General features: G+C 68.3%; 49 protein-coding genes, 2 tRNA genes, 1 other RNA gene and 1 pseudogene (2 of these 53 running past the window's edge). 24 read left to right on the top strand and 29 right to left on the bottom strand.

What is annotated here, in order from left to right:
- A protein-coding gene (gene dnaX / locus ACMGEZ_RS12255; RefSeq protein WP_436822529.1) for a DNA polymerase III subunit gamma/tau crosses the window boundary here: on the bottom strand, nucleotides 1–1,312 show its 5' portion. It extends 518 nt beyond the left edge of the window; the window shows 1,312 of its 1,830 coding nt (coding positions 1–1,312); it begins with the start codon at nucleotides 1,310–1,312; its stop codon lies beyond the left edge, outside the window.
- A gap of 124 nt (nucleotides 1,313–1,436) precedes the next feature.
- Here dnaX and ACMGEZ_RS12250 point away from each other — a divergent pair, with 124 nt between their 5' ends.
- A complete protein-coding gene (locus ACMGEZ_RS12250; protein WP_436822528.1) occupies nucleotides 1,437–2,555 on the top strand; it encodes a M12 family metallopeptidase in 1,119 nt (372 codons plus the stop codon).
- Between the two features lie 37 nt (nucleotides 2,556–2,592).
- Nucleotides 2,593–2,689: signal recognition particle sRNA small type (ffs, locus tag ACMGEZ_RS12245), an RNA gene on the top strand.
- Nucleotides 2,690–2,754: 65 nt separating this feature from the next.
- On the opposite strand, the gene ACMGEZ_RS12240 is transcribed toward ffs, so the two are convergent.
- From ACMGEZ_RS12240 to ACMGEZ_RS12225, 4 genes and pseudogenes are all read right to left on the bottom strand, one after another.
- Nucleotides 2,755–3,036 (bottom strand): hypothetical protein, encoded by a 282-nt coding sequence (locus tag ACMGEZ_RS12240; RefSeq protein WP_436822527.1) that lies wholly within the window; start codon nucleotides 3,034–3,036, stop codon nucleotides 2,755–2,757.
- Between the two features lie 79 nt (nucleotides 3,037–3,115).
- Nucleotides 3,116–4,375: a TIGR03862 family flavoprotein gene (locus tag ACMGEZ_RS12235; protein ID WP_436822526.1), complete on the bottom strand. Its 1,260-nt coding sequence runs from the start codon at nucleotides 4,373–4,375 to the stop codon at nucleotides 3,116–3,118.
- A complete protein-coding gene (locus ACMGEZ_RS12230) occupies nucleotides 4,372–7,680 on the bottom strand; it encodes a UvrD-helicase domain-containing protein (protein ID WP_436822580.1) in 3,309 nt (1,102 codons plus the stop codon). The genes ACMGEZ_RS12235 and ACMGEZ_RS12230 overlap by 4 nt, the downstream gene beginning before the upstream one ends.
- 57 nt (nucleotides 7,681–7,737) lie before the next feature.
- Nucleotides 7,738–8,535 (bottom strand): annotated as a pseudogene (locus ACMGEZ_RS12225) (RecB family exonuclease); the annotation flags it as partial.
- 1,837 nt (nucleotides 8,536–10,372) lie between these two features.
- On the opposite strand from ACMGEZ_RS12225, the gene trxA reads away from it, so the two are divergent.
- Nucleotides 10,373–10,705, top strand: coding sequence for a thioredoxin TrxA (gene trxA, locus ACMGEZ_RS12220; RefSeq protein ID WP_068686060.1), 333 nt, complete (start codon nucleotides 10,373–10,375; stop codon nucleotides 10,703–10,705).
- Between the two features lie 189 nt (nucleotides 10,706–10,894).
- The gene (gene rho, locus ACMGEZ_RS12215) at nucleotides 10,895–12,160 is read left to right on the top strand and encodes a transcription termination factor Rho (RefSeq protein ID WP_068686058.1); all 1,266 of its coding nucleotides are present in this window, start codon (nucleotides 10,895–10,897) and stop codon (nucleotides 12,158–12,160) included.
- A gap of 15 nt (nucleotides 12,161–12,175) precedes the next feature.
- On the opposite strand, the gene ACMGEZ_RS12210 is transcribed toward rho, so the two are convergent.
- Nucleotides 12,176–13,237, bottom strand: a complete 1,062-nt coding sequence (locus ACMGEZ_RS12210) for an oxidoreductase (RefSeq protein WP_436822525.1) — start codon at nucleotides 13,235–13,237, stop codon at nucleotides 12,176–12,178.
- Nucleotides 13,238–13,392: 155 nt separating this feature from the next.
- Here ACMGEZ_RS12210 and ACMGEZ_RS12205 point away from each other — a divergent pair, with 155 nt between their 5' ends.
- From ACMGEZ_RS12205 to ACMGEZ_RS12195, 3 genes are all read left to right on the top strand, one after another.
- The gene (locus ACMGEZ_RS12205; RefSeq protein ID WP_436822524.1) at nucleotides 13,393–13,662 is read left to right on the top strand and encodes a type B 50S ribosomal protein L31; all 270 of its coding nucleotides are present in this window, start codon (nucleotides 13,393–13,395) and stop codon (nucleotides 13,660–13,662) included.
- A gap of 85 nt (nucleotides 13,663–13,747) precedes the next feature.
- Nucleotides 13,748–15,478: a hypothetical protein gene (locus tag ACMGEZ_RS12200; protein ID WP_436822523.1), complete on the top strand. Its 1,731-nt coding sequence runs from the start codon at nucleotides 13,748–13,750 to the stop codon at nucleotides 15,476–15,478.
- Entirely contained in the window at nucleotides 15,475–16,815 is a 1,341-nt protein-coding gene (locus tag ACMGEZ_RS12195; RefSeq protein ID WP_436822522.1) for an MATE family efflux transporter, read from the top strand. Before ACMGEZ_RS12200 ends, ACMGEZ_RS12195 begins: the two co-directional genes overlap by 4 nt.
- Here ACMGEZ_RS12195 and phoR read toward each other — a convergent pair.
- From phoR to pstS, 7 genes are read right to left on the bottom strand one after another with little or no spacing between them, the layout of a single operon-like run.
- Nucleotides 16,799–18,139, bottom strand: a complete 1,341-nt coding sequence (phoR, locus tag ACMGEZ_RS12190) for a phosphate regulon sensor histidine kinase PhoR (protein ID WP_436822521.1) — start codon at nucleotides 18,137–18,139, stop codon at nucleotides 16,799–16,801. The genes ACMGEZ_RS12195 and phoR overlap by 17 nt on opposite strands.
- A gap of 40 nt (nucleotides 18,140–18,179) precedes the next feature.
- Entirely contained in the window at nucleotides 18,180–18,872 is a 693-nt protein-coding gene (gene phoB / locus ACMGEZ_RS12185; protein ID WP_436822520.1) for a phosphate regulon transcriptional regulator PhoB, read from the bottom strand.
- A 16-nt stretch (nucleotides 18,873–18,888) separates the two neighbouring features.
- The gene (phoU, locus tag ACMGEZ_RS12180; RefSeq protein WP_436822519.1) at nucleotides 18,889–19,590 is read right to left on the bottom strand and encodes a phosphate signaling complex protein PhoU; all 702 of its coding nucleotides are present in this window, start codon (nucleotides 19,588–19,590) and stop codon (nucleotides 18,889–18,891) included.
- Nucleotides 19,591–19,600: 10 nt separating this feature from the next.
- Nucleotides 19,601–20,383: a phosphate ABC transporter ATP-binding protein PstB gene (gene pstB, locus ACMGEZ_RS12175; protein ID WP_436822518.1), complete on the bottom strand. Its 783-nt coding sequence runs from the start codon at nucleotides 20,381–20,383 to the stop codon at nucleotides 19,601–19,603.
- A 5-nt stretch (nucleotides 20,384–20,388) separates the two neighbouring features.
- Complete coding sequence (gene pstA, locus ACMGEZ_RS12170) at nucleotides 20,389–21,273, bottom strand: phosphate ABC transporter permease PstA (RefSeq protein ID WP_436822517.1); 885 nt, start codon at nucleotides 21,271–21,273, stop codon at nucleotides 20,389–20,391.
- A 55-nt stretch (nucleotides 21,274–21,328) separates the two neighbouring features.
- Nucleotides 21,329–22,399, bottom strand: a complete 1,071-nt coding sequence (gene pstC, locus ACMGEZ_RS12165; protein ID WP_436822516.1) for a phosphate ABC transporter permease subunit PstC — start codon at nucleotides 22,397–22,399, stop codon at nucleotides 21,329–21,331.
- 15 nt (nucleotides 22,400–22,414) lie between these two features.
- Nucleotides 22,415–23,458, bottom strand: coding sequence for a phosphate ABC transporter substrate-binding protein PstS (gene pstS, locus ACMGEZ_RS12160; RefSeq protein ID WP_436822515.1), 1,044 nt, complete (start codon nucleotides 23,456–23,458; stop codon nucleotides 22,415–22,417).
- Between the two features lie 251 nt (nucleotides 23,459–23,709).
- Between pstS and ACMGEZ_RS12155 the strand changes: the two genes are divergently transcribed.
- A complete protein-coding gene (locus tag ACMGEZ_RS12155) occupies nucleotides 23,710–25,227 on the top strand; it encodes a Ppx/GppA phosphatase family protein (RefSeq protein WP_436822514.1) in 1,518 nt (505 codons plus the stop codon).
- Nucleotides 25,228–25,259: 32 nt separating this feature from the next.
- On the opposite strand, the gene ACMGEZ_RS12150 is transcribed toward ACMGEZ_RS12155, so the two are convergent.
- Genes ACMGEZ_RS12150 through ACMGEZ_RS12140 form a run of 3 tightly spaced genes read right to left on the bottom strand, consistent with a single transcriptional unit; the run spans nucleotide 25,260 to nucleotide 28,853 of the window.
- Nucleotides 25,260–25,721 carry a SixA phosphatase family protein gene (locus tag ACMGEZ_RS12150; RefSeq protein ID WP_436822513.1) on the bottom strand — a complete coding sequence of 154 codons (462 nt, stop codon included), beginning with the start codon at nucleotides 25,719–25,721 and terminating at the stop codon, nucleotides 25,260–25,262.
- A gap of 8 nt (nucleotides 25,722–25,729) precedes the next feature.
- Nucleotides 25,730–27,925 carry a polyphosphate kinase 1 gene (gene ppk1, locus ACMGEZ_RS12145; protein WP_436822512.1) on the bottom strand — a complete coding sequence of 732 codons (2,196 nt, stop codon included), beginning with the start codon at nucleotides 27,923–27,925 and terminating at the stop codon, nucleotides 25,730–25,732.
- A gap of 58 nt (nucleotides 27,926–27,983) precedes the next feature.
- Complete coding sequence (locus tag ACMGEZ_RS12140) at nucleotides 27,984–28,853, bottom strand: GNAT family N-acetyltransferase (protein ID WP_436822511.1); 870 nt, start codon at nucleotides 28,851–28,853, stop codon at nucleotides 27,984–27,986.
- Nucleotides 28,854–28,995: 142 nt separating this feature from the next.
- On the opposite strand from ACMGEZ_RS12140, the gene ACMGEZ_RS12135 reads away from it, so the two are divergent.
- From ACMGEZ_RS12135 to ACMGEZ_RS12125, 3 genes are all read left to right on the top strand, one after another.
- On the top strand, nucleotides 28,996–30,678 hold the full coding sequence (locus ACMGEZ_RS12135) for an FAD-dependent oxidoreductase (RefSeq protein WP_436822510.1): 1,683 nt from the start codon (nucleotides 28,996–28,998) through the stop codon (nucleotides 30,676–30,678).
- A 98-nt stretch (nucleotides 30,679–30,776) separates the two neighbouring features.
- Entirely contained in the window at nucleotides 30,777–31,481 is a 705-nt protein-coding gene (locus tag ACMGEZ_RS12130) for a glutathione binding-like protein (RefSeq protein ID WP_436822509.1), read from the top strand.
- A 42-nt stretch (nucleotides 31,482–31,523) separates the two neighbouring features.
- A tRNA-Pro gene (locus ACMGEZ_RS12125) sits at nucleotides 31,524–31,600 on the top strand.
- A gap of 76 nt (nucleotides 31,601–31,676) precedes the next feature.
- Here ACMGEZ_RS12125 and ACMGEZ_RS12120 read toward each other — a convergent pair.
- On the bottom strand, nucleotides 31,677–31,874 hold the full coding sequence (locus ACMGEZ_RS12120) for a hypothetical protein (RefSeq protein WP_436822508.1): 198 nt from the start codon (nucleotides 31,872–31,874) through the stop codon (nucleotides 31,677–31,679).
- 54 nt (nucleotides 31,875–31,928) lie between these two features.
- Nucleotides 31,929–32,120: a hypothetical protein gene (locus ACMGEZ_RS12115; protein WP_436822507.1), complete on the bottom strand. Its 192-nt coding sequence runs from the start codon at nucleotides 32,118–32,120 to the stop codon at nucleotides 31,929–31,931.
- A gap of 128 nt (nucleotides 32,121–32,248) precedes the next feature.
- On the opposite strand from ACMGEZ_RS12115, the gene ACMGEZ_RS12110 reads away from it, so the two are divergent.
- The 5 genes from ACMGEZ_RS12110 to ACMGEZ_RS12090 all read left to right on the top strand — a co-directional run bounded on the left by ACMGEZ_RS12110 (nucleotide 32,249) and on the right by ACMGEZ_RS12090 (nucleotide 35,760).
- Nucleotides 32,249–32,325, top strand: a tRNA-Arg gene (locus ACMGEZ_RS12110).
- Nucleotides 32,326–32,354: 29 nt separating this feature from the next.
- A complete protein-coding gene (locus ACMGEZ_RS12105) occupies nucleotides 32,355–32,987 on the top strand; it encodes a 2-keto-4-pentenoate hydratase (protein ID WP_436822506.1) in 633 nt (210 codons plus the stop codon).
- Nucleotides 32,974–33,651: a hypothetical protein gene (locus tag ACMGEZ_RS12100; RefSeq protein ID WP_436822505.1), complete on the top strand. Its 678-nt coding sequence runs from the start codon at nucleotides 32,974–32,976 to the stop codon at nucleotides 33,649–33,651. Before ACMGEZ_RS12105 ends, ACMGEZ_RS12100 begins: the two co-directional genes overlap by 14 nt.
- A gap of 133 nt (nucleotides 33,652–33,784) precedes the next feature.
- A complete protein-coding gene (locus tag ACMGEZ_RS12095; RefSeq protein WP_436822504.1) occupies nucleotides 33,785–34,846 on the top strand; it encodes an ABC transporter ATP-binding protein in 1,062 nt (353 codons plus the stop codon).
- Nucleotides 34,847–34,866: 20 nt separating this feature from the next.
- The gene (locus ACMGEZ_RS12090) at nucleotides 34,867–35,760 is read left to right on the top strand and encodes a fumarylacetoacetate hydrolase family protein (protein ID WP_436822503.1); all 894 of its coding nucleotides are present in this window, start codon (nucleotides 34,867–34,869) and stop codon (nucleotides 35,758–35,760) included.
- On the opposite strand, the gene xth is transcribed toward ACMGEZ_RS12090, so the two are convergent.
- The gene (gene xth, locus ACMGEZ_RS12085; RefSeq protein WP_436822502.1) at nucleotides 35,703–36,644 is read right to left on the bottom strand and encodes an exodeoxyribonuclease III; all 942 of its coding nucleotides are present in this window, start codon (nucleotides 36,642–36,644) and stop codon (nucleotides 35,703–35,705) included. The genes ACMGEZ_RS12090 and xth overlap by 58 nt on opposite strands.
- On the opposite strand from xth, the gene ACMGEZ_RS12080 reads away from it, so the two are divergent.
- On the top strand, nucleotides 36,559–37,170 hold the full coding sequence (locus ACMGEZ_RS12080) for a DUF3761 domain-containing protein (protein WP_436822501.1): 612 nt from the start codon (nucleotides 36,559–36,561) through the stop codon (nucleotides 37,168–37,170). The genes xth and ACMGEZ_RS12080 overlap by 86 nt on opposite strands.
- A 72-nt stretch (nucleotides 37,171–37,242) precedes the next feature.
- On the opposite strand, the gene ACMGEZ_RS12075 is transcribed toward ACMGEZ_RS12080, so the two are convergent.
- The 3 genes from ACMGEZ_RS12075 to ACMGEZ_RS12065 form a co-directional block, all read right to left on the bottom strand.
- On the bottom strand, nucleotides 37,243–39,219 hold the full coding sequence (locus ACMGEZ_RS12075) for an AsmA family protein (RefSeq protein WP_436822500.1): 1,977 nt from the start codon (nucleotides 39,217–39,219) through the stop codon (nucleotides 37,243–37,245).
- Between the two features lie 91 nt (nucleotides 39,220–39,310).
- Complete coding sequence (locus tag ACMGEZ_RS12070) at nucleotides 39,311–39,544, bottom strand: hypothetical protein (RefSeq protein WP_436822499.1); 234 nt, start codon at nucleotides 39,542–39,544, stop codon at nucleotides 39,311–39,313.
- Nucleotides 39,544–39,939 carry a cupin domain-containing protein gene (locus ACMGEZ_RS12065; RefSeq protein WP_436822498.1) on the bottom strand — a complete coding sequence of 132 codons (396 nt, stop codon included), beginning with the start codon at nucleotides 39,937–39,939 and terminating at the stop codon, nucleotides 39,544–39,546. The genes ACMGEZ_RS12070 and ACMGEZ_RS12065 overlap by 1 nt, the downstream gene beginning before the upstream one ends.
- Nucleotides 39,940–40,167: 228 nt before the next feature.
- On the opposite strand from ACMGEZ_RS12065, the gene glgX reads away from it, so the two are divergent.
- Both glgX and ACMGEZ_RS12055 read left to right on the top strand, forming a co-directional pair.
- A complete protein-coding gene (gene glgX / locus ACMGEZ_RS12060) occupies nucleotides 40,168–42,315 on the top strand; it encodes a glycogen debranching protein GlgX (RefSeq protein WP_436822497.1) in 2,148 nt (715 codons plus the stop codon).
- 52 nt (nucleotides 42,316–42,367) lie between these two features.
- Nucleotides 42,368–42,913 (top strand): DUF421 domain-containing protein, encoded by a 546-nt coding sequence (locus ACMGEZ_RS12055; RefSeq protein ID WP_436822496.1) that lies wholly within the window; start codon nucleotides 42,368–42,370, stop codon nucleotides 42,911–42,913.
- 20 nt (nucleotides 42,914–42,933) lie between these two features.
- On the opposite strand, the gene ACMGEZ_RS12050 is transcribed toward ACMGEZ_RS12055, so the two are convergent.
- Entirely contained in the window at nucleotides 42,934–43,143 is a 210-nt protein-coding gene (locus ACMGEZ_RS12050; RefSeq protein ID WP_436822495.1) for a hypothetical protein, read from the bottom strand.
- A gap of 171 nt (nucleotides 43,144–43,314) precedes the next feature.
- The gene (locus ACMGEZ_RS12045; protein ID WP_436822494.1) at nucleotides 43,315–44,139 is read right to left on the bottom strand and encodes a crotonase/enoyl-CoA hydratase family protein; all 825 of its coding nucleotides are present in this window, start codon (nucleotides 44,137–44,139) and stop codon (nucleotides 43,315–43,317) included.
- Nucleotides 44,140–44,237: 98 nt separating this feature from the next.
- On the opposite strand from ACMGEZ_RS12045, the gene ACMGEZ_RS12040 reads away from it, so the two are divergent.
- The gene (locus ACMGEZ_RS12040) at nucleotides 44,238–44,627 is read left to right on the top strand and encodes a DUF488 domain-containing protein (protein WP_436822493.1); all 390 of its coding nucleotides are present in this window, start codon (nucleotides 44,238–44,240) and stop codon (nucleotides 44,625–44,627) included.
- Between the two features lie 24 nt (nucleotides 44,628–44,651).
- Here the strand turns inward: ACMGEZ_RS12040 and ACMGEZ_RS12035 are convergent, their stop codons facing one another.
- A complete protein-coding gene (locus ACMGEZ_RS12035; protein ID WP_436822492.1) occupies nucleotides 44,652–45,554 on the bottom strand; it encodes an SDR family oxidoreductase in 903 nt (300 codons plus the stop codon).
- A 98-nt stretch (nucleotides 45,555–45,652) separates the two neighbouring features.
- On the opposite strand from ACMGEZ_RS12035, the gene ACMGEZ_RS12030 reads away from it, so the two are divergent.
- Entirely contained in the window at nucleotides 45,653–46,528 is an 876-nt protein-coding gene (locus ACMGEZ_RS12030) for a CoA transferase (protein ID WP_436822491.1), read from the top strand.
- Between the two features lie 103 nt (nucleotides 46,529–46,631).
- On the opposite strand, the gene ACMGEZ_RS12025 is transcribed toward ACMGEZ_RS12030, so the two are convergent.
- Entirely contained in the window at nucleotides 46,632–47,609 is a 978-nt protein-coding gene (locus ACMGEZ_RS12025) for a Bug family tripartite tricarboxylate transporter substrate binding protein (RefSeq protein WP_436822490.1), read from the bottom strand.
- Nucleotides 47,610–47,722: 113 nt separating this feature from the next.
- The gene (locus tag ACMGEZ_RS12020; RefSeq protein ID WP_436822489.1) at nucleotides 47,723–49,828 is read right to left on the bottom strand and encodes an esterase-like activity of phytase family protein; all 2,106 of its coding nucleotides are present in this window, start codon (nucleotides 49,826–49,828) and stop codon (nucleotides 47,723–47,725) included.
- A 239-nt stretch (nucleotides 49,829–50,067) separates the two neighbouring features.
- On the opposite strand from ACMGEZ_RS12020, the gene ACMGEZ_RS12015 reads away from it, so the two are divergent.
- Nucleotides 50,068–50,514: a universal stress protein gene (locus ACMGEZ_RS12015; protein ID WP_436822488.1), complete on the top strand. Its 447-nt coding sequence runs from the start codon at nucleotides 50,068–50,070 to the stop codon at nucleotides 50,512–50,514.
- On the opposite strand, the gene ACMGEZ_RS12010 is transcribed toward ACMGEZ_RS12015, so the two are convergent.
- Entirely contained in the window at nucleotides 50,511–51,491 is a 981-nt protein-coding gene (locus ACMGEZ_RS12010) for a hypothetical protein (RefSeq protein ID WP_436822487.1), read from the bottom strand. The genes ACMGEZ_RS12015 and ACMGEZ_RS12010 overlap by 4 nt on opposite strands.
- A 57-nt stretch (nucleotides 51,492–51,548) precedes the next feature.
- The gene (locus tag ACMGEZ_RS12005; protein WP_436822486.1) at nucleotides 51,549–53,912 is read right to left on the bottom strand and encodes a YgiQ family radical SAM protein; all 2,364 of its coding nucleotides are present in this window, start codon (nucleotides 53,910–53,912) and stop codon (nucleotides 51,549–51,551) included.
- Between the two features lie 151 nt (nucleotides 53,913–54,063).
- Here ACMGEZ_RS12005 and ACMGEZ_RS12000 point away from each other — a divergent pair, with 151 nt between their 5' ends.
- Together ACMGEZ_RS12000 and ACMGEZ_RS11995 are read left to right on the top strand one after the other, a co-directional pair.
- Nucleotides 54,064–55,032: a bifunctional helix-turn-helix transcriptional regulator/GNAT family N-acetyltransferase gene (locus ACMGEZ_RS12000; RefSeq protein ID WP_436822485.1), complete on the top strand. Its 969-nt coding sequence runs from the start codon at nucleotides 54,064–54,066 to the stop codon at nucleotides 55,030–55,032.
- 77 nt (nucleotides 55,033–55,109) lie between these two features.
- Nucleotides 55,110–55,205 carry the start of a DUF6159 family protein gene (locus tag ACMGEZ_RS11995; RefSeq protein WP_436822484.1) on the top strand. It continues 741 nt past the right edge of the window, so 96 of the gene's 837 nt are visible here — the first part of the coding sequence; the start codon lies at nucleotides 55,110–55,112; its stop codon lies beyond the right edge, outside the window.

Genomic DNA, 55,205 nt, shown 5'->3' with positions numbered 1-55,205 from the left:
GGCCCTCCTCTCGCACCGGCAGGCGGTGGCCGGGCGGCGCCGCACGCGTTGTGCCGGATTCGGCAGCGGCGGCAGATTCGGCAGGCGTCGGCTGAGCGGCCGCGATTGGCTGAGGGGCTACGACTGCGGGCCGAGGCGCCTGAGCGCGCTCCGGCACGGCCGTGGGGGCTTCATTCAGAGTTTTTTTTTCCGCGCCGGCAGCAGCCGAAGGCTTGAAGGCCAGCAGGCGCAGAAGCACCATGGTGAGTGCTGCGTACTCGTCGGGCGCCAGGCCCAGTTCGCCGCGGCCGTGGAGGCACAGGCTGTAGAGGAGCTGCGTCTCGTCGGCGGGCATCGCGGCCGCGAGGCGCGCGGTCTCGGCTGCATCGGGGTCGCTCGCATCGCCAGCTTCGGCGCGCGATGGCACGGCCTGCAGCACCGCCATGGCCTGGAGCACGGCCGTCATTTCCTCGAGCGTGGAGGCGGCCGACAGGCCGTCGCGCCGCAGCCCCTCGGCGGTCTCGACCACCGTCTTGCCGTCGCCCTGGGCCAGCGCCTCGATCAGGCGGAACACGTGCCCGCGGTCGACGCTGCCAAGCATCCGGCGCACGCCGCCTTCCGTCAGCTCGCCATTGCCGAAGGCGATGGCCTGGTCGGTCAGCGACAGTGCATCGCGCATCGAGCCCCGGGCCGCGCGCGCGATCAGCCGCAGCGCGAGCGGCTCGGCCGGCACGGTCTCGGTCTGCAGCACACGGGTGAGATGCTCGAGCACCGTCTCGGGCGCCATCGGCCGCAGGTTGAACTGCAGGCAGCGCGACAGCACCGTGACGGGCACCTTCTGCGGATCGGTGGTGGCCAGCACGAACTTGAGGTATTCCGGCGGCTCCTCCAGCGTCTTCAGCATCGCGTTGAAGGCATGGCCGGTGAGCATGTGCACCTCGTCGATCATGAAGACCTTGAAGCGCCCCTGCACCGGCTTGTAGACCGCCTGCTCCAGCAGGGCCTGGACCTCGTCCACGCCGCGGTTCGAGGCCGCGTCCAGCTCCGTGTAGTCGACGAAGCGGCCCGAATCGATGTCCTTGCAGGCCTGGCAGACGCCGCAGGGCGCGGCGGTGATGCCGCCCTGCCCATCGGGCCCCTGGCAGTTGAGCGACTTGGCCAGGATGCGAGAAACGGTGGTCTTGCCGACGCCCCGCGTGCCGGTGAAGAGATAGGCATGGTGCAGCCGCTGGGACGTGAGCGCGTTCTCGAGCGCCTGCACCACATGCTCCTGGCCCACCATCTCGCTGAAGGTCCTGGGGCGGTGTTTGCGAGCGAGCACGAGATAAGCCATCGGCGCATTTTAGGTGGTCACCCAGGACGCCCCTCCGGTGTCCTCCGACGAGCCATAGGCCTTTTTACTTATAGATTTTCACCATTTCCCTCCTAGCATGGCATGGCGTTCCGAGGAGATCGACATGCCCACTGCGCACCCCCGAACCGCGCGGCCGTCCTCGGCCGGCAAAGCCAAGGCCCAGTCGGCCGGCGCGCGTCTCTATTGCATGCAGCCTGTGCAGGCGCCGCGGCAATTCGACAACAGCGTCTCCGCGGGCCGCGCCGCCGCCATCCTGGCCGGAAGCAAGAAGTGGGTGAACGGCACGCAGCTGAACTACTACTGCTACAAGCGCGGCGACGGCGTGCCGGCTGCCTGGCAGGGCAACAACGCGGACACGGCGGTGGTCGAGGAGGCCTTCGAGACCTGGGCCAAGCTGGGCATCGGCATCGGCTTCCGCCGCGTCGAGGCACCCGAGGACGCGATCGTTCGCATCGGCTTCGATCCGCAGGACGGCTCCTGGTCCTACGTCGGCCGCGACGTGCTCACCGTGCGCGACCCGCTGCAGCGGACGATGAATTTCGGTTGGCCGCTCAACAACGACTACGGCCGCGACACCGCGCTTCACGAGATCGGCCACACGCTGGGCCTCCAGCACGAGCACCAGAACCCCCACGCCGGCATCACCTGGAACCGGCAGGCGGTGATCGACTATTTCTCGGGTCCGCCCAACCATTGGCAGGAGTCGCAGATCGAGTGGAACATCCTGCGCAAGATCCCGCCCGCGGAGGTCAAGGGCACGACCTGGGACCCGGACTCGGTGATGCACTACCAATTCGAGGCCGGGCTCATCGACGCGCCCGCGCAGTACCGGGAAGGGCTGGTGCCCAAGGGCGGGCTCTCCTACGCCGACAAGGCCTGGGTGGTGGAGTCCTACCCCGGCGTGCGGGCGCCGGCGCTCGGCTCGCTCAAGGTCGGGCTGTCGCAGCTGCTCAAGATCAAGGCCGGAGAGACCCGCAATTTCGAGTTCGTGCCGCCGCGCACGCGGACCTACAGCATCGGTACTTTCGGCACCTCGGACACGGTGCTGGTGCTGTTCGAGGTCACGCCCGCAGGCAACGTGCAGATCGCGGGCAGCGACGACAGCGGCAGCGACCTCAACGCCCGGGTGAGCATGCGCCTGCAGAAGGGCCGCCATTACCTGGTCGGCATCCGCCTCTACTTCGCCGACGCGGCCCTCGAGACCTCGCTGATGGCCTGGTGAGGCGGAGGGCCTCGGGCCGTCGCCTACAATCGCGGCTGACGGGCCTCCCCGCATGGTGAAGTGGCCAACCGGGTCAGGTGGGGAACCAAGCAGCCCTAACTGCGTAGTCAGTGCCGGGGGTAAGGCTCGTCAACCTCACATCAGCAAAAAGCCGCGTCCTCCTCGAACGCGGCTTTTTGCTGTCTGGCATGCAAGTGCTTCAGGTCGCAGCTTCGGAACGCTCCAGCTTGGCCAGCAGCGTGTGCGCCAGCGCGATCGTCTTGTGCTCCATGTTGGCGACGTGATAGCAGCCGAGCGCGCGCCCCTCGTAGCTGATGGCCGCCACCGGGAAGTGGTGGCCGAGCGCGGTCGCGGCGTCGTGCAGGCATTCCGCGATCGACCGCAGGCCCTGGCGCACGTAACGCTCGTCGGCGTTGCCGGTGCTCACGCTGTAGTTGAAATACCTGTCCCGGATCTTCTTGATGTCGACGTGCGGATGCATAGATGTTGGGCCCCTCAGGGCAGCCCGCGATTGTGTGCGTCCTTGCAAACAAATGCACTTCAGCCAGAAGTATGCAATTTCATGATTCGGGATGACCGCGACCCAGTCGCCGCAGAACGCCCTGCGCGGCGACCACGCCGCTGGCCATGGAGGCGGTCAGCAGATAGCCGCCGGTAGGCGCCTCCCAGTCGAGCATCTCGCCGGCGCAGAACAGGCCGGGCATCGCCGTGCTCATCAGATGGGCGTCGAGCGCCTCGAAGCGCACGCCGCCGGCGCTGCTGATGGCCTCGTCGATCGGCCGCGGCGCGACCAGCCGCAGCGGCAGCGCCTTGATGGTCTGGGCCAGTTTCTCGGGCTCATGCACCTCGTCGCGCGTGAGCACCTCGTGCAGCACCGCGGCCTTGATGCCGTCGAGGCCGAGGCGGCTCTTCAGGTGACTGCCCACCGAGCGCGCCCCGCGAGGATGCAGCACGGCAGCGCGCACCTGCTCGGCGCTGCGGTCGGGCAGCAGGTCGAGCAAGAGCGTGGCGCTGCCCTTCGCGGCGATCTCGTCGCGCAGCAGCGAGGACGCCGCATAGACCAGGCTGCCTTCGATGCCGGTCGCGGTCGCGACGAACTCGCCCTTGCGCACGAAGCGGCGTTCCCGGAAATCGGTGAAGGAGATCGCCACCGACTTGAAGGGCATGCCGGCGAAGCGCTCGGCGAAGAACGGCGTCCAGCCGATGTCGAAGCCGCAGTTGGCCGGCGCCAGGGGCGCCACCTCCACGCCGCGCGCGGCCAGCCAGGGCGCCCAGGCGCCGTCGGAGCCCAGCCGCGACCAGCTGGCGCCGCCCAGCGCCAGCACGGTGGCCTCGGGCCTCAGCGCCAGCTCGCCGGCCGGCGTGGCGAAGCGCAGCGCATCCGTCGCTGCGCCCGCATCGGACCAGCCGAGCCAGCGATGGCGCATATGAAAACTCACGCCGCGTTCGCGCAGCCGATGCATCCAGGCGCGCAACAGCGGTGCCGCCTTCATGTCGGCGGGAAACACGCGGCCCGAGCTGCCGACGAAAGTCTGGATCCCGAGGCCGTGGACCCATTCGCGCAGCGCGTCGGGCCCGAAGGCTTGCAGTAGCGGCTCGATCTGCGATCGGCGGTCTCCGAATCGGCCGGCAAAGCGCTCGAGGGGCTCGGAATGCGTGAGGTTCAGGCCGCCGCGGCCCGCCAGCAGGAACTTGCGGCCCACCGAAGGCATGGCGTCGTAGACATGCACGGCCACGGCCTGCGCGCTCAGCACCTCGGCCGCCATCAGGCCGGCGGGGCCGCCGCCGACGACGGCGATCTTCACCTCATCGCCGCTCATTCGACCTCCACCAGTTCGCCCTGCCCCGTGAGGAAGGCCGCGCGCACCGTCTCGCCGGGGCTGGCCTCCTGCACGGCTTCGCGGTAGCGCCGCATCTGCGCGATCAGCGCCGCATCGTGCTCCGGACGTGCGGCCGACTTGTAGTCGAGCACCCACCAGACGCCGCTCGCGCGATGCCGTACCAGGCGGTCGATGCGCAGCACCTCTCCGCCGTGCACCAGCGTGACTTCATTGCCATGCCAGGCCAGCGCTTCGGCATCCCAGGCCCAGGCGCCCGCGCCTTCTCGGATGCGCTGCGCCATTGCGGCAGCGATCCCGGCCGTGGCGGGGTCCAGCCCGAACTCGCGGCCGGCGGCGTGCACATGGGCCGATGAGTGGGGCATGCCGGGCTGCGCCCATTCGAGCAGGCGGTGCATCGCCTGGCCGAGGGCCGAGGCGCGCGAGTCGGCGCTCCTCGGCGTGACGCGTGCCACCGTGCGCGCAAGGTCCGGCGGCACAGGCAGTTGAAGCATGCCGAAGACTTCGGGTGCCGACGATGCGCCGGCATTCGGCGAACCGGCGGGGGTCAACGCCGTGTCGATGGGCTCGCAGCGCGCTTCCAGGCGCGCCCACCAGCTGCGGCCGTCCGGCCGCGCCGCGGGCACCGCCGACAGCACCAGCTCGCCGCGAGCGCGTGTGATCGCGACGTAAAGCCCATTGATTTCCTCGCGATGCCGCGCGGCCTGCTCCTCGGCCAGGTCGCCGGTGGTGCAGGCGGGCGGGTTCTTCTCGCTGGCCACGAACACGAAGCGCTCGGGGGCTGCGGCCTGGCCCGGCCACTTGACGAGCACGCCCATCGTCTGTGTGCGCTGCTCGGAGGCATCGGTGTCCAGCATCAGCACCAGGTCGGCCTCCAGGCCCTTGGCGCCGTGCACGGTCAGCAACTGCACGGCATCGGCCGCAGCAACCGAGGGCGCGCGGACGCCGCCGCGGCGCAGCGCGCGCACGAAGGCGTAGGGCGTGGCGAAGCGCGCCCCGTCGAGCTCGAGCGAAGCCGCCATCAGTCCGCGCAGATTGCCGAGCACGCCGGCCCGCAGCGCCGCGGGCGCGGCGGCAGCGAAGCGGCCGAGCACGTCGGCATCGTGATAGATCTCGCTCAGCGCATCGTGCGGCGGCCATTGGGCCAGCCAACGCTGCCACTGGCGCAGCCGCGGCCCGATGCCCGCGAGCGGCGGTGGCAGGTCCGGTGCCTGCAGCAGCTCGAACCAGCTCGCGCCGTGCTCGCGCTTGCGCAGCGCCAGGCGCACCAGGGCATCGTCGTCGAGCCCGAAGAGCGGGGAGCGCAGCGCGCGCGCCAGCGAGAGGTCGTGGTCCGGCGAGACCAGCGCATCGAGCAGGGCCACGATGTCCTGCACCTCGGGCGCGTCGTGCAGCTCGTTCTTCTCGGGCTGCTGGACCGCGATGTGCAGCTTGCGCAGCTCATCCTGCAGCACGGTCAGCCGGCTGCGGCGGCGCGCCAGCACCATGATCCGGGCGGGCGCGAGGCCCTCGGCGATGCGCCCGGCGATCCAGCGCGCGGCCTGCTCGCATTCCTTCTGCAGCAGCTTTTCCTCGGGCAGCACGCGCGGCGTGACGAGGCTGTCGCGCCACAGCAGCATGCCGTCGTCGTCCGTCGCGCGGCCCTGTTCCTTCGGCGCGATCGCGTCGCGCGGGATCGGCGGCAGCTTGCGCACCCGGCCCGCCGCGCGCGATTCGGTGGTGTGGTCCCGGAATCCGCTGAACTCGCCGGCGCGCTGCGCATCGCCCATGGCGGCATTGACCAGGCCCACCACCGCCTGCGCGTTGCGATGCGTGTGGTCGCAGTTGAGCAGATCGCCGTCGAGGCCTTCCTTGACGAATTGCTTGGCCGCGATGAACACCTGCGGCTCGGCGCGCCTGAAGCGGTAGATGCTCTGCTTCGGATCGCCCACGATGAACACGCCCGGGCGCCGCCCGCCGGCACCCGCATAGCTGCCCAGCCAGCCGTGCAGCGCCTGCCATTGCAGCGGATTGGTGTCCTGGAACTCGTCGATGAGCAGATGCCGCACGCGCGCATCGAGCCGCTCCTGCACCCAGCCCCACAGCTCCGAATTGCCCAGCAGGAGGTGCGCAGCCTGCTCGACGTCGTTCATGTCGACCCAGCCGTGCGCCGCCTTGACCTGGGCGAAGCAACGGATCAACAGGCGGGTCAGCCGCGCCATGCGCTGCTGGTAGAGCCAGGCGGCATGCTGGGCCTGCGCCTCGCAGTACTGCTGCACGTAGTGCTGCGCGGCACGCACATCCTCCACGCCGGCGAGCTTGTCGCTGAACTTGCGCGGCTCGCCCTTCTGCGTGAGCAGCGCATCGAGCACGCCGGCGACGCGCCCTTTGGCTACCGCATGCTCCAGCTTCACGCCCTTCTGCGAGAAGGTCGGCGCGCTCGCCCCGCCCAGGGTGCGCGCAGCGGCGAGCAAGGCGGAGCGCGACGCGGGGTCGTGCAGCAATCGGTCTTCAGGCGACTCGGCACCCGCGAAGGCTGGGTAGAGCTCGCCCATGGGGACCACGGCATCCTCCACGGTGCCGTGGGCATCGGCGAGCACGAACTCGACGCGCCGCGTCAGCGCCTCGTCGAGCGCCTTGGCCGTCTGCGATCGGCCGTAGTCCGCGACGAGCGCGCGGTAGTCGGCGGCGGCCTCGGGATCATCGGCCACGGCCGCGAAGAAGGGGCGCCAGACACGCGCGCGCGCCTCGGCGTCATCCTCGAGCAACTGGTAGTTGGCCGGCAGGCCGAGGCGCTCGAGCACCGCCACGGGCGCGCTACGCAGCAAGCCGGCGAACCAGGCGTGGAAGGTGCGGAACTGGACCGGCCGGCCGCCCGCGAGCAGCTCGCGGTAGAGGCCCTGCAGCCGCGGCGCACGGGCCTCGGCGGATGCGCGGTCCATGCCGCGCATCACGAGCTCGGGCACCAGTTCCTCCGCAGGCTGCGCCGCGAAGGCCTCGAGCCATTGGTCGAGCCGCTCACGCATCTCGCCGGCGGCCTTCTTGGTGAAGGTGATCGCGAGAATCTCGTGCGGCGCGCAGGCGCCCTCGCCTTCTTCCAGCAGGGCACGCAGGATGCGGGAGACCAGCATCCAGGTCTTGCCCGCGCCCGCGCAGGCCTCCACCGCGACCGAGCGGCGCGGGTCGCAGGCGATGGCGTAGAAGCGCTCGCGCTCGACGGCGCGGCCGTTGTGTTCGTAGGCCGCGGCTTTCGGCGCCGCTGGTGGCGCGACCGGAGCCGGCGCCTGGGCGGGCGGCGCAGCGGGCATCACGGCTGCAGCGGCCAGCGACGGCTCGTCGCTCCAGAAGTCCTTGCGGCACAGCCCGCGTGCGCCGCAATGCTCACACACCTGCCCTTCCCCCAGCGCAGGCAGCGCCGCGCCGCGCCCGATGCGCGCGAGATCGTCCATCACGCCGCCCACCAGGGCATCGCGAGCGGCGATCACATCGGTCTGCTCGACGGTGCGCGTGCCGGAAGCCTTCTCGCCGACGTTGACGTAGGCCGCGCGCAAGCCGTCGTCGGGGAAGAGCGCAGCGTAGAAGGCCAGTTGGGTGTCCTCCGTCGGGTCCTTGACGCGATCGCGGGTCTTGTCGACGGACTCGGTCTTGTAGTCGATCACGAAGGCGCGGCCGTCGCCGGTGGCATCGACGCGGTCCAGCCTGCCGACCAGCTTCACGCTGCCCAGCGACAGCTCCTTCCACGGCTCCGACTCGACGAAGACGGCGCCTTCGTCATGCTCGTGCACGGCGAGCCAGGCGAGATAGCCGTCGCGCACCGCGGGCCAGGCCGCTGCGAAAGGCAGGAACTCGGCCTGCGAGAGGCCGAACTCGCGCGTGGCCTCCTGCTCGGCTGCCGCCATCAGGGCGAGCCGCGCATCGAGGTCCGCATCGGGCGTCTGCTTCAGCGCCTCATGGAAATGGCCCAGCACTGCGTGCAGCCAATTGCCGAAATCACGCTTGTCGACCTCGGCGTCGAGCTCGTCGCTGCTGCGCAGGCCCAGCTGGCGCATTGCGAAGAAGCGATAGGGGCAGCGGCGCAGGTCCTCGTAGGCAGTGGAGGACAGTGTCGCGGGCAGCAGCGCGTCACCGTGGGGCTGCGGCCGCGGCGTGGGCTGCGCGGCCATCTGCAGCGCGATGCGCGGCTCCGCAGCCGCAGCTGCGGCGTGCTCCAGCTGCAGCATCTGCAGCAAGGCGCTGGGGCGCACGGGCTCGCCGCTGGCATCGAAGCCGCGCCACAGCAGATCGCACCGTGGCGCACGCAGGGCTATGCCCCAGGCGGCGCGCTGGGCCGCCTCGATCGCCTCGCGCGCAGGCAACGCGAGGGCGAGGCGCTGCGCCGGCGTCCAGTCGCCGGGAGGCTCTGGCGATGCGGGCAGGCGCTGGTCGTCGCAGCCCGGCAGCACGACGGCACCGAAGGCGCGGCCCAGCATCTGGTGCAGCGGCAGCACCACGACCCGCGGGTGTTCCTCGTCGGCTGGCAGTCGCACGCTCGCGGCCTCGAGCACGTCGCGCACCCAGGCGCTGAACTCCACGAGCGTGCAGCGGGTGCCGCGGATCTCGCCGTCGGCGTCGAGGTAGAGCGCGGCGATCAGCTCGGCGCCGACCACGTCCTCGCGCAGCAAGGGCCACTGGCCACCGGCTTCGAGCAGCGCACGCGTGGCCTCGAGCCACTCGCTCAAGGGCCTGGCGCGGGCCAGGGTCATGCGCAGCGCCTCGATCTCGTTGGTGAAGGCCAGCAGGTCCTGATCGCGCGGGTGCTCGCTGGACGCAACGAAGGAACACCAGCCGCGCCAGTCGCGCATGCCGCGCTCGCGCAGGCGCGCCTCCAGCGCGCGGATGGCGCGGGCATCGAGGGCCGCGGCGCTCTTGAGCCAGTCCAGCACCTGGTCGCTCGAGGCATCGTGGGCGCAGGCGCGCAAGGCGCTCATCACCGTGGCGGCGGCGCGCGTCGTGGAAAGCTTCCAGCCGGTCTCGTCCTGCGGCTGCACGCCGTGGGCGATCAGCTGGGCGCTGATGCGACGCGTCAGGGCGCGGTCGGTGGCCACCAGCGCCACGGGCACGCGACCTTCAGAAAGATGGCGCAGCACGCAGGCAGCGGCGCGCTGGGCCTCGTCCTCGGGGTCCTCGCAGGGGTGCAGGTCCGCGATGCAGGCCGGCGCGGACAGTGTCGCCAGCGGCAGGCGCAGCGCGCGCTCGCCGAACAGAGCCGCGAGCTTGTTGACCAGCGGATCGCTTTGCAGGCCTTCGAGCACGATGATCTGGTCGACCCGGGCCAGCACGCCATCTGCCAGCAGCACGTCGGTCGCATAGCCGGAACTGGCGGCCCACGCCAGCGCGATGCCGTTGAGTGCGCTCTCGGTGTCGAACCACTCCGAGCCGCGGCCTGCCGTCAGGGCCTCGCGCACACGTTGTGCCCAGCCGGCGCGAGCGTCGGGAAGCTCGGCCGCGGCGAGCGGTGCGAGCTGCAAGGCGATTTCAACCAGGCGGCCCGCCAGCGCGTTGCGCGCGGCACCGAAGCCGGCGCGGGCGAGCAGCGACTGCGCCGTGAGCAGGTCACGCGCCATGTCGAAGGCGATGTCGTCGCCACCCGGCACGAAGCCGCCCACGCTGCGCGCCCAGTTGCGCGTGGTCTCGAAGCGCGGCGCGAAGCCCGGGGCGCTGCAGGCGGCCCACATCGCGCGCGCCACCTGCATCAGCTGCGCGTAAGGCACGAGCACAACGGTGCGCGCGGGGTGCACTCCGCGCTCGGCCAGCAGGCGCGATATGCGGGCGACCAGGCCCTCGGCCGGGTCGCACCAAAGAGCATGCGCGGGGTGGCGCTCGGAAGGGTTCATCGGGGGTTCTTGTAGGGCTTTGGCTATCGCGGCCATAGCATGCGCGCCGACCACGGCATCACTTGGTTTCTGTCACAATGGCCCGCACTTTAGCTGCACCATCATCCAGCCCAGAAGGACCCATCCCATGGCCAGCGAACTCATCAAACACATCTCCGATTCCTCTTTCGAGGCTGACGTTCTCAAGTCCGGCAAGCCTGTGCTCGTGGACTACTGGGCCGAATGGTGCGGTCCCTGCAAGATGATCGCCCCCATCCTGGACGAAGTCTCCAGCACCTACGAAGGCAAGCTGCAGGTCGCCAAGATGAATGTCGACGAGAACCGCGACATCCCTGCCAAGTTCGGCATTCGCGGCATCCCGACGCTGATGCTGTTCAAGGACGGCCAACTGGCAGCGACCAAGGTCGGCGCGATGAGCAAAGCCCAGCTCACCGCCTTCATTGATCAGCAACTCGCCTGAGTGTTCCCCCGGGGCTGCCGCGCGCAAGGCGCTGGCAGCCCTTGTCGTTTTTCCTGTCATAATCTTCGCAGTTCACCGGCCCTTCTTTCTGGCAGCCGGTTCGAGTTCCCCGGTTTGTGAGGCCTCCTCGCCTCTCCTCAAACCTCCCCCCTGGTTCTTTCCGACAGTTTCCCCGTAAGGGGTCGTTCCATGCACTTAAACGAACTCAAGGCACTCCACGTGTCTGAAGTCTTCAAGCAGGCTGAAGCCCTGGAGATCGAGAACACCGGCCGCATGCGCAAGCAGGAGCTGATGTTCGCGATCATCAAGAAGCGGGCAAAGGCAGGCGAGCAGGTCTTCGCCGATGGCGTGCTCGAGATCCTGCCGGACGGCTTCGGCTTCCTGCGCAGCCCGGACACCAGCTTCACCGCCAGCACCGACGACATCTACATCAGCCCCAGCCAGGTGCGGCGCTTCAACCTTCACACCGGCGACCTGATCGAGGGCGAGGTGCGCATTCCCAAGGACGGCGAGCGCTACTTTGCGCTGACCAAGCTGGACAAGGTCAACGGCGGCGCGCCCGAGGCGAACAAGCACAAGGTGATGTTCGAGAACCTCACGCCGTTGTTCCCCAAGGAGCTGATGCGCCTGGAGCGCGACAACTTCAAGGGCGAGGAAAACATCACCGGCCGCATCATCGACATCATCGCGCCCATCGGCAAAGGCCAGCGCGCACTGCTGGTGGCGCCGCCAAAGAGCGGCAAGACGGTGATGATGCAGCACATGGCGCACGCGATCAGCGCCAACTATCCCGAGGTCCACATGATGGTGCTGCTCGTCGACGAGCGGCCCGAAGAAGTGACCGAGATGCAGCGCACGGTGAAGGGCGAGGTCATCGCCTCGACCTTCGACGAGCCTGCAGCACGCCACGTGCACGTGGCCGAAATGGTGATCGAGCGCGCCAAGCGCCTGGTCGAGCTCAAGAAGGACGTCGTGATCCTGCTGGATTCGATCACCCGCCTGGCCCGCGCCTACAACAACGTCGTGCCCTCCTCGGGCAAGGTGCTGACCGGCGGCGTCGACTCCAACGCGCTGCAGCGCCCCAAGCGCTTTCTCGGCGCGGCGCGCAACGTGGAGGAAGGCGGCTCGCTGACCATCATCGGCACCGCGCTGATCGACACCGGCAGCCGGATGGACGAAGTGATCTTCGAGGAGTTCAAGGGCACCGGCAACTCCGAGATCCACCTGGACCGCCGCCTCTACGAGAAGCGCGTGTTCCCCTCGATCCAGCTCAATCGCAGCGGCACCCGCCGCGAGGAATTGCTGCTGCCGCCCGAGATCCTGCAGAAGACCCGCATCCTGCGCCAGCTCATGTACAACATGGACGAGATCGAGGCGATGGAGCTCATGCTGAAGAACATGAGGGCCACCAAGACCAATGTCGAGTTCTTCGACATGATGCGCAGAGGCGGGTAAGGCTCGCCCGAAAGATCAGCGCGTCGGCAGGGCGCGACCTTCGGCGCCGCTCTGGCGGCCGAGGTCCAGGAGCGCCATGAGTTCGACGGCCTGCTCCGGCGTCACGGGGTTCTCGCCCTTGCCGAGGATCGCATCCCGCACCGCAGCGTAGTAGGCCACGTAGTTGCCGGCCAAGGTCGGTACGTTCCTCCGCTGGGCTTGGCCGTCCTCGGACGGCAAGGTCAGCTCGCCATCCAGGTTGTCGGCGCCCCACCCTTCCCGGCCGGGCTTTCCACCGGCACGCAGCGCGTCCTCCTGCGGATCGACTCCGCGCTTGACGTAGCTGCCGCGCGTGCCATGCACGACGTAGCGCGCAGCGGCATGAGCCGCCAGCGTGGTCGCGTGCAACACCACGCGCAGCGGGGCATGCGTGCCGCTTTCGTAGCGCAGCACGGCGTGAAAGTAGTCCTCGACGAGCGCCCCGTCACGCAGGCAGGCGGTGTCGAGCTGCAGCGTGTCGGGCCGCCCGAAGAGCTGCACGGTCTGGTCGAGCAGATGCGAGCCCAGGTCCACCCAAAGGCCGGCGCCCGGCACCGGCTGCTCGCGCCAGCGCTCGCGCACCTGGGGACGGAAGCGGTCGAAGTGCGATTCGAAATAGACGGGCCTGCCAAGTTCGCCGCCGGCGAGCAGCGCCTTCAGCGTCAGGAAGTCCGAATCGAAGCGGCGGTTCTGGTAGACCGACAACAGCCGGCCCTGCCGCTGCGCAAGTGCCGCAAGTTCCCGCGCCTGGGCTGCATCGAGGGTGAAAGGCTTGTCGACCACCACATGCTTGCCTGCGACCAGCGCGGCCTTGGCTACGGGATGGTGCTGCGCATTGGGCGTCGCCACCACGACCAGGTCGATGTCGGAACGCCCCAGCAGCGCCGCCGCGTCGGGCACCACGTCGACATCGGGCCATTCCTCATGGACCTTGTGCGGCCGCGAACTGGCCACTGCCGCCAGCTGAAGCCCAGGCACGGCCGAGAGCACGGGCGCATGGAAAGTCTGGCCGGCGAAACCGAAGCCGACCAGGCCGGCGCGCAAGGGGCTTGAACTCATGGCGGGAAATGGGGCTGGCGCCCAAAAGGACCAGTATGCGATAATCGTGGGCTCCGCGAAAAGTGCAGCCCGGCGCCGTGCCGGAGGAACGCATCCCCCGAAGTCTCCAGAGGCGTTCGAACTTGTGGCTCTCGCATCGACCAAAGGAAAAAATCATGGCTAAAGAAGGCATTCATCCGAACTACCGCGAGGTCCTGTTCGTCGACCTGTCGAACGGCTTCAAGTTCGTCACCCGTTCCTGCGTGAACACCAAGGAAATGGGCAAAACCGACGACGGCCGCGAGCTGCCCCTCTTCAAGCTCGACACCTCGAGCGAGTCGCACCCCTTCTACACCGGCACCCAGAAGTCGGTGGACAACATGGGCGGTCGTGTCGAGAAGTTCCGCAACCGTTTCGGCAAGACCGGCGCTCCTGCCTCCAAGTAAGGCAGGCGCTTCCGAGTCAAGGGCAGCCCGGTTTACCGCGCTGCCCTTTTTCTTTTAGTCCACTTCCACCCAGACGCCCTTTCCGTTGAACCACCCGACGCCAGCGATCGTTGCCCAGAGCGCCGTGCGCCGGCTGCCGCGCATCGCCCTCATCCTGCTGTGCGCGGCCTACCTGATGCCCGGCCTGGTCGGGCGCGGACCCTGGAAGAGCGCGGACATCGTCTCCTTCGGCTACATGGCCGAGTTGGCGCGCAGCACCGAAGGCCTGGCCCGCTGGCTCGATCCCATGCTGCTGGGCCTCAGGCCCGAGACGCCGGCGTTGATCCCCTACTGGATCGGCGCCTGGGCAATCAAGATCGCGCCTGTCTGGGTGCGCCCCGACCTCGCGGTCCGCATCGCTTTCGCGCTGCTGCTCTGGGGCACCTTCATGGCCACCTGGTACGCGGTGTACTACCTCGCGCGCACCACGCAGGCACAGCCGGTCGCCTTCGCCTTCGGCGGCGAGGCGCGTCCCACCGACTACGCCCGCGCCATCGCCGATGGCGCGCTGCTGGCGCTGATCGCCTGCCTGGGCCTTGCCCAACTGGGGCATGAGACCACCCCGGCGCTGGCCCAGCTCTTCTTCACCTCGCAGCTGTTCTACGGCGTGGTGGCCCTTCCCTACCGCCGCGTCGGTCCGATCGTTGCCCTGGTGGTCGGCGCGGCCGGCATGACGCTGAGCGGGGGCCCGACGGTCGGGCTGGCGCTGGGCATCGGCTGCGTGACCTTCCTTGTCCTGGACCGCCGGCGCGGCGCCAGCGAGCAGACACCCGACGACGAGCCCACCTATTCCGCGGGCGCCATCGGCACGATCTTCGGCGCAACGCTGCTGGCCGGGCTGCTGGCTGCCTGGCTCGGCCTGCTGCAGTGGAAGATCGAGCTGCCCGGCAGCCAGCCCGGCACTCGCGTCTGGAGCGAGGTACGCAGCCAGGCCAAGCTGCTGCTGTGGTTCACCTGGCCAGCCTGGCCGCTCGCGCTGTGGACCCTCTGGCGCTGGCGCCGGCAATTGACGGCGCGCCACGTCGCGCTGCCGCTGTGGTTCGCCCTCGTGCCGCTGGCCGCCACCTGGACCACCAATTTTTCCGAGCGCTCGCTGCTGCTCGCCCTTCCGGCCTTCGCGACCCTGGCAGCCTTCGCCTTGCCGACCTTCAGGCGCAGCGTCGCCGCGCTGATCGACTGGTTCACGTTGCTCTTCTTCAGTGTCTGGGCCATCGTCTTCTGGGTGATCTGGGTCGCGATGCAGACCGGCTTCCCGGCCAAGACGGCTGCCAATGTGGCGAAGCTGGCGCCCGGCTTCGTCCCGCACTTCTCCGCCACCGCATTCGTGTTCGCCATCGCTGCCACGCTCGCCTGGGCCTGGCTGGTGCGCTGGCGCACCGGCCGGCACCGCGCGGCGCTGTGGAAGACGCTGGTGCTGCCGGCCGGCGGCGCGGCCCTGTGCTGGATGCTGGTGATGACACTGTGGCTGCCGGTGCTGGACTACGCGCGCAGCTACGCACCGCAGGTGCGCGCCATTACCGAGCGGGTCGGCCAGCCGAGCTGCATGTCCGAGCTGGCGCTGGGCCGGGCCCATATCGCGGCCCTGCGGCACCACGGGCAGATCAACCTGCAGCCGCTGCTGGGCGGCCCGAGTTGCCCCTGGCTGGTCGTGAGCCCGGAAGCGATCGGGCGCCTGCATACGCTGGTCAACCTCGAGAGCTGGCGGCTCATCGGTACTCTGCGCCGGCCCACCAGTCCCAGCGACGACCTGCTGCTCTATCAAAGAACCGGGCCTTGAGCAGCGAACGGCGAGTCATCGCGCGCCATGCTGCGACGGTTCTGGCCGGCCAGTTGGCCGTGATGGCCTTCGGCGTGACCGACACCATCGTGGCTGGCCGCTATGCCGAAGGCGCGCTGGCGGCGCTGTCGGTCGGCTCGGCCATCTTCGTCAGCGTCTACGTGTCGCTCCTGGGGGTGCTGCAGGCGCTGCTGCCGGTCTGGGCCGAACTGCACGGCGCGCAGCGCACGGCGGAAGTCGGCCGCTCCGTGCGCCAGTCGCTCTACCTGTGCGCCTTCGCGATCGCCCTGGGCATGGCGATCCTGTTCTTCCCCGCACCGCTGCTGCGCTGGGCCGAGGTGCCGCAGGCCATGCGCGCCGACGTGGAAGCCTATCTGCAGGTCCTGGCTTTCGCGCTGGCGCCGGCGCTGCTGTTTCGCGTGTTCAGCACGCTCAACCAGAGCCTCGGCCAGCCGCAACTCGTGACCTGGCTGCAGCTGGCCTCGCTGGCGCCGAAGCTGGCCCTGTCGATCTGGTTCACCTTCGGCGGCGCCGGCGTCCCGGCCCTGGGTCTGGTGGGCTGCGGCTGGGCCACGCTGGCGGTCAACTGGGCGATGCTCGCCTGCGCGGCATGGCTGCTGCGCAGCCGGCCGGTCTACCGCGACTACCGCATCTGGCGTCGCATCGAGCCGCCGGATTGGCGCCGGCTCGGCCAGTTCGCTCGGCTCGGCATCCCGGCCGGCCTCGCCGTGCTGGTGGAGGTCACCTCCTTCACGCTGATGGCGCTGTTCATTGCCCGCCTGGGCACCGCCGCCTCGGCCGCCCACCAGATCGCATCGAACCTCACGGCCGTCGCGTACATGGTGCCGCTGTCGATCGCCATCGCCACCAGTGCGCGCGTGAGCTTCTGGCTCGGCGCGGGCGATGAAGCACTGGCGCGGCGCGCCTGTGTCCGCGGCTTCCAGCTGGCCCTTCTGGGCGCCCTGCTGTTCGCCGCGGCCATGGTGCTGCTGCGCTGGCGCCTGGCCGCCGTCTACTCCGCCAACCCGGCGGTGGTGGCGCTGGGCGCCACGCTGCTGCTGGCGACCGCCGCCTACCACCTGGCCGACGCCGTGCAGACGCTGTGCGTCTTCGTACTGCGCTGCTACCGCGTCACGGTGATGCCGCTGGTGCTGTACTGCACCCTGCTCTGGGGCGTCGGCCTGGGCGGCAGCTACGTGCTGGCCTATCGCGGCATCGGGGCCTGGCCCGCGATGCAGTCGCCATTGGCCTTCTGGCTCATGAGCGCGCTGGCGCTGGCGCTTGCGGCGGTGCTGCTGCTGGGGCTGCTGTGGTTGACGCTCAGGCAACGGCGCTGAGGGCGGCAGCCTGTCGCAGCCGCGTGACGGGGAACAGCAGCGCAAAGCGCGAGCCCTTGCCCACCACGCTCTCGATGCGAAGCTCGGCGCCGTGGCGTTGCGCCACGTGCTTCACGATCGCCAGGCCCAGGCCGGTTCCGCCGGTCTCCCGCGAGCGGCTGCGATCGATGCGGTAGAAGCGCTCGGTGAGCCGCGGGATGTGCTCCGCCGCGATGCCGGGGCCGCTGTCGCGCACCGCGTACTCGCCACGGCCATCGGGCAGGAGCCGCCAGCTCACCGCCACCTCGCCGCCGCCGGGCGTGTAGCGGATGGCATTGCTCAGCAGGTTGGACATGGCGCTTTGCAGCTCGGTGGCCGCACCGGCGATCTCGGAATCCGCTTCGAGCACGAAGCTCAGCTTGTGCCCCTGCGGGGCCAGCCGCATCGAAAGGCCGCGGGCCTCGTCCTCGCACTGCGCCATCAACGCCCGCACGCGCGTCCAGCGGTTCGAAGGCGGCGCCGCACCGCCTTCCAGGCGTGACAGCGTCAGCAGATCGTTGACCAGCGTCTCCATGCGGTGCGACTGCTGGCCCATGAGCGCCAGATAGCGCGACCGCTCCTCCGCGTCCAACGGCAGGTTCTGCAAGGTCTCGACGAAGCCGGCGAGTACCGTGAGCGGCGTGCGGATCTCGTGCGAGACATTGGCCACGAAGTCGCGCCGCATCGCCTCGGCCTGCTCCAGGGAGGTGATGTCGCGCGTCAGCAGCATGCGGCGGTTGCCGGCGTACGGATGCACCTGCACCGACAGCCGCACCGGATGGCCGCGATGGGCGTGGATCTGCGAGGGCGCGTCGATCACCACGTCGCGGCTGTAGTTCCACGAAGCCAGGTAGGCCACGAAGGCAGGATCGCGCACCAGGTTCGAGAGATGCTGCAGCAGGTCGCGCTCGGCATCGATGCCGAACTGGCCGGCGGCTGTCTGGTTGCACCACTCGATGCGGCCCTGCTCGTCGAGCAGCACCACGCCGTTGGGCGAGGCCTGGATGGCGGCCAGGAACTCCTGCAGCCGGTCCTCGGCCTGTCGGGTCTGCTGTTCACGGGTGCGCAGCAGCTTGCGGATGCGCTCGGCGATTTCGCCCCACACGCCCGAACCGCGGGACGGCAGGCCGCTGGCGTCGTTGCGCAGCACCTGCAGAAGCTGCCGGGCGCGCCAGGCATCGAGCCCGAGCCACACCACCGCGCCCAGCCATGCGCCCAGCCACAGATAGTGAAGCCCGGCCAATGCTGCGGCGATGGCGGCTCCGAGGATGGAAGCTGTCAGGAAAGTTGCGATACGAAACGGCATGCCCGCCCATTGTGCCGCCGGCTGCTCGCCGGCGAGCCCTTCACACCGTGACCTGGGCCGTGAGTCTATAGCCCGCGCCGCGCACGGTCTCGACCATCGGCGCCGCAGCGCCGAGCGACTCGCGCAGGCGCTTGACGTGCACATCGACCGTGCGCTCCTCGATGTAGACGTGATCGCCCCACACCTTGTCCAGCAGCTGGGCGCGGCTGTGCACGCGCTCGGCGTGCTGCATCAGGTAGCCCAGCAGCTTGAACTCGGTCGGCCCCACCTTCAGCGGCATGCCTTGCCACGTCACGCGGTGCGTCGCGGTGTCGAGGACCAGCTCGCCGATCTCGACGCGCTCGGTCACCACCTCGGGCGCGCGGCGCCGCAGCACGGCGCGGATGCGGGCCAGCATCTCCTGCGTGGAGAAGGGCTTGGTGATGTAGTCGTCGGCTCCCGCGTCGAGCCCGGCGACCTTGTCGGGCTCGTCGCCGCGCGCCGTCAGCATGAGGATCGGCATGCTCTTGGTGCGCGGGTCCTTGCGCCACTGGCGCGCCAGTTGGAGGCCGCTCTGGCCCGGCAGCATCCAGTCGAGCAGCACGAGGTCGGGCAGATAGGCGTCGATCTCGCGCTGCGCCGCCGCGCCGTCCTCCGCCCAGATCGGCTCGAAGCCGTTGTGGCGCAGGTTGACGGCGATCAGCTCAGCGATCGAGGACTCGTCTTCGACGATCAGGACGCGGGGTTTCTTCATTGATGGAAATGAAAGCCTATTGCAGGGCCGACTCGATATCTTGCATCGAAGTGTGTCGCACGTCGGCACCCTTGACGATGTAGATGATGAACTCGGCAATGTTCTTCGCATGATCGCCGATGCGCTCGATGGCCTTGGCCAGGAACAGCAGGTCGAGGCTGGCCGAGATGGTGCGCGGGTCTTCCATCATGTAGGTGACCAGCTTGCGCACGAAGCCGTCGAACTCCTGGTCGATCAGGTCGTCGTCCTTGAGGATCGACAGCGCGGCGGCGGTGTCCAGGCGCGCAAAGGCGTCGAGCGCCTTGCGCAGCAGGCCCGAGGCCAGGTCGGCCGCGACGCGCAGCTCGGTGGAGGGCAGCGCGCGCGCCGAGCCGCTCTCGATGATCTTCTTGACCATGCGCGCGATCTTGTTGGCCTCGTCGCCCACGCGCTCGAGGTTGGCGGTGGTCTTCGAGATCGCGATCAGGAGGCGCAGGTCGCGCGCCGTCGGCTGGCGCCGCGCGATGATCGAGGACAGCTCGCGGTCGATCTCGATCTCCATCGCGTTGACGCGAATCTCGGTCTCGATCACCCGATTGGCCGACTCCGAGTCGAACTGTGCCAACGCATACACGGCCTGGCTGATCTGGGACTCGACCATCCCGCCGAGTTCCATCACGCGCGACGAGACCGCGTTCAGCTCGCTGTCGAACTGGCTGGAGAGGTGTTTCTCGGTCATGACGCTCCTTTCAGCCGAAACGGCCGGTGATGTAATCCTCGGTCTCTTTGCGCTTGGGCTTGAAGAACAGCTCTTCCGTCGCGCCGAACTCGATCAGGTCGCCCAGGTACATGTAGGCGGTGTAGTCGCTGCAGCGCGCCGCCTGCTGCATGTTGTGGGTCACGATGACCACCGTGTATTCGTTCTTCAGCTCGGCGATCAGCTCCTCGATCTTGGCGGTGGAGATCGGGTCCAGCGCCGAGCAGGGCTCGTCGAGCAGCAGCACCTCGGGCTTGATCGCGATACCGCGGGCGATGCAAAGCCGCTGCTGCTGGCCGCCCGACAGGCCCGAGCCGCTTTGCTGCAGCTTGTCGCGCACCTCGGTCCAGAGCGCGGCCTTCTTGAGCGCCCACTCCACGCGGTCGTCCATTTCGGAGGCGCTCAGGTTCTCGAACAGCTTCACGCCGAAGGCGATGTTGTCGTAGATCGACATCGGGAACGGCGTCGGCTTCTGGAACACCATGCCGATCTTGGCGCGGATCAGCGCCACGTCCTGCTTGGAAGTCAGCAGGTTCTCGCCGTCCAGCGCGATCACGCCCTCGGCGCGCTGCTCCGGATAGAGCTCGAACATGCGGTTGAAGGTGCGCAGCAGCGTCGACTTGCCGCAGCCCGAGGGGCCGATGAACGCGGTGACCTTGTTCTCGGGGATCTCGAGGTTGATGCCCTTGAGCGCGTGGAACTTGCCGTAGTAGAAGTTGAGGTCCTTGACCGAGATCTTCGCGGGGGACGGCTGTACAGCGATGGTGGATGGCATGGTGTTCAGAGTTTGTTGCGAGTCAGGACGCGAGCGAGGATGTTGAGCGCCAGCACCGCGACGGTGATCAGGAACACGCCGGCCCAGGCCAGCTGCTGCCAGTTCTCATAGGGGCTCATCGCGAACTTGAAGATGGTCACCGGCAGGCTGGCCATCGGCTGCGTCATGTCGGCGGTCCAGAACTGGTTGTTGAGCGCGGTGAAGAGCAGCGGCGCGGTCTCGCCCGCGATGCGCGCCACCGCCAGCAGGATGCCCGTGACCACCCCGGCGCGCGCCGCGCGCAGCGTGATGCTCATGATCACCCGCCACTTCGGCGTGCCGAGCGCGTAGGCGGCTTCGCGCAGCCCGGGCGGGATCAGCTGCAGCATGTTCTCGGTGGTGCGGATCACGACGGGGATGACGATCAGCGCCAGCGCCATCGCGCCGGCCAGGCCCGAGAAGGATCTGAAGTAGGCCACCGCGATCGCGTAGACGAACAGGCCGATGACGATCGAGGGTGCCGACAGCAGGATGTCGTTGACGAAGCGCGTGACGCTCGCCAGCCAGCCCTTGGTGTTGTATTCGGCCAGGTAGATGCCTGCCATGATCCCGATCGGCGTGCCGACGAAGGTGGCCAACAGCACCATCGCCAGGGAGCCGAAGATCGCATTGGCGATGCCGCCGGCCTCGTTCGGGGGCGGCGTCATCTCGGTGAAGGTGGCGATCGCCAGGCCGCCCACGCCGAGGCGCAGCGTTTCCCACAAGATCCAGACCAGCCAGAACACGCCGAAGGCCATCGCGGCCATCGACAGGGACAACGCGATGATGTTGACGCGCTTGCGGCTCGCGAACCTGGCAGCGCGCATTTCATTGAGTGCCTTGGCGCTCAGCAGGCGTTCCGCTGTGCTCATAAAAAAACCTCCGCGCTGCGCGCTACGGTATTCGCCTTGGGAACGGCCCTGCGGCTCATGACTTCTTGCCCTCACTCTTCTGCATCTGCTGCAGCAGCAGTTTCGACAGCGACAGCACCACGAAGGTGATGAAGAACAGCACCAGGCCGAGATACATCAGCGAGGCCTGGTGCAGGCCGGCGCCGGCTTCGGCGAACTCGTTGGCCAGCACCGAGGTGATGCTGTTGGCCGCCTCGAACATCGATAGCGAGTTCAGCTGGTTGGTGTTGCCGATCACGAAGGTGACGGCCATGGTTTCGCCCAGGGCGCGCCCGAGTCCGAGCATGATGCCGCCGATGACGCCGGCCTTGGTATAGGGCAGCACCACCTTGGAGACCACTTCCCAGGTCGTGGAGCCGAGGCCGTAGGCCGACTCCTTGAGCAGCGGCGGCGTGACTTCGAACACGTCGCGCATCACCGAGGCGATGAACGGGATGATCATGATCGCCAGGATGATCCCGGCGGACAGGATGCCGATGCCCACCGGCGGGCCGGACACCAGCGCGCCGAGGTAAGGCACCCCGTCGAACAATTTCTGCAGCGGCTGCTGCACATAGGTCGAGAGAATCGGACCGAACACCAGCAGGCCCCACATGCCGTAGACGATCGAAGGCACCGCGGCCAGCAGCTCGATCGCGGTGCCGAGCGGTCGCTTGAGCCAGGCGGGCGACATCTCGGTCAGGAACAGCGCGATGCCGAAGCTCACCGGCACCGCGATGATCAGGGCGATCAGGGAGGTGGCGAGCGTGCCGTAGATCATCACCAGGCCGCCGTACTCGTTCTGGACCGGGTCCCACACGCTGCTGGTGAGGAAGCCGAGGCCGAACTTGGAGATCGCAGGCCAGGCACCCGCGAAGAGCGACAGCAGGATGCCGATCAGCATCGCCAGCGTCAGCAGCGCGGCACCCCTGGCGGCCATGCCGAACAGGCGATCGACGGTGGCGCCGGTGCGCGGCTTCCTGACGGGAGGCGGGCTGTTGGTTGCGCGTGCGCCATCGGCCGGCAGGTCGAGGGGGTTCGCGGCAGCGGGGAAACTGGATGACACAGGTCGCTCCGAAATCGGCGCGTGCTCGAGCGGTGTGCTCATGACGCGCCGGCTCGCTTACTTGACGTTGACGGCGACGGGCTTGCCCGACGCGTCCTTGATCTCGCCCCAGGCCGTGGCGATGATGCCCTTCACCTTGTCGGGCATCGGCACGTAGTCGAGGTCGGCTGCGGTCTTGTCGCCGTTCTTGTAGGCCCAGTCGAAGAACTTGAGCGTGGTGGTCGCCTGCGCCGGCTTGTCCTGCGTCTTGTGCATCAGGATGAAGGTCGCACCGGTGATCGGCCACGACTGCTCGCCGGGCTGGTTCGTCAGCACCTGGTAGAAGGTCTTGGACCAGTCGGCGCCGGCGGCCGCCGCCTTGAAGGCGTCATCGTCCGGTGTGACGAACTTGCCGGCAGCGTTCTGCATCTGCGCATAGGTCATCTTGTTCTGCTTGACGTAGGCGTACTCGACGTAGCCGATCGAGTTGGGCAGCTTGCTGACGAACTGGGCAACGCCTTCGTTGCCCTTGCCGCCGGCGCCGGTGGGCCAGTTCACGGCGGTGCCGTCGCCGACCTTGGCCTTCCAGTCCGGGTTGGCCTTGCTCAGGTAATTGGTGAACAGGAAGGTGGTGCCGGAACCATCGGCGCGGCGCACCGGGGCGATGGTCGCGTCGGGCAGCGCGAGCGAGCCGTTCAGCGCCTTGATCGCCGGGTCGCTCCACTTGGTGATCTTGCCCAGGTAGATGTCGCCGAGCACCTGGCCGCTGAGCTTGAGCTCGCCAGGCTTGATGCCCTGGATGTTGACCACGGGAACCACACCGCCGATGACGGTGGGGAACTGCAGCAGGCCTTTGGCCTTGAGGTCTTCGTCGGTCAGCGGCATGTCGGAAGCGCCGAAGTCCACCGTCTTGGCATCGATCTGCTTGATGCCGGCGCCGGAACCCACCGACTGGTAGTTGATCTTGGCACCGGTCGCCTTGTTGAAATCGGAGGCCCACTTGGAGTACAGCGGCGCCGGGAAGCTTGCGCCTGCGCCCGTGGCTTCCTGGGCAAAGACTGGGACATGGGCCAGGGCCGCGGCAAACAGGCCGGCGGCTGCAAACTTGAACGTCGTTTTCATGAGCTTCCTTCTGGATGTGCAAAGAACCCCTTTACCGGGGACTTGGCAGCGACTCTAGGAAGCTTGTGTGACATGAATATGACACCCTCCTCAGGGGGAGATTGGCCATGGTCGGCGCCGAATTCTATGACGATGTCACACAAACGTCATGGGCCCTGCCTAGCCTCGGGGGCTCGTGCTGCGGCGCCTGCCTACGCAGTATCGGGTGGCCATGAGGCTACGATCAGGGCCCAGGGCTTCTCCATCTCGACATGCAAAACGGAACCCGCCTCGCCGCGGTCGATCTCGGCTCGAACAGCTTCAGGCTCGAAATCGGCCGGGTCGACCATGGCCAGATTCATCGCGCCGAATACCTGAAGGAGACCGTCCGCCAGGGCAACGGCCTGGACGCGGCCCGCAATCTCACACCCGAGGCCATGCAGCGCGGCTGGGACGCCCTCGCCCGCTTCGGCGAGCGGCTGGCAGGCTTCAAGCGCTCGCAGGTCCGAGCCGTGGCCACCCAGACGCTGCGAGAAGCCCGCAACCGCGACGAATTCCTGCTGCGCGCGCGCACCATCCTGGGCTTCGGCATCGACGTCATCACCGGCCGCGAGGAAGCTCGCCTCATCTACCAGGGCGTGGCGCACCTGCTGCCCCATACCGATGCCTCGAACCGGGAGCGGCGGCTGGTGGTGGACATCGGCGGCCGCTCGACCGAGATGATCATCGGCACGGGGCTGGAAGCGACCGTGACGGAGTCGTACCGGGTCGGCAGCGTCGCCTGGTCGATGAAGCATTTTCCCGAGGGCCAGTTCACCACCGGCGCCTTCCGGGCCGCGGAGGTCGCCGCCAAGGCAGTGCTGGACGAAGCGCTCGGCACCTACGTGCCCGACCGCTGGGACGTGGTCTACGGCGCCTCGGGCACCATCGGCGCGGTCGGCGACGTGCTGGCGGCCGCCGGCGGAGAGCCCGGCCTGATCACGCGCGAAGGGCTGGACTGGCTGGTCGACCGCCTGCTCAAGGCCGGCAGCGCCGACCGGCTGCGCATCGAGGGCATGCGGGAAGACCGCAAGGCGGTGATCGGCGGCGGCGTGAGCGTCCTGCGGGCCGTCTTCGATTTGCTCGAGCTCGAGGAAATGAGGGTGGCGCAGGGCGCCCTGCGCCACGGCGTGCTGTACGAGCTGCTCGAGCGCGACGAGAGCGTGGCCGACCTGCGCGCCGCCACCGTTGCGCGTCTGGCGAGCCGCTTCGCCGTCGACACGGCACAGGTGCGGCGGGTCGGCGAGACGGCCGCGGCGCTGTTCCTGCAGCTGGAGCCGGCTTCGCGCGGCGCCAGCACCACCAGCCGCGCCGGGCGCGCCTTGCGCAAGCTCGGGTGGGCCGCGCAGCTGCACGAGATCGGCACTCACATCTCGCACAGCGACTACCACAAGCACGGAGCCTACATCCTGGACAACACCGATGCGCCCGGCTTCGCGGTCAACGAGATGCATTGGCTCAGCCAGCTGGTGCTGGGGCACCGGGGCAAGCTGCGCAAGCTCGAGGCTGCGCTGGACGACGAGACCTTCGTGCCACAGCTGCTGGCGCTGCGGCTGGCGGTGATCCTGTGCCATGCACGGCGCGACCCGGATCTGCAGGCGCTGCGGCTGGTGCGCGCCGACAGCCGCCTTTTCATCCTGACATGCCGCAGCGGCTGGTCGGAGACCTATCCGCAATCGGCCCACCTGCTGCGCGAGGAAGTGCTGGCCTGGCAGAAGACGCCGTGGCGGCTCCAGCTCGAAGGCTGCTGAAACGCGGGCGCAAGGCAGCTTGCGCCGCCTGTCTACAACAATTCGGGCGACTGTACCGTCACCACCACGGTCTGGACGTCGCCGTCGCGCTCGCGCGTGCGGATCCACCAGACAGCACCCTTGCGCACCGGGCAGCTGTCCTGCTTCAGCCCGAGCAGCAGCGAGATCGCCTGGCCCAGCGAGGGTTGGTGCCCGACCAGCAGCACCACCGACTTGCCGTTGGGCCAGCCGGCCACGCCCAGCAGCGCGTCGGGCGTGGTGTCGGGTGCGAGCTCGCTGCGCAGCTTGTACTTGCGGCCGAGCGCGAGCACCGTCTGCTCGCAGCGCCGCGCCGGGCTGCAGACGACGCGCGTGCCCTCGGGCAACTGCCGGTCCAGCCAGGCCGCCATGCGCTTGGCCTGCTTCTCGCCACGCGGCGTCAGCGACCGCAGCATGTCGTCGCAGCCTTCGGTCCAGTCCTCGGCTTCTGCATGGCGCCAGAAGATCAGGTCCATGGAAGGCCTCACACGCGCGAGGCGGCCCGGCTGCGGCCTCGTGCCGAATAGCGGACCATGAGCGCGGTTTGCGCACCGTGCGCCTGGACGGCGCGTGGCGCACCCTCCTCTTCTGCCTGGTGCGTGTCGTGGTTCACCCGGCGGTAGCTGCCGTCGGGGCCGAGGTCCCAGGCATCGCGGCCGTCGTGCAGGTAGGCCACCAGGCATTCGTCGATCAGGCGCTGGCGCAGCACCGGGTCGGTCACCGGCCAGGCCAGCTCGATGCGCCGCATCATGTTGCGGTTCATCCAGTCGGCGCTCGACAGGTAGAGCGCCTCGTCCTCGCCCTCGCGGAAATAGAAGACCCGCGAATGCTCGAGGAAGCGGCCGATCACCGAGCGCACGCGGATGTTGTCCGTCAGGCCCGGCACCAGCGCCGGCAGGGTGCAGGCGCCGCGCACGATCAGGTCGATCTTCACGCCCTTGCGGCCGGCGCTGACCAGTGAGGCGATCAGGGCCTCGTCCGTCAGCGCGTTCATCTTCACGACGATGCGTGTGGGCACGCCGCGCGCAGCTGCCGCCCCCAACGCATCGATGCGCGCAATCAGGTTGCGGTGAAGGTCGAAAGGCGCCACCCACATCCGGTTGAGCTTCGGCAGCCGGCTCTGGCTGGCCATGTGCACGAACACGGCCTCCATGTCGGCCGTCAGCAGCGGGTCGGCGGTCAGGTGGCTGATGTCGGTGTAGAGCCTGGCGGTGCGCGGGTTGTAGTTGCCCGTGGAGAGGTGGCCGTAGCGCCGCATCGACTTGCCCTCGCGCCTCGTCACCAGCAGCATCTTGGCGTGGGTCTTCAGTCCCACCACCCCGTAGACCACCTGGGCGCCGATCGACTCGAGCATCTCCGCCCAGTTGATATTGGCTTCCTCGTCGAAGCGCGCCTTGAGCTCCACCACCACCGTGACCTCCTTGCCGCGGCGGACCGCTTCGCGCAGCAGCTCCATGAGCTCGGAATCGGCACCGGTGCGATAGATGGTCTGCTTGATCGCGAGCACCTGCGGGTCTTGCACCGCTTCGCGCAGGAAGGCGAGCACGCCCTCGAAACTCTCGAAAGGCTGGTGGATCAGCGCATCGCCGGCCTGCAGCCGCTCGAAGAAGGACTGCCCCGGCGACAGCGAGACCGGATAAGACCCTTGGTAGGGCGCGAAGCGAAGCTGCGGCTCCTCCAGCAGATCGATCAGCTGCGTGAGCCGCGCCAGGTTGACCGGGCCGTGCACCCGGTAGAGCGCCTCCGGCGGCAGGTCGAACTGCGCGAGCAGGAAGCTCGCCAGCGATTCTGCGCAGCTGGCCGAGACTTCCAGCCGCACGGCCTGCCCGAAGTGACGATGCTGCAGCCCCTGGCGCAGCGCGGTGCGCAGGTTCTTGACGTCCTCCTCGTCGACCGCCAGGTCGGAATGGCGCGTGACGCGGAACTGCGAGAAGTCGCCCACCTCGCGCCCCGGGAACATGCCCTGCAGGTGCGCCCGCACGATGCTCGAGAGCGCGACGAACAGCTTCTTGCCGCCGGACACCTTGGCCGGCATCGGGATCATGCGCGGCAACACCCGCGGCACCTTGACGATGGCGATCGGGTTCTCTCGGCCGAAGGCGTCCTTGCCGCTCAGCCGCACGATGAAGTTGAGCGACTTGTTGGCGACCTGTGGAAAGGGATGGGCCGGATCGAGCCCGACGGGAATCAGCAGCGGCCGGACCTCGCGCTCGTAATAGTCGCTCACCCATTTGCGTTGCGCCGCATTGCGCTCGCCATGCGAGATGACGTGGATGCCTTCCTTCGCGAAGGTCGGCATCAGCTCGCCGTTGTAGAGCGCGTACTGCCGGCCCACCAGGGTATGGGCTGCCTCCGACAGGCGGGCGAAGGAATCGACGGTGTAGTTGCCCTTGCGGTCGCCGGCGGTATGGGCGGCCAGGTGCGGCGCCATGCGGACCTCGAAGAACTCGTCGAGATTGGACGAGACGATGCAGAGATAGCGCAGCCGCTCGATCAGGGGCACCTCGGGCCGGTAGGCCCAGTCGAGCACGCGCTCGTTGAAGGCCAGGATGCTGTGGTCGCGATCGAGCAGGCTCAGCGATGGTCCCACGGCGACAGGCGGGCTGTCGGCGAGGGCAGGTGAAGAAGCGAAATTGTCTGGAGCAACGGTCACAGGAATGGTCGCATGCGAGAACGTCACAGTGTCGAAGGACTTCGTGACACTTCCATGACAACTGTGTGACGCTCTCCCGACGCTGTCAATTGCCCAGGAAATGCTTGCGGTAGCGCGCCGGCAGGTCTTCGATGCGCATCAGCATCGGCAGATCGGCGGTGTTGAAGTCCGGATCCCAGGCCGGCGGGCCGAGCACCTTGGCACCCAGCCGCAGGTAGCCCTTGATCAGGGCCGGCGGCTCGATGTCCAGGTCGCCATCGAGGCGGTGCACCGGCAGCGGCAGGCGCGGCTGCACCTGGTACTGGATCGGCGCCATGTGCGTGGCCGAGAGCTGGCGCCAGATGCTGGCGGCGGCGTCGCCGCTGGTCACGCCGTTGAGCCACATCGGGATGCTGGCGCAGCCGATCATGGTGTCGAGCTTGTTGCGGTTCATGAAGGCCGCGAGCGCGCCCCACAATGCGAGGATCACGCCGCCCTGGCGATGGTCGGCATGCACGCAGCTGCGGCCCAGCTCGACCATGCGCTCGCGCAGGTCGCGCAGGCGCGTCAGGTCGAATTCGGTGTCGCTGTAGGTGCTGCCCACGCGGCGGGCCTGGGCGGGCGTCAGCACGCGGTAGGTGCCGATCACCTGGCGCGTGGCCTCGTCGCGCACCAGCAGGTGCTCGCAGAAGTCGTCGAACAGGTCGACGTCGTGGCCTTCGAGCGTGGTGTTCAGGCGCGCACCCATTTCACCGGCGAACACGGCATAGCGCAGGCGCTGCGCGGCACGAACGTCGTCCTGGTGGCGCGCCCAGCTCACGCTGATGCCGCCGCGGCCGGCGTCGATCGCCTCCGGCAGGGTGACGGGTGCCGCAGGCACGGGAACGGTCGCCGGCGTGCGGCCCTGGGCTGGCCACAGGGCGGCGCGCAATCCCAGCTGCGAGAACGGAAACGTCGGCGTGGGCAGTTCTTTCATGCGGGAACCCTTTCTGCCGACGGAGTCTGTGAGCCCGCAGTGAAACACGCGTGTCACTCCGATGGCAGTTGCATGACGTGTCGCGCGAGCCCGGACTTTGGGCGTCTAATGCCAGGCGATCCGCTTCCAGGAGTTTTTGTAAATGACGGCCGAATCCCCCTCCAGCACCATCGAAACCCGCCGCCACCAGATGTTTCCGACGCTGGCCGCAGCCGATATCGAGCGCGTCCGGCGCTTCGGTACCCCGCGGCGCTACGCGACCGGCGACTGCCTCTTTCGTGCCGGCGAACCCGGCCCGGGCATGTTCGTGGTGCTCGAGGGCATCGTGGCGATCACGCAACGCGACGGGCTGGGCCGCGTGGTGCCCATCGAGCGCCAGGGGCCCGGCCAGTTCCTGGCCGAGATCGCACAGCTCTCGGGCCGCCCTGCCCTCGTCGACGGCCATGCGGACGAGGATGTCGAAGCCCTGCTGGTCCCGCCCGAGCAGCTGCGTGCGCTCATCATCGCGGAGGCCGACCTCGGCGAGCGCCTGGTGCGCGCCATGATCCTGCGCCGCGTCGCGCTGATCGAATCGGGCGGCAGCGGCCCGGTGCTGATCGGGCCGCCGCAATCGGCCCCCTTGCTGCGGCTGCAGAACTTCCTGCGGCGCAACGGCCACCCCTACCACGTGGTCGACGCCACGCAGGACGCCGATGCCCAGGCCCTCCTGGAGCAATACGGTGAGGCCGAGCTCCTGGTGGTCTGCCCCGACGGCTCGGTCGTCTCCAACCCGAGCGAGAACGCCCTGGCGCTGTGCCTCGGCATGGTCGACTCCGTCGCGCACGACGACCTGTTCGACCTGCTGGTGGTGGGCGCCGGTCCGGCGGGCCTCGCAACCGCCGTCTACGCAGCCTCCGAAGGCCTGCGCGTGATGACCATCGATTGCCGCTCCTTCGGCGGCCAAGCCGGCGCCAGCGCGCGCATCGAGAACTACCTGGGCTTTCCGACCGGCATCTCTGGCGGCGCCCTGGCGGGCCGCGCCTTCGTCCAGGCGCAGAAGTTCGGCGTCGAGATGCTGATCCCCGCGCAGGCCGCCTCCATGGACTGCAGCGCCGCCGAAAGCCGCGGCGAGATCTCGGTCCGCCTCGCCGACGGCCGGCGGCTGCGCGCGAGGACCGTGGTCATCGCCAGCGGCGCCCGCTACCGCCGCCCCGAAGTGCCGCGCCTGGCCGATTTCGAAGGCCGCGGCATCTGGTACTGGGCCTCCGCGCTGGAAGCCAAGCTGTGCGCCCAGCAGGAGGTGGCCCTGGTCGGCGGCGGCAACTCGGCGGGCCAGGCTGCGGTCTTCCTTTCACAGCATGTGAGCAAGCTCAACCTGCTGGTGCGCGGCCCGTCGCTCGCGGCGACCATGTCGCGCTACCTGATCGATCGCATCGAGGCCACGCCCAACATCGAGCTCCATCCGTACACCGAGCTGATCCACCTGCATGGCGAGCCCGAATCGGGACTCAACGGTGCCAGCTGGCGCGACCGCCAGACCGGCGCCGAGTACCAGTGCCCGGCCCGCAACATCTTCCTGTTCATCGGCGCCGTGCCGGAAACCGACTGGCTCGAGGGCTGCGGGGTCGCGGTCGACAAGCATGGCTTCGTGCTCACGGGCGAGGCGGCGCGCGGCGGTTTTCCGGCCCGCCCTGCCGCCGCGCTGGAAACCAGCGTGCCGGGTGTGTTCGCCGTCGGCGACGTGCGCTCGGGCTCGGTCAAGCGCGTGGGCGGCGCCATCGGCGAAGGCGCCGCGGCGGTCGCGCTGATCCACAAGCACCTGGCGCCGAGCGCGGTCACGGCCTGAATGGCGGCACGGCGGCGGCCGGCTTCCGGCAGGCGCCCTGCATGAAAGACCGCCGCCCGCTATGCTGGCCGGCCGTCTTTCATCCGTGGAACCCTCGCATGCCCCAAGCCCCCATCGACGTCTATTCCTGGCCCACGCCCAACGGCCACAAGATCCACATCATGCTGGAGGAGTGCGGCCTGCCCTACCGCGCGCACCCCGTCAACATCGGCAAGGGCGACCAGTTCGAGCCGGGCTTCCTCAAGATCAGCCCCAACAACAAGATCCCGGCCATCACCGACCCCGAGGGCCCGGACGGCAAGCCGATATCGCTTTTCGAGTCGGGCGCCATCCTGGTCTACCTGGCGGGCAAGACCGGCCGCTTCATGCCTGCGAGCGACCGGGAGCGCTACGAGGTGCTCCAGTGGCTGATGTTCCAGATGGGCGGCGTCGGCCCGATGCTCGGCCAGGCCCATCACTTCCGGCTCTACGCGCCCGAGAAGATCCCCTACGCGATCGACCGCTACACCAATGAGGCGCGGCGGCTGTACGGCGTGATCGACAAGCAGCTCTCGAACCATGCCTTCATCGCCGGGGACAGCTACTCGATTGCCGACATCGCCATCTTCCCGTGGCTGCGCAACTGGGAGGGCCAGGGCATCGTGCTGACCGATTTCCCGCACCTCAAGAAGTGGTTCGAGGGCATCGCCGCCCGGCCCGCCGTGCAGCGCGGCGTCAAGGTGCTGGCGGACCTGCGACAGCCCATCACGGGCGACAAGGAACGCGAGGTCCTGTTCGGCAAGAAGCAGTACGAACGTCGCTGAGGGCGTAGGACGGCCCGGCGCAGGCTAGAATCGCAGGCTCGTCGGGGTGTAGCGCAGCCTGGTAGCGCATCTGCTTTGGGAGCAGAGGGTCGAAGGTTCGAATCCTTTCGCCCCGACCAACAACCAAGTGAACGCCGGCATGGACTCAGGTCTGTGCCGGCGTTTTGCTTGTCGGTGGACCGAACTCCTCCACGCTCAGGCCTTTCTTGCGCGCTCGATCGCCCGCGAGATGCGTGCTGCGCGCTTTACCGGCTTCCTAGGCCCGAAGAGGCCGGCTGCGGCGGGCGCCGGCGGGTCGAGCACCCGCTCCATGCCTTGAGCGAAGGTCCGGCAGGCCCGCTCGAACTCGGCGACCGCCTGGAGATACTCGCGACGCGCAGCTTTCGTGCTCATGGCCGGAAGGTACCCCAATTGCCGGATCGCCGCCAATGCTTCACCGGCACGCCCTTAGCTGGCCGGAAACTGATCCGGCATCGGCTCGGGCGGCGGCGATGGCGGATCCTTCTCGGCCCGCTTGCCGCGACCCAGGTCCTCGATCATCTTCTCGCCCACGGGATCCGGGCCGTCGAGGGGGATCGATTCCTCGAAGGCAATTTCCGGTTCCTCGTTGGGCGTCGCACGGGTGGTGTTGGTAGTCATGTGTGGAACTCCGTCTGGAATTGCACCTTGGCGCCCGATGCGGAGGCGACGCCTCGGGCAAACTCCTCAGACCCTGTCGGCCGCCGCCGACGCGGTGCCGGCGCACCGTAAAATCGCGCACCTTCTCACTGCCCGTAGCTCAGTTGGATAGAGCATCGGCCTTCTAAGCCGAATGTCGGGGGTTCGATTCCCTCCGGGCAGGCCAGCCACTTTCATTGCGGCAACGCCGCTCATGTGGATTCCGGCATATCGCCGGCCGCCGAGGTGATCTCGGCGCCCCTGTTCGACATCGGCTGTATGGCTTCCGACACCGTCCTCGCGGACACCGCGCTGCTGCGCGACGGCGTCGAATGCGAACTGGCCTTGCGCATCGACCACCCCCTGCCCTTCGGCGGCTGCACGCGCGACGACGTGATGGCAGCCATGGGCGCTGTCATGCCGGCCTTCGAGTTGCTGTGCAGCCGGCTGCCGGCCAGGTTCGCCTCGCCGCGCGAACACATCGTGGCGGACTGCATGGGCCACGGCGCGGTGGTGCTCGGTGCGCCGTTGCGCGACTGGCGCACGCTGGAGTTCGACAAGCTGCGCGTGACGCTGTGGGCCGACGACGCGCCCGTGGCTGACAAGCAGGGCGGCAATCCCTTTGGAGACCCGCTTCTCGCGGTCGCCCTGCTCGCCAACCATCTAGCGCGGCGCGGCCAGGCCCTGGCGGCCGGGACTTTCGTGCTGGCCGGTTCGCATACCGGCGTCCATCGTGCGCGGCCTGGCGAGCGGCTGCGCTGTGTTTTCGAAGGGATCGGCGAAGTCGCGCTCAACCTGCGTGAGGCCGCGCCCACAACATCCGAGGAGCAGACCCATGCTGGCAGGTGAAGGTGCAGTGGCTATCTGGAACGATATCGCCGAGGCCGGGCGCGCGGAGTTTTACGCCTGGCATCTGCACGAGCACATGCCCGAGCGCGTGGGCATTCCAGGCTTTGTGCGAGGGCGCCGCTATCGTGCCGCCGACGCAGCGACGCAGCCGGAGTTCTTCACCCTGTACGAAACGTGGAGCTTCCAGGTTCTCCAGGGCAGCGACTACCTGGCGCGCCTGAACGATCCCTCGGATTGGACGCGTTCGGCCACGGCACATTTCCAGACGACCACGCGCTCGCTTACGCGCGTGGTGACCAGCCACGGCGTGGGCTCGGGTGGCGCGATGCTGACCGTGCGCTTCGATATCGCGGACGAGGCGGTGGACGACGTGGTGCCGCGCCTCACCTCGGCGCTGGAAGCTGCTGCGCGGCTGCCGCGCATCAGCGGTGCGCACCTGCTGGGCTCCGACGCCGGCATGTCGGGCCAGTCCACCGCCGAAAGCAAGGGTCGCAAGGACCTGCAGGCGCCGGCGCGCTGGGTGCTGCTGCTGGAGGCCTGCGACGCCGACGCTCTTGGCGCGGCTCTGGCGCTACTGCAAGAGTCGGCCGAATTGCAAGACGCGGCCGTAGGCCGCTACCTGCATGAACACACGCGGCTGAAGACCGCCTGGCAAGCGGGATGAGCGAGCACAGGTGCCGGGCGTTCCGCACGGCTTCATGAAGATGCAAAGCCGTGTGCCTGCGGCTGCGGCGGCATTGCGGCACGCGGCCGATTTCGCGCGACGACACCATCCCTTTTGAACAAGGAATTCCTCAATGGCAACAGTTGAAATCCAGGACGCAGCCAAGTCCTTCGGCAGCACGCGGGTGATCCGGGGCGTGAGCATCGACATCCGTGACGGCGAATTCGTGGTGCTGGTCGGTCCCTCGGGCTGCGGCAAGTCCACGCTGCTGCGCATGATCGCGGGGCTGGAGCGCATCGATGCCGGCGAGATCCGCATCGGCGGGCGCCGCATGAACGGCCTGCCGCCCAAGGAGCGCGACATCGCCATGGTGTTCCAGAACTACGCGCTGTACCCGCACCTGACCGTGGCGGACAACCTCGCGTTCTCGCTGAAACTGCGCCATGCGCCGCAGCAGGATATCGAGCAGCGCGTGGCGAAAGCGGCCAAGATCCTCGGGCTGGAGCCGCTGCTGGCGCGGCTGCCCAAGCAGCTCTCCGGCGGCCAGCGCCAACGCGTCGCCATGGGCTGCGCCATCGTGCGCGATCCGCAGGTCTTCCTGTTCGATGAACCGCTGTCCAACTTGGACGCCAAGCTGCGCGTGCAGATGCGCACCGAGATTCGCGAACTGCACCAGCGCCTGAACGCCACCACCGTCTACGTCACGCACGACCAGATCGAGGCGATGACGATGGCCGACAAGATCGTGGCCATGCACGACGGCGTGGTGGAACAGGTGGGCACGCCGCTGGAGCTGTACGACCGGCCGCGCAATGTCTTCGTCGCCAGCTTCATCGGCTCGCCGGCGATGAACCTGCTTCCCGCCAAGGTCAACGGCCAGGGCGTCGCGGACGACGCGGGCAACCACTGGGCCGTGCCCCGCGTGCCGGCCACGAGCGGCCAGACCCTTACGCTGGGCGTGCGGCCCGAGCACCTGCGGCTGGACGACGCGGGCCTGCAGGCGCGGGTGCAGGTCGTGGAGACCACCGGCTCGGAGACGCACCTCGTTGCCGATGCGGGAGGCACCAGGCTCACCTGTGTGCTGCGCGAACGTGTCAGCGTGCGTCCGGGCGACCAGGTGCGCCTGGGCGTGGACAGCGCGCATTTGCATCTTTTCCGCGCGGACTCGGGCGAGCGGCTCGAGCCGGTGCACTGAATCCGAAAGGAACACGAGAAATGAAACTCGTCCGATTCGGTGCTCGCGGCAGCGAGAAGCCTGGCGTGATCGATGCTCAAGGTGTCGTGCGCGACCTCTCCGGTGTCGTGCCGGACATCGATGCCGGCACGCTGTCGCCGCCGGCGCTGGCGCGCCTGCGCGAGATCGACCCCGCCCAACTACCGGCCGCACCCGCCGGCGTGCGGTTGGGCGCGTGCGTGGGCAGCATCCCCAACCTGGTTTGCATCGGCCTCAACTACTCCGACCACGCGGCGGAAACCAACACGCCCATTCCTTCACAGCCCATCGTGTTCAACAAGCACACCGGCGCTGCGGCCGGGCCCAACGACGCGCTGATCCTCGCGCCCGGTTCGGCCAAGCTGGACTGGGAGGTGGAGCTTGCGGTAGTGATAGGCACGCCGGCGTGGCACGTGCGCGAGGAGGATGCCTTGCGCCACGTCGCGGGCTACTGCCTGTGCAACGACGTGTCCGAGCGCACCTGGCAGATCGAATACGAAGGCCAGTGGACCAAGGGCAAGAGCTACTACGGCTATGCACCCTTGGGCCCGTGGCTGGTGACCGCCGAAGAAGTACCCGACCCGCAGGACGTCGACCTGTGGCTGGAGGTCAATGGCGTGCGGCGCCAGAGCGGCAACACGCGCACGCAGATCTTTGGCGTCGCGCACATCGTGTCCTACCTGAGCCGCTTCATGGCCTTGCAGGCCGGCGACGTGATCGCCACCGGAACGCCGCCGGGCGTGGGGCTGGGCCACAAGCCGCCGCTGTTCCTGAAGACCGGCGACCGCGTCGCGCTGGGCAGCCGGCTGCTGGGCGAGCAGCGCCAGAGCGTGGTGGCTTATGACGACGAAGCCATAGGGGCGCGCTGGCGCGAAGCGCGCCTGCCGGAGCTTTGATGGCGCAGGAGAGCGGGCCGACGCAAGAAGAAGACGCGCCGCTGCTGTTTCGCAGCGATGAGGCGCGCCCGTATCGGGTGGACAGCACCGACCGATTTCAGTGATTCAGTGGACTCGTCCCGCAGGTCCACCCAGACCGGAGCGTGGTCGCTCGGCTTCTCGCGCCCGCGGTGTTCCGCATCGACGCCCGAAGCCTGAAGCCGGCTTCCGAGGCCGGGACTGAGCAAAAGGAAGTCCATCCGGAATCCGGCGTTGCGGCGGAATGCGTGGTCGTTGACCCAGAACGTGTACAGCTCCCCGCGCCCCTTCGGGTTCAGGGAGCGTGCGCTGTCGATCCAGCCTTGGGCGAGCAGCCGCTGGTACGCGTCTCTCGTTTCGGGCTGCAGCACGGCGTCGAAGCGCCAGGAGCCTGCGTTGTAGATGTCCTCGTTGGTCGGGACCACATTGAAGTCTCCGCATAAAACGACGTCGCGACCGATCAGCGTGTTCGCGTGCGCGTTGAAGCGCTCGAACCACCGCAGCTTGTAGTCGAAGTTGTTGCTCGGAACCGGATTCCCGTTCGGCAAGTAGACGGACGCCACTCGCACGGTACCGACGTCAGCCTCGAGGTATCTCGCCTGGCCATCGGCGTCGTCGTCGGGAAGTCCGCGCCGAACGAGTGCCGGAGCGGCGCGTCGAGACACGATTGCGACGCCGTGGTGCCGCGGCTGGCCGTGCCAGATGACGTGGTAGCCCGCCGCTTCCAGCGGTTCGTGGGGAAAGGTCGCATCGCCCGTCTTGATTTCCTGCAGACAGACGATGTCCGGCTCGGCCTCCTGCAGCCAGTCGAGAAGACGTGGCATCCGGCCCTTGATGCCGTTGACGTTGAATGTCGCAACCTTCATGGCTTACGTGGAAGACGCAGCGGTGCGCTCAGGCAACGCGTCGGCCACGCCGTTCGCCATTCTCCGGGATTCGTCTGGCGCATGGGCATCGTTGTGCCAAGACATACAGCGAGCAGGATGTCCTACGCAGAAGCGCAACCAAGACTGGCGCCGCGGCCTTCTCGATCGAGGAAGAAAAGCCCATCAGGATGCGCCAAGGAGTTCAGTCATGCGCTATCGGCCGGTTCTTCTCATCTGCTCATCCCTTCTTTGCCTTGCAGCCCAGGCACAGGCGCCTGCGAAGGCGCCTGCGGGCAGCACGGCGCTATGCAAGGATGGCACCTACTCGAGCGCCGCCAAGAGGTCTGACGCGTGCGCCGGGCATCGGGGGGTCAGGACGTGGTACGGAGCCGCCGCTGCGGCAGTGCAGACCCAGTCTCCCGCGGTCAGCGCGACGGGCGCTGCGCCGAAGACGGGCGAGCCGTCCAAGACCCCTGCCACCCCGGAGAATCCCGTGAAGCCTGCGCCCACGGGAACTCAGAAATAGCGGTCCAGTCGAGGCTTCAACGTCGCCCGCGTTTGACGAACCCGTGCGGGCATCAGGCCCGCCTGCCATGCCCTACCTGCGCTTGCGCGGGGTCTTGGCCTGCTTGGCGGCCGGCGCCACCTGCCGCTGCACCGAGGCGCAATTCGTCTCCAGCCCCGGCCCGGTTTCCAGCAGCGGCAACAGCGCGGCGAGAGGCACCGTGGCGGCAAGTGCGAGCGCACCGCCCGCGCGCGCGACGAGCGGGCCCTTCTCGAGCTCGAAGTCCGGCTCCTTGAACGTGCCGAACAGACGCACGGGCGTGCGCAGCGACAGGATGCCGGGCTGCTTGGGCCTGGGGGCCACGGTGACGTCGAAGGTTTCCCGCGCCAGGTCGAAGCCGCCGCCGCCCACTATCTGGGTCTGCTCGGTGTCGACCACCAGCAAGGTGGCGACACCGCGGCCCTGCTTCACGTCGAAAGCGACCCCGCCGCAGTTCACGGCGATCTCGCGGTCGCCGCCGACCAGCAGCTGCAGCACCTTCCCGCCATGAAGACTGGTGGCCGCATCGATCAGGTTGGAAATGCGCCCGTTCGCAATCGTGAGCACGATGCGGCCGTCGGCCTTGGCCGCCGCATCCGCAATGGAGTTGCCCGTGCCCTTGAGCTGCAGGGTCCCGCCGACGAAGCCGGCCGCTTGCGCAATGCGCTTCTGCTTCGGCATCAGCCGGTCCAGGCGCACCCTCTGCAGGTTGATCTGCACGTCCGACCGGATCGTGGGCTCCCTCGCGTCGAGCCGGATGTGCGAGACGATCGCGCCGCCGGCAAAGCCGAACTCCACCGGCTTGAGCTCGAGCATCGCGTCGTACAGGCGCAGCGAGGCCCGCAGGCTCTCCAGCGGCAAGGCCTCGGGAACGATGAGCTTGGTGGCGTCCAGCGTCACTTCGGCGTCGATCTTCTGCAGCCGGCTGCCATCGAAGGAGCCCGACGGAAGAATATGGTTCGGATTCACCGCCTTGTGCTTCGCGGCCGCCGCCGGACGCGAGCGGGTCTCGGCCTGCGACAGCCGCGGCTTGCCGCCGGTGGCCTTGGTCTCGATGCCGACCATCGGCCCGAGGTCCGCCATGTTCAGCAGCTTGCTGTGCAGTTTGGCCGTCAGGAGCGGGCGCGGCTCCTTCTCGACGTAGGCCCCGGTGCCGGTGACGTCGGTCGAGCCGATCTTGCCGCGCAGGTCCTCCATGGTGTAGCGGTTGCCCTTCAGGACCAGGTGGCCTTGCAGCTGGTACGGCGGCGAGGCCGGCAGCGGCAGCAACAGGAAGGGGTACAGGTTGGCGAGCGTCTGCCCCTCGATGCGAAGCCGGGTGTCGATCGCGGAGATGTCGGCCGCGTCGGCAACCGTGCCTTCCACCTCGAGTTTCGTCGTTCCCGCGACGAGGTTGCCCTTGACCGGGAACGGAACGCCGGACTCCTGGAAGCTCAGCACCTCGCCGGTGAGCGCGGTCCCCGAAAAGGTTGCGTCGTGGTACTTGCCCTTGAAGGCGTACTGCGTGCTGTAGCGGACATTGCGCGGGGGCGCGTCGGCATCCTTGACCTTGGCCTGGCTCGCCGGGTCGAAGGTGCTGCCCTGGATCTCGATCTGGAAGGGCTCTCCGTGGTCGATGTAGCGCAGGCGCCCGTGATCGACCGACAGCGTGCTGATTCGCAGCTTGCTCGGCGAGGTGTCCGAAGGCTCGCCCAGCTTCCAGTTCTTGCGCTCGTCCTTCAGGCGCTCGAAGAGCAGGTCCGGGCGAGTGAGCGCCACGCGCGGCACCAGGATCTTGTCGGGCAGGTCGCGCAGCGAGACGGAGAACTCCAGCTTCTCGATGCGCGCCATGGCTTCCTCTTTGGACCAGTCGGGATTGCCGAAGAAAACCTCGCGCATCCGAATGGTGGGCGTGAGGCTCAGGGAAACGTCCAGGTCGGAGATGCGAAAGACGCGCTCCGTCTTGCCCGAGATGTAGCGCTCCAGCGGCCTGCGGAACCAGTTCCAATCGAACAGGATAGCCAGGACGATGAGCGCGAGTAGGGTCACCATCCAGAAAGGATGTCTGCGCGGGAATCCCTGCAGACCTGACTTCGTCATGGTGCGCTCCCCCCGGTTGGGGCAGCTTCAAGGGTTCATAGGCCTACTTGGTGGCGCCGCGGCGGGCTGGCTTCGCCGATCCGGCATCGTCCTTTGCAAACCGGGCCGCAAGCTCCATCCACTCGCTGTGGAGGACATCGATCTCGCCGAGCTTTCTCTCCATCGACTCGGCATCGAGCGGCCCGCCCGCCATGACGGCGTCCATCATGTCCCGGTGCTCGTCGGAAGCTCGCTTCCAGGCGTCGTAACACTCGCGGAGCTTGTCTGGGGTCGGCATCACGTTTTCTCCTGCTCGTCAGGTTGGCGCATGCGATTGCCGGCGCCGCCGCCATCCCCTGCGTCGCCGTCGTCCAGCAGCAGGGTGACCAATACGGCCGAGTCGACTCGAGCGCTGAGGGAATGGCGCTGTCGCGCCGGAAGAACGACCAGTTGCCCAGGCGCAAGCCGGCGCACGCCACCCGGCATCTTCACCTCCACGTCGCCTTCGATGCACTGGATCGTGCACTCGTCGTCCACGTGATGCTCCGGCTGGTCTCGGCGGGCAGGCAGGACGAGGTGCAGCAATTGCAGACGCTCCGTCTTCAGCAGGCTGGTGCTGACGGCATCGCGCACCTTGGACCCGAGCGGGCCGATGCCGATGACATCGAGGACTTGGGCATGAGGCAGGGCCATGGTCTTCTCGCAGGCGGGGTCACGTGGGGGTCACGACCAACATGCGACTGAATCTGGCCCGGCTGCCGGGAGGGGCCGGACAGAAAATGACGGAGGCTTCTGGAAGGCCAGTCCGACAAAGGCAGGCGGTAGTCGCGATCCCAACCTACGCGACGGCGGCCGTCCTGCTGCCCTCGGGACGGGGATGCCGAGGCGACCCTCGGCATTTTTGCTATTCCGTACCGCACCATGTCTTCGCAAGCCCCGCACCCCCTGTCCGTCCGGGAAGGTTCGCCTCATCCCCTGGGATCCACCTTCACGGGAGACGGGGTCAATTTCGCCGTGTTTTCCGCGCACGCCACGCGGGTGGACGTCTGCATCTTCGACGAGGCAGGGTCCACCGAGATCGGATGCGTCACCCTGCCCGAGTACACCGACGAGATCTGGCACGGCTTCGTGCCGGGCCTGCTGCCCGGCGCGCGCTACGGCCTGCGCGTGCACGGGCCCTACGAGCCCGAGAACGGGCATCGCTTCAATCACCACAAGCTGCTTCTCGACCCCTATGCCAAGGCGCACATGGGGGCGCTCAAGTGGGCGCCGGAAGTATTCGGCTACACCGTAGGTCATCCGGACGGGGACCTGAGCTTCGACGAACGCGACAGCGCACCGTTCGTGCCCAAGTGCGTGGTGGTCGATTCGCGCTTCGAGTGGACGCAGACGGATCGCCTGCGGGTGCCTTGGCAGGAGACGGTCTTCTACGAAACCCACCTGCGGGGCTTCACCATCAAGCATCCGGGCATCCCCGAGCATTTTCGCGGGACGTTCGCAGGCATGGCCTGCGACGAGGTCCTGCGCCCGATCCGCGACCTGGGGGTCACCAGCGTCGAGCTGCTGCCGGTGCAGATGTTCGTGACCCAGTCCTACCTGGAGGAAAAGAGGCTCAGCAACTACTGGGGCTACGACACGCTGGGCTTCTTCGCGTTGGAACAGCGCTACATGGATGGCCCCCACATCGACGAGTTCAAGCACATGGTCGACCGCTTCCATGCCCATGGCCTGGAGGTGATCCTGGACGTCGTCTACAACCATACCCCGGAGGGCAACGAGCTGGGGCCGACGCTGTCCTTCAAGGGCATCGACAACCGGAGCTACTACCGGCTCATGCCCGATGGCAACGGTTCTAGCCCGCGCTACTACGTGAACGACACCGGGACCGGGAACACGGTGAACCTGAGTCATCCCCGCGTGCTTCAGATGGTCATGGACAGCCTGCGCTACTGGGTCACCGAGATGAAGGTCGACGGCTTCCGCTTCGACCTCGCCACCATCCTTGCACGCGAGCCCGATGGCTTCGCGGAAAGGGGCGGCTTTCTCAAGAGCTGCCGCCAGGATCCCGTGCTGTCCAGCGTGAAGCTGGTCGCCGAGCCCTGGGACATCGGCCCCGGGGGCTACCAGGTCGGCGGCTTTCCGCCAGGGTGGGCCGAGTGGAACGACCAGTTTCGCGACACCGTGCGCGCGTACTGGAAGGGCGACGAAGGCACCGCCGCCCAGCTGGCCCAGCGCCTGACCGGAAGCGCAGACCGATTCAACAAGCGCGGACGCCGTCCCTGGGCAAGCGTCAACTTCATCAGTGCCCATGATGGCTTCACGCTCGCCGACACCACGAGCTACAACGACAAGCACAACGAGGCGAACGGCGAGGACAACCGCGACGGCCATTCGCACAACAGGTCCTGGAACTGCGGCGTCGAGGGGCCGACCGACGACCCGGCCGTGCTCGAGCTGCGGGCCCGGCAACAGCGCAACATGCTCGCCACGCTGCTGCTCTCGCAGGGCACCCCCATGCTGCTGGCCGGCGACGAGTTCGGCCGCAGCCAGCAAGGCAACAACAACGCGTACTGCCAGGACAACGAGATCTCCTGGGTGGACTGGCAGGCGGCCGAGGCTCCACCCGGGCGCACTCTAAGAGCCTTTACCGCGCGCCTCCTCGCGCTTCGGCGAGAACTGCCCGTGCTGCGGCGCAACCGGTTCCTGACCGGCCACTTTTTCGAGGAGCTCGCCGCGAAGGATTCGACGTGGCTCACGCCTGCCGGCGACGAAATGCAGCCGGCGCAATGGGAAGACAACCACACCCGCTCGTTCGCGCTGTTGCTGGACGGCCGCGCGCCGGTGTCGGCCCTGCCGGTCGCCGCGCACGATGTCAGCGTGCTGATCCTGATCAACGGATGGCACGAGCCGGTGCCGTTCGTGCTTCCGCCCGCCCCAGGTGAGGAAAATTGGCAACTCCGGATCGACACGACGGATCCGGCCCTCGGCAGCGACGGCGGCGGTGTTTTCGACCGCTACGTCACGACGGGTCGTTCGGTCGTGGTATTCGCCGCTTGCGCCCGCACGTGATCGAACCGGTTCGCCACGGACAAGTCGCCGCCGCCGGTGCATGATCGGCGCCATGTCCGACCTTGCCGCCCTCTTCTCTCTGGATTTTCCACCCTGGCAGATGGTGCTTCGGGGCACCGTGGTCTACTGGTTCCTGCTGGTCGTCTTTCGCTTTCTGTTGCGACGGGACGTCGGATCGATGGGCATGGCCGATCTGCTGTTCGTGGTGCTGGTGGCCGATGCGGCCAGCAACGCAATGCAGGGCGAGTACAAGACCATCGGCGACGGCCTGGTGCTGCTGTCGACCCTCATCGGCTGGAATGTCCTACTCGACTGGCTGAGCTATCGCTTCGAGGTCGTTTCGCGCCTGCTGGAGCCGCCGACCCAGATCCTCGTGCGGCATGGCAAGCCGGTGCACCGGATCCTGCGGCGCGAGAAGATCACGCTCGACGAGCTTGCCGGCAAGCTGCGCGAGCAGGGCGTGGAGCGCCTCGAGGACGTCCGAGTGGCACGGCTCGAGAGCGACGGCCAGCTCAGCGTGTTCAAGTATGGGCGGCGCAAGGAAGATGCACCGAAGCCATCGCAACACCGCAGCGCACGGCCCGGCGATACCCGCTGACAGGGGCCAGGGCGCTCAGGTCACGAGTCCCCGAGCCTTGGAAAGCGCTTCATCATGCTGCGCCCCAGCGGGGTGATGGCAGTGATGGTGGCCGGCGGCTGTTCATAGCCGTCCATGGTCCGCACGGGTCGGGGGATCGACGCCTTCACGTGGCCGGCGAGACTCAGCACGCGCAAGGCGTCGACGTCGGCACCGTTGTTGACGGCGATGGGCAGATCGTGCTCTGCCAAGCGATGAAGCAGTGAGATGGGCACACCGCGAGTATGCCGGGTCGCCTGCGCGACGCCGGGCATCCGAACGCAGAAGACGCAAGGAACGCAAAAAAACACACGAACCATTCCTGGCTTTCTTTCGCGAACTTTGCGAGACCTCCAGGTCCTTCGCGTATGGATATCCGATCGCTAGGGCTGCGGCCCGAAGCGCGGCGTGCGCCGCTCGATGTTGGCGCGCACGGCCTCGATCTGGTTGGCACTGCCGATCAGCGCCTTCTGCTCGACCGACTCGGCCAGCAGCAGGTCGGCCGCGCTATGCGCCATCGCGGCGTTCAGCAGGCGCTTGCCGGCGCGGATGGCGTCCGGGCTCTTCTGCGCGATCTCATGCGCCATCCGCAAGGCATCGGCCAGCGGATCGGTCGACACGCGCGTGGCGAAGCCCAGCGCCACCGCCTCCTCGCCGGAGAAGACGCGGCCGGTGAACGTGAGCTCGCGCACCACGTCGGTCCGCGCGAGCTCGCGCATCAGCACCATGCCGCCCATGTCGGGCACCAGGCCCCACTTGATCTCCATCACCGACAGCCGGGTGTCCGGCGCGACCAGCCGGATGTCGGCGCCCAGCGCCACCTGCAAGCCACCGCCGAAGGCCACGCCGTGCACGGCAGCGATCACCGGCACCGGCACCTCGCGCCAGACCATGGCGACCTGCTGCGCAGCGTTGGCGATGCCGTGGGTGCGCACCAGCAGGTCGGACACCGCATGCCGCCCGATGACGCCGCTGCCGGCACCCTGCTCCATGCGCTCGAAGGACTGCATGTCCAGCCCCGCGCAGAAGGCCTTGCCGCGGCCGGCGAGCACCACGGCGCGCACGCGCGCGTCCTGGCGCAGCTGCTCGCCGGCGTCGATCAGCGCGTCGAACATCGACGGGTCCAGCGCGTTCATCTTGTCGGCGCGTGCCAGCTGCAGCTCGACCACGCCATCAGGGTGGCGGATCGTTTCGATGCGTTCGTTCATGCAGAGTCTCCAGGTTTTTTCGGTGCAAGTATCGATGCTCGGCGATGATCGCGCCTGTCGCCCAGCCGGCACCACAGTACCTCGAGGAGGAGACATCCATGGCCATCCGCATCGTTCGTCTCGGCAGCGAGCGCGTCCCCGGCGAAGGCTTGCGCATCGGCGCCGTGCGCCGCCCGCCGCGCGGCGTGCCGAAGTCCGAATTCGCCTCGCAGAACTGGTACGACGTGTGGTACCCCAACCTCGCGCCCTCGGTCGAGACCATGAAGGCCGCCCAGGCCGCCGAGACGGCGGCGCAGTGGGCCGCCTTCGGACGCAAGTTCAAGGCCGAGATGGCCGAGCCCGAGGCCAGCCGCAGCCTGGACCTGCTGGCGGCGTTCTCGCACCAGAGCGCCTTCTCGATCGGCTGCTATTGCGAGGACGAGTCGCATTGCCACCGCTCCTTCCTGCGGGAACTGCTGAAGGCGCGTGGGGCGGAGATCGTGGACTAGCAGCGGGATCGGAACCCCGACCCCCTACCTTTGCGCCTTGTCCTTCTGGTTCTGGGCCTCGATGCGCTCGCGCGCTTCCTGCCATTGGGCGTCGCTCCATTCGCGCAGCTCGTAGAAGTTGCCGCCGGTGGCCAGGGCGTGAGCACCGTCCATCATGATGCTCTGGCCGGTGAGCCAGTCGCACTGGCCGGGGGCCATCAGGAAGGCGGCGAGGTTCTGCAGCTCGCTCATCCGGCCGGTGCGTGCCATCGGGTTGCGCAGCTTGCTGCGCGCGCCAGGTTCCTCGCCGGGATTGAGGCGCTTGCTCATGCCCTCGGTCGGGATCTCGCCCGGCCCGACCGCGTTGAGCCGGATTCCGTACCGCGCCCATTCGATGGCCAGCGACTTGGTCATCACCTCCACGCCAGCCTTGCTCATGGCCGAGGGCACGACATAGGGGCCGCCGTTGTCGACCCAGGTCACTATGATGCTCATGACACTGCGGTACGGATCGTCGGGCTGCCACTGCCCGGCCTTGGCCTCGGCGATCCAGCGCTTGCCCACCGCCTGGGTCACGTAGAAGCTGCCGTGAAAGACGATGTTGGCCACGGCATCGAAGGCGCGCGACGACAGGCTCTCCGTCGGCGCGACGAAGTTGCCGGCCGCGTTGTTGACCAGCCCGGTCAGCCCGCCGCTCTGCCAGAGCGCCTCGACCATCTCCTCCACGCTCTGCGCATTGCGGATGTCGACCCCGAAGGCGTCGACCTTGCGGCCCGGAAACTGCGTACGCCATTGCGCCGCCGTCTCCTCGACCACCGACTGGCGGCGGCCGCAGATCGCGACGTCCGCGCCCAGGCCCAGGAAGCGCTCGGCCATCGCCTTGCCGAGCCCGGTGCCGCCGCCGGTCACGAGAATCCGACGGCCGGCCATGAGATCGCTTTGGTACATGTGGGTCTCCTCGTTGAAAGAGCTGTGCAGGCACATCGTAGAGCGAGCCGGGCAAGCCGGTAAGCTCCCAAGGTGACAGCACGCCCAAGGACACGCCCATGCCCACTTCCCCCGACCTCGTCTCCGCGCCCCTTTCCGGCGTGCGCGTGCTGAGCCTCGCGCTCAACCTGCCCGGCCCCGCGGCCCTGATGCGCTGCCGCGCCATGGGCGCCAGCTGCCTGAAATTCGAGCCGCCCGCCGGCGACCCGATGGCCCACTACAACCGGGTCGCCTATGCCACGCTGCATGAAGGCGTGCGCATCAAAACGGCCGACCTGAAGACCGAAGCCGGCGTGGCGCAGCTGCACCGGAGCCTTGACCAGACCGACGTGCTGCTGACCTCCTTCCGCCCCTCCGCCCTGGCCAAGCTGGGCCTGGGATGGGAGGCGCTGCACGCCCGGCATCCCGCCCTCTCGCAGGTGGCGATCGTCGGCGCTCCCGGCGCGCGGGCCGAAGAACCCGGCCACGACCTCACCTACCTGGCCGAGAGCGGCCTGGTCACGGGCACCGAGCTGCCGCCCACCCTCTATGCCGACATGGGGGGCGCGCTGCTGGCGAGCGAGGCGGTGCTCAAGGCCGTGCTCTGCGCGCGCGCAGAGCCGGGCAACGGCGTGTATCTCGAAGTGGCGCTCAACGCCTCGGCCGACTGGCTGGCGCTGCCCCGCACTTGGGGCCTGACCCAGCCCACCGGCGCCGTCGGGGGTGCCCATGCGGGCTACCGCGTCTATCCCTGCGCCGACGGCCGGGTGGCGGTGGCCGCGCTGGAGCCGCATTTCGCCACGCGCTTGTGCGAGGCGGCGGGCATCGGTCCCCAGGACATGCTCGCGCCGGCCACGCGCGAAGCCCTGGCCGCCTGGCTGCGCACCCGCACCCGCGCCGAGCTCGAGGACATGGCTCGCGAGCGCGACGTGCCGCTGCTCACGCTGGAGACATGAGCCGCACAACCGCCCCGAAAGCGAAGGTACTCCAGTGAGCCGCCGGCCGCTCCCAAGGCGAATAGCACCGCAGCCGAAGGCGAAGGTGTTCCAGTACCCCCGTTCAGAGCTTGATGCCCGCGCCCTTCACCGTGGGACCGAGCACGCCGACCTGCTCCCGCACGAAACTCTGGAAACGAGCGGTGGTTTCCGGCTTGCCGACGATGCCGAGCTCGACCATCTTCTTCTGCACCTCGGGCATGACCAGCACCTCGTTGCAGGCGGCGTTGAGCCTGGAGACCACGTCGGCCGGCAGCTTCGCCGGCCCGCTCAGGCCGAAGAAGTTCTCCAGCACCAGCTTGGGCTGGCCGATCTCCACCACGGTCGGCACCTCCGGCGTGAGCGGCGAGCGCGCCTGGCTCGTCACCGCGATCGGCACGAGCTGGCCACTCTTGAAGAAGGGCACGAAGGCCGTGAGCACGTCGATGCCGACCGGGATCACGTTGGCGATCAGGTCGGTGGTCATCGGCGCGCCGCCGCGATAGGGCACGTGCACCATGTTGGCGCCGGTGATCTTCCGGATCAGCTCGCCATGGATGTGGCCGACGGAGCCCGGCCCGCCGGAGCCGAAGTCCAGCCGGCCCTCCTTGCGCGCGCGGGCTTCGAGATCGGCGAATGTCCTGATGCCCGAGTCCTTGCTGGCCATCAGCACCAGCGGCGCCGAGCCCAGATAGGCGATGTGCGTGAAGGCCGCGACCGGATCGTAGGGCTGCTTCTCGAGTGCGAAGGGGCCGAGCGCGATCGGCGTCGTGTTCGAGAGCATGAGCGTGTAGCCATCGGGCGCCGCCGCCGCCACCTGCGCCCCCCCGATGGTGCCGCCTGCGCCGGGCTTGTTGTCCACCACCACGGACTGGCCCAGCTTCTTTCCGAGCTGCTCGGCCATCACGCGGGCCAGGATGTCACTGGCGCCGCCGGCAGGAAAGGTGACGATGATCTTGATCGGCTTGTCGGGCCACTGGGCGAGGGCCGGCAGCGCGAGCGATGCGGCGCCGGCGGCAAGGAGTTGGAGCGCGCCGCGGCGCGTGGGGCAGTTGCAGGTCATGGCGTCTCCAATGCAAGAGCGATGCCCGTTGCCTCGCATCATGCGAGCGCCGACCTCGAATCACAAGCCCTACCCGCCCGGCCCACCACCGCGCCCGGAAGGACGCCGCGGGCTCAGGACGCCGGCAGCAGCTCGCCCAGCTTGCGCTCGAAGCGCAGCAGCCAGATGCGCGTCGGCCGCTCGGCGTCGCTGCCGCGCGTGATGCGCGCGCCAACCACGCCGGCCGGGCAACCGCTGACGATCGCGCCCGCGGCGTCGACGGTGCAGTCTTCCATGCTGCCGGCCACCCGCTGGCCGTTGGCATCGAGCAGCATGGTGCCCAAGCCGAAGTCGTTGTCGTTGACCAGCGCCAGCGTGTTCTCGTCCACCAGCGTCAGGCCTTCCGCCTTCTCGGCCAGCCAGCCCAGCGCGTTGAGGTCGAGCAGCTCGGTCTTCTTCATCGGCACCACGGTCGACCAGTCGGCATTGCCCGAGGCGGCCTGCGTGATGCTGCTGATCTCGAGGTTGTGGTCCAGCGCGGCGATGTTGGTGGCATTGGCCGGGATCTCGACCAGCATCAGCTTGTTGAACACCTTCGCATCGCTCTTGCGCGCGCCCTGCTCGATCACGATGAAGCGGCCGCCGCCCAGGCTCACCATGTCGCCGAGCTTGGCGTTGCCGGTGCGGTCCTTGTCGTACTGGCTGCCGTCGATCGGGTAGGCGTACAACTTCGAGCTTTCGGTCGCCGGGTCGAACTCGAGCCAGCGCGCGAACTTCGCGATGTGGCGCACGTCGGTGCTGCTGCCGCCGGGCGGCCTGGCCTTGATGGACTTGCCTGCGCCGTCCTTCGGATCGATCGGGCTCTGCAGGAAGCCGTGCAGCCTGCCGCTGGCCGCGTCGAGCGCCAGCCCTTCCATGCCGCGGTTGGGCCGCCGTTGCGACAGCACCAGCGGCAGGTCGGCCGCGCCGGCACCGGGGCCGTACTTCTTCTCGATCACGCCGGTGGCGATGTTGATGCGGGCGATGAAGGGGCCGTATTCGTCGCTGGTCCACAGCACGTTGCGGGCCTTGTCGAGCACCAGGGTCTCGGGGTCGAGGCCATCGGCGTCGAAGCCGGCCTTGGCGGCATCGAACACGTACTGCTCGGTCAGCGGCGTCTCGCCGGTCGAGCCCACCCCCGACCGGGGCGGCAGGCCGGTGAGCTTCTTCGCGGCGTCGAGCCTGAGCGCCGTGCTCGACTGCAGCACCGCACCGTTCTTGCCGACCGTGACGACGCCGAAGCTGGGCGCGAAGGAAGGCGCCGGGAACACCTTGCTGATGTTGGTGGCGCCGGCGCCGCCCGGCACAGGGGCCGTCGGGCCATCGCCGTTGGGGCCGCGGTCGGTGATGGCGTAGAACTCCAGCGCACCGTCGGCCGCCGTGCCCTTGAAGGCCAGGCCCGAGCCGTAGGCCGGCAGGAAACCATCCACGAAGTCGGCGCGTGTCTTCTCGTTGCTGCCCTCGTAGGGCACGTAGAACTTCTTGTCGGCCTGCAGCTGCTGGCGCGTGACGCTGAGCGCGATGCTGCCCAGCGCATTGGCCTGCGTAGCCGGTTCGGCCACGGCCGTGCCGAGGCTGGAGGCCAGGGTGTTCTCGAAGTGCTCACGCGCCAGCATGCGCCGGCTCGCATCGGCGGTGCGGGCGCCGTACGGGCTGGGCAGCGACGCGAGCAGCGCGCCGAGCTGGGTGTTGAAGGCGTCCGCCTGTGCGTCGAAGTCGAGTGCGCCCGACACCAGCGCCGCCTTGAGCGCGGTCGTCAGCCTGATGCCGTTGGACGGGTCGCCGTCCTCGTCGAAGCTCTGCAGCGCGAGCACGCGGTTGAGCACCTTGTCGGCCTTCACCCCATCGGCCGTGGCCTGCAGGTTGGCCAGCGTGAGCGGCGTGGTGGTGGCGCCGCAGGTGGCGCTGCCGAGCACCAGCGCGCCGAGGCTGAAGCGCACGGTCTCGCCTTCGTTGCAAATGAACTCGCCCTTGGCGTTGGTCAGGGCCTTCGCGGCAGTGCCGGCCTCGTAGTCCAGGCCTTCGACGGCCGCGTCGAGAAACACCCCGGTGACGCTCTTGGCCGCCAGCGGCGGCGGCGTGCCCGCGCCGCCGGTGGTCGGCGGCAGCGCGAAGCCTCCTCCTCCACCACCGCCGCAGGCCGTCACCACCACGCCGGCGGCCATTGCCGCCAGCCATCCCATCCTCGATCGCTTGCTCATTCTTGTCCTGTGTTCGAAATCAATGGCCTCGTGCACCGCGCAAGGGCCCCGGGGATTAGCGCGAAAGTTTGTGACGAGGCCATGAAACGAAGGCGCTCCGGACCACTGGCCGGCTCGAAACCGCCGGCCGTCGAGCGCTAGGCAAGCCCGCCTAGAACGCGACGGTGCATCTTGTTGGGCCTCTGCCGGCTCGCTACCCTGGAGCCCGGGGGCGGGATGCTCCCGCCCGGGAGAGCGCCATGTATGAACGCATACTCGTCGCCACCGATGGTTCCGAGCTCTCGGAACTTGCCGTGACCGCCGCGATCGACCTTGCCCTGCTGATGAACGCGGAGCTGGTCGCCGTCAAGGTGGTCCACCACTACCCCACCGGCTACTTCGAAGGCTCGCTGCTGCTGAGCCAGATGGAGGTCCAGCGCATGCAGGAGCAGGCCGATGCGGAGGCGCAGCGCGTGGTCGACGCGGTCAAGGCCAGGGCCGACGACCGGGGCGTCAAGGCGACGCGCGCCGTGGTCATGAAATCGGAACTGATCTCCGAGGCCATCATCGAAGCCGCGCGCGTCCACAAGTGCGACCTGATCGTCATGGCCTCGCACGGCCGGCGCGGCATCAAGCGCCTGCTGATGGGCAGCGAGACGCTGCATGTGCTGACGCACTCGCACACCCCGGTGCTGGTGCTGCGCTAGGAGCCGGATGCCTTCACGGCGTCTCGCCGCCGGTCGCTGCGCTTGTGCTCGAGGTAGGTCGCGAGATCGACCTCGTGCAGCTGTGCGGGGTACTGCTCGATCTGCTCGAACCAGCGATGCAGCCGCTTCTCGGTGCGTTCCGGCGGCGGCGTGCCGAGGCCGGCCAGGTAGGCATCCAGCGTGAGGAAGTAGCGCATCGCGTTGCGCTCCATCAGACCACGCAGGCCCCGGATGTATTCGGGCTCGCCGTTCGGCTTCTTGCCGATCACGGTGAAGCCCATCTTGTGACTGCCGAAGGTCGCGAGGTAGGCCATGGTGGCCAGCCGCGCAACCATGTTGTGGTCGTAGGCGTAGCCGAAATGCAGGAAGGTCTGGCGCTCGCCGAGCGGCACGGCCTCGAGCGTCACGCGGTAGTTGCTGGTGCCCAGCGGGCCGCTCTCGGCCGACAGCCTGACCTCCAGGTAGTCGCGCGAGGTGCTCGCGACGCGATGCACGAAAGACAGCTCGAAGGCCTTTTCCACCGGCTTGTCGTAGCGTGGCACCACGCTGAGCGTGAGGGTCTCGCCCTCGGGCTGCCGGCTCACTGGAGTACCTTCGCCTTCGGCTGCGGTACTGTTCGCCTTCGGAGCGGCCGTGCGGCTCACGCGGCAGCGACGGTTGTTGATGTGAAGCAGCAGCATCTCGCACCACTGCGCACCATCGGCAAGCGCGGCGCGCACCTGTTCCAGCGGATGGTCCACCACCGCGTAGACATCGCCCTGGAGCCCGCCATGCGCCTCGGCCGATTCGAGGTGCACCGGCCGGCGCAGCGGACTGCTGGCGAGCTGGTCGGCCAGCTTGTTGTGCTGCTCGCGCAGGGCCGCGGCAGAGCCGGCGGCCGCCGGGTCAGCCTGGGCGCCGAGCGCGCAGGCCGCGAGCAACAGGCCCAGGCCCGTGCGAGAAGCGCGACGCAGGGCAAGGGCTGGGTGCCGGTTCATGCACCACACCATACAGCCAGCGCCAAAACGCCGCCTGAACGATTCCGGCAGACGTGCTCAGCGACCCTTGCGCGTCGGCTTGACGCGGCCGGCACCGGTCTCGCGCGGCGGCAGGCCCGTGTGCTGCGTGAGGATGCGGCCCTTGGCGGGCTGGACCGGTTGCAAGGCCACCGGCGTCGAGTTCTTGCGCCGCGCGCTCTGGTAGCTGCCGTCCGTCAGCGGCTGGTAGGTCGGGATCAGGTGATGCTTGCCATTGCCGATCAGGTCGGCACGGCCCATCTTCTTCAGGGCCTCGCGCAGCAGCGGCCAGTTGTTGGCATCGTGGTAGCGCAGGAAGGCCTTGTGCAGGCGGCGGCGCTTGTCGCCGCGCACGATGTCCACCGTCTCGCTCTCGCGTGTGATCTTGCGCAGCGGGTTCTTGTTGGTGTGGTACATCGCCGTGGCGGTGGCCATGGGCGAAGGGTAGAAGGTCTGGACCTGGTCGGCTCGGAAGCCGTTCCTCTTGAGCCAGAGCGCGAGATTCATCATGTCCTCGTCGCTGGTGCCCGGATGGGCGGCGATGAAGTACGGAATCAGGTACTGCTTCTTGCCCGCTTCCGCGCTGAACTTCTCGAACATCTGCTTGAAGCGGTCGTAGCTGCCGATGCCGGGCTTCATCATCTTGGTGAGCGGACCCTGCTCGGTGTGCTCGGGCGCGATCTTGAGATAGCCGCCAACGTGATGCTGCACCAGTTCCTTGACGTACTCGGGCGACTGCACCGCCAGGTCGTAGCGCAGGCCGGAGCCGATCAGGATCTTCTTGATGCCCTTGAGCGCACGTGCACGCCGGTAGATCTTGATCAGCGGATCGTGGCTGGTGTTGAGGTTCGGGCAGATGCCCGGGTACACGCAGCTGGGCTTGCGGCACGCCGCCTCGATCTCCGGGCTCTTGCAGCCGATGCGGTACATATTGGCGGTGGGCCCGCCGAGATCGGAGATGGTGCCGGTGAAGCCCTTGACGCCATCGCGGATGGCCTCGACCTCTTTGATGATCGAGTCCTCCGAGCGGCTCTGGATGATGCGGCCCTCGTGCTCGGTGATGGAGCAGAAGGTGCAGCCGCCGAAGCAGCCGCGCATGATGTTGACGCTGAAGCGGATCATCTCCCAGGCCGGGATCTTGGTCGCGCCGTCATGGCTGCCGTGCTCGTCGGCGTAGCGCGGATGCGGGCTGCGTGCATAGGGCAGGTCGAACACGTGGTCCATCTCGGCCGTGGTGAGCGGGATGGGCGGCGGGTTGATCCAGACGTCGCGCGCGGTCGTGCCTTCGCCGTGGGCCTGCACCAGGGCGCGCGCATTGCCGGGGTTGGTCTCGAGATGCAGCACGCGATTGGCGTGGGCATAGAGCACGGGGTCGGCGCGCACCTGCTCGTAGGACGGCAGGCGGATCACGGAGCGGTCGCGCGGCGGCGGCCTGAGCCGCGGACTTGCTCCCTCGCCCTCTCCCGCTTGCGGGAGAGGGCTGGGGTGAGGGTCAGCCGGCTTGCGCAGGCTCGGATTGGGGATGAAATGGAGCGGCTTCGCCTCGGCCGCACCAGCGACGGCCTGCGCCTCTTCTTCCTTCGCGCAAGTCGCCCCATTCGCCTTTGCCTGCTCCGACACCATCAGGTACGGATTCACATGCGCCTCGACCCGCCCCGGCAGGTCCACGCTGGTCGAGTCGATCTCGAACCAGCCTTCGGGCGTCTCGCGCCGCACGAAGGCCGTGCCGCGCACGTCGGTGATCTGCTGCACCGGCTCGCGCGCCGCCAGCCGGTGCGCGATCTCGACGATGGCGCGCTCGGCATTGCCGTACAGCAGCAGGTCGCACTTGGCGTCCACCACGATCGAGCGGCGCACCTTGTCCTGCCAGTAGTCGTAATGGGCGATGCGGCGCAGCGAGCCTTCGATGCCGCCGAGCACGATCGGCACGTCGTTCCAGGCTTCCTTGCAGCGCTGCGAATACACGATGGCCGCCCGGTCGGGCCGCCGGCCGCCGACATCGCCGGGCGTGTAGGCGTCGTCGCTGCGGATCTTCCGGTCCGCCGTGTAGCGGTTGATCATCGAATCCATGTTGCCGGCGGTCACGCCGAAGAACAGGTTCGGCTTGCCGAGCGCCTTGAAGGGATCGGCGCTGTGCCAGTCGGGCTGCGCGATGATGCCCACGCGAAAGCCCTGCGCCTCCAGCATCCGGCCGATGACCGCCATGCCGAAGCTGGGGTGGTCGACATAGGCGTCGCCGGTGACGATCACGATGTCGCAGCTGTCCCAGCCCAGCGCCTCCATCTCGGCGCGCGTAGTGGGCAGGAACCTGGCCGTGCCGAAACGGGCCGCCCAGTACTTGCGGTAGCTGGTCAGCGGCTTGGCGGCACGCGTGAAGAAGGAGACGTCGACGGGGGCGTTCATGTGGGAGGAGGCGGCAGGCAGGCCGCGGTGGCCCGGTTTCGGGCAACCCGCGATTTTAGGGGCTCGGGGCTTGCCGTGCCCTCTGAAAGGCCATGTCGCGCGAGCGGAAGGCCGGCGCATTTGCTTGCTTCAGTCAACCAATCAATTGACAATGGCATTTATGACCGTCGAATCCCCCGCCTCGCCCGATGTCGCCGCCGTCAAGGCCGTGCGCCAGTTCAACCGCTTCTACACCCGCCGCATCGGCGCGCTCGACCCCTACCTTGGCAGCGACATGTCTCTCACCGACGTGCGGGTGCTCTACGAGCTGGCGCACCGCGAGCAAGCTGTCGCCAGCGAGATCGCGAAGGACCTGGGCCTGGACGGCGGCTATCTCAGCCGCATCCTGCGCCGCTTCGAGGGTGCGGGCTGGCTCGCGCGCGAGACGCACCCGCGCGACGCGCGCCAGAGCCTGCTGCGCCTGACCGAGGCGGGCCACGCCGTCTTCGCCCCGCTGCAGCAGAAGTCGCGCGATGAGGCGAGCGCCCTGCTCTCCGCGCTCACGGCGCCGCAGCAACGGCAGTTGATCGATGCGATGCATACGGTGCAGGCGCTGATCGAGCCCGAAGCCAACGCGCCGGCCAGGCCGCGCACCGCGGTGCTGCGCGACCCGCAACCGGGCGATATGGGCTGGGTGGTGCAGCAGCACGGCGAGCTCTACGCCCGCGAGTACGGCTGGAACAGCGAGTTCGAGGCGCTGGTGGCCGAGATCGCCGCCGAGTTCGTGCGCAAGTTCCAGCCCGAGTGGGAGCATTGCTGGATCGCCGAGCTCGACGGCGAGCGCGTGGGCGCGGTGTTCCTGGTACGCAAGTCGGCCACGGTCGCACAGCTGCGCCTCTTGATCCTGACGCCGCAGGCCCGGGGCCTGGGACTGGGCGCACGGCTGACCGACGAATGCATCGCCTTCGCGCGCCGCAAGGGCTACCGGAAGATGGTGCTGTGGACCAACAGCTGCTTGCTGGCCGCACGCCACATCTACGCGACGCGCGGCTTCGAGCTGGTCAAGTCCGAGCCCTACGAGGGCTTCGGCCAGCAGCTGGTGGGCGAAACCTGGGAGCTCAAGCTCGCTCGCCAAAGATGATACACATTGATACACTCTCGGCCGGCCCGCGGCGCTTGCCGCGCAAAAAGGCTCGGTCCATCCAAGGGAGTGAATCAATGTTCGAACGTCTCGGGCGCAGCCTCGAACTGGCCTCCGCGAGCTGGCGTGTCCTGCAAGGCGACAAGTCGCTGCTCGTACTTCCGCTTCTGTCC

This window comes from Variovorax stachyos, from assembly GCF_051400855.1.
Lineage (GTDB): Bacteria > Pseudomonadota > Gammaproteobacteria > Burkholderiales > Burkholderiaceae_C > Variovorax.
Note: the sequence above shows the minus strand (reverse complement) of the source record. Positions and strands in the feature narration are given on the sequence as shown.

Coding starts and splice junctions, on each gene's coding strand:
- ACMGEZ_RS12250 (WP_436822528.1), top strand. CDS start 1,437: ATGCCCACTGCGCACCCCCGAACCGCGCGGCCGTCCTCGGCCGGCAAA.
- ACMGEZ_RS12240 (WP_436822527.1), bottom strand. CDS start 3,036: ATGCATCCGCACGTCGACATCAAGAAGATCCGGGACAGGTATTTCAAC.
- ACMGEZ_RS12235 (WP_436822526.1), bottom strand. CDS start 4,375: ATGAGCGGCGATGAGGTGAAGATCGCCGTCGTCGGCGGCGGCCCCGCC.
- ACMGEZ_RS12230 (WP_436822580.1), bottom strand. CDS start 7,680: ATGCCCGCTGCGCCGCCCGCCCAGGCGCCGGCTCCGGTCGCGCCACCA.
- trxA (WP_068686060.1), top strand. CDS start 10,373: ATGGCCAGCGAACTCATCAAACACATCTCCGATTCCTCTTTCGAGGCT.
- rho (WP_068686058.1), top strand. CDS start 10,895: ATGCACTTAAACGAACTCAAGGCACTCCACGTGTCTGAAGTCTTCAAG.
- ACMGEZ_RS12210 (WP_436822525.1), bottom strand. CDS start 13,237: ATGAGTTCAAGCCCCTTGCGCGCCGGCCTGGTCGGCTTCGGTTTCGCC.
- ACMGEZ_RS12205 (WP_436822524.1), top strand. CDS start 13,393: ATGGCTAAAGAAGGCATTCATCCGAACTACCGCGAGGTCCTGTTCGTC.
- phoR (WP_436822521.1), bottom strand. CDS start 18,139: ATGCCGTTTCGTATCGCAACTTTCCTGACAGCTTCCATCCTCGGAGCC.
- phoB (WP_436822520.1), bottom strand. CDS start 18,872: ATGAAGAAACCCCGCGTCCTGATCGTCGAAGACGAGTCCTCGATCGCT.
- phoU (WP_436822519.1), bottom strand. CDS start 19,590: ATGACCGAGAAACACCTCTCCAGCCAGTTCGACAGCGAGCTGAACGCG.
- pstB (WP_436822518.1), bottom strand. CDS start 20,383: ATGCCATCCACCATCGCTGTACAGCCGTCCCCCGCGAAGATCTCGGTC.
- pstA (WP_436822517.1), bottom strand. CDS start 21,273: ATGAGCACAGCGGAACGCCTGCTGAGCGCCAAGGCACTCAATGAAATG.
- pstC (WP_436822516.1), bottom strand. CDS start 22,399: ATGAGCACACCGCTCGAGCACGCGCCGATTTCGGAGCGACCTGTGTCA.
- pstS (WP_436822515.1), bottom strand. CDS start 23,458: ATGAAAACGACGTTCAAGTTTGCAGCCGCCGGCCTGTTTGCCGCGGCC.
- ACMGEZ_RS12155 (WP_436822514.1), top strand. CDS start 23,710: ATGCAAAACGGAACCCGCCTCGCCGCGGTCGATCTCGGCTCGAACAGC.
- ACMGEZ_RS12150 (WP_436822513.1), bottom strand. CDS start 25,721: ATGGACCTGATCTTCTGGCGCCATGCAGAAGCCGAGGACTGGACCGAA.
- ACMGEZ_RS12140 (WP_436822511.1), bottom strand. CDS start 28,853: ATGAAAGAACTGCCCACGCCGACGTTTCCGTTCTCGCAGCTGGGATTG.
- ACMGEZ_RS12135 (WP_436822510.1), top strand. CDS start 28,996: ATGACGGCCGAATCCCCCTCCAGCACCATCGAAACCCGCCGCCACCAG.
- ACMGEZ_RS12130 (WP_436822509.1), top strand. CDS start 30,777: ATGCCCCAAGCCCCCATCGACGTCTATTCCTGGCCCACGCCCAACGGC.
- ACMGEZ_RS12120 (WP_436822508.1), bottom strand. CDS start 31,874: ATGAGCACGAAAGCTGCGCGTCGCGAGTATCTCCAGGCGGTCGCCGAG.
- ACMGEZ_RS12115 (WP_436822507.1), bottom strand. CDS start 32,120: ATGACTACCAACACCACCCGTGCGACGCCCAACGAGGAACCGGAAATT.
- ACMGEZ_RS12100 (WP_436822505.1), top strand. CDS start 32,974: ATGCTGGCAGGTGAAGGTGCAGTGGCTATCTGGAACGATATCGCCGAG.
- ACMGEZ_RS12095 (WP_436822504.1), top strand. CDS start 33,785: ATGGCAACAGTTGAAATCCAGGACGCAGCCAAGTCCTTCGGCAGCACG.
- ACMGEZ_RS12090 (WP_436822503.1), top strand. CDS start 34,867: ATGAAACTCGTCCGATTCGGTGCTCGCGGCAGCGAGAAGCCTGGCGTG.
- ACMGEZ_RS12080 (WP_436822501.1), top strand. CDS start 36,559: ATGTCCGGCTCGGCCTCCTGCAGCCAGTCGAGAAGACGTGGCATCCGG.
- xth (WP_436822502.1), bottom strand. CDS start 36,644: ATGAAGGTTGCGACATTCAACGTCAACGGCATCAAGGGCCGGATGCCA.
- ACMGEZ_RS12075 (WP_436822500.1), bottom strand. CDS start 39,219: ATGGTGACCCTACTCGCGCTCATCGTCCTGGCTATCCTGTTCGATTGG.
- ACMGEZ_RS12070 (WP_436822499.1), bottom strand. CDS start 39,544: ATGCCGACCCCAGACAAGCTCCGCGAGTGTTACGACGCCTGGAAGCGA.
- ACMGEZ_RS12065 (WP_436822498.1), bottom strand. CDS start 39,939: ATGGCCCTGCCTCATGCCCAAGTCCTCGATGTCATCGGCATCGGCCCG.
- glgX (WP_436822497.1), top strand. CDS start 40,168: ATGTCTTCGCAAGCCCCGCACCCCCTGTCCGTCCGGGAAGGTTCGCCT.
- ACMGEZ_RS12055 (WP_436822496.1), top strand. CDS start 42,368: ATGTCCGACCTTGCCGCCCTCTTCTCTCTGGATTTTCCACCCTGGCAG.
- ACMGEZ_RS12045 (WP_436822494.1), bottom strand. CDS start 44,139: ATGAACGAACGCATCGAAACGATCCGCCACCCTGATGGCGTGGTCGAG.
- ACMGEZ_RS12040 (WP_436822493.1), top strand. CDS start 44,238: ATGGCCATCCGCATCGTTCGTCTCGGCAGCGAGCGCGTCCCCGGCGAA.
- ACMGEZ_RS12035 (WP_436822492.1), bottom strand. CDS start 45,554: ATGTACCAAAGCGATCTCATGGCCGGCCGTCGGATTCTCGTGACCGGC.
- ACMGEZ_RS12030 (WP_436822491.1), top strand. CDS start 45,653: ATGCCCACTTCCCCCGACCTCGTCTCCGCGCCCCTTTCCGGCGTGCGC.
- ACMGEZ_RS12025 (WP_436822490.1), bottom strand. CDS start 47,609: ATGACCTGCAACTGCCCCACGCGCCGCGGCGCGCTCCAACTCCTTGCC.
- ACMGEZ_RS12020 (WP_436822489.1), bottom strand. CDS start 49,828: ATGAGCAAGCGATCGAGGATGGGATGGCTGGCGGCAATGGCCGCCGGC.
- ACMGEZ_RS12015 (WP_436822488.1), top strand. CDS start 50,068: ATGTATGAACGCATACTCGTCGCCACCGATGGTTCCGAGCTCTCGGAA.
- ACMGEZ_RS12010 (WP_436822487.1), bottom strand. CDS start 51,491: ATGAACCGGCACCCAGCCCTTGCCCTGCGTCGCGCTTCTCGCACGGGC.
- ACMGEZ_RS12005 (WP_436822486.1), bottom strand. CDS start 53,912: ATGAACGCCCCCGTCGACGTCTCCTTCTTCACGCGTGCCGCCAAGCCG.
- ACMGEZ_RS12000 (WP_436822485.1), top strand. CDS start 54,064: ATGGCATTTATGACCGTCGAATCCCCCGCCTCGCCCGATGTCGCCGCC.